Origin of the sequence: Stenotrophomonas sp. (genome assembly GCF_032103445.1) — a bacterium.
GTDB lineage: Bacteria > Pseudomonadota > Gammaproteobacteria > Xanthomonadales > Xanthomonadaceae > Stenotrophomonas.
Genome location: NZ_DAMDFR010000035.1, coordinates 1 through 45,307, shown reverse-complemented (window position 1 = coordinate 45,307; position 45,307 = coordinate 1). Strand labels below are relative to the sequence as shown.

Sequence of the window (45,307 nt, the reverse complement as noted above, 5' to 3'; positions counted from 1 at the left end):
GGCTCGATCACGGAGCCTGGGTGCCGCTGCGCCTGCTCTACCCGGATGCCGACATTCCCGTGGTGCCGCTGGCGCTGCAGCCGATGCTGGGCCCGGCGCACCAGCTGGCCCTCGGCCGCGCGCTGGCCCCGCTGCGCGATGACGGCGTGCTGCTGATAGGGTCGGGCAGCATCACCCACAACCTGCACGACTTCCGCGCGTATCACAGCGGCGGCGAAGCCCCGTATGTGCGCCCCTTCATCGAGTGGGTGGAGCAGCGGCTGCAGGCCGACGACACCGCTGCATTGCTCGATTACCGCCGCCAGGCTCCGTATGCCGAGCGCGCGCATCCCACCGACGAGCACTTCCAGCCGCTGCACTTCGCGATGGGTGCCGCGGGCGGTGAACAGCTGGGCGCGCAGCGCATCGATGCCGGTATCGACGCCGGCATGCTGGCGATGGACATCTACCGCTTCGACGGCGCGGCCGGCTGACGCCTGTCCGCCCACTGAGCCGCAGGTCGGCACCGTGTTCAGGTAACGGTGCCGCTGTGGTAATTTTTTCGGCATGCATACGATTGAAGTCGTCCTGGCGATGCTGGTCGCCGTGGTGGCCAGTGGCTACCTGGTGCGCGTGTTGCCGCTTTCACTGCCCTTACCGCTGGTGCAGATCGGCCTGGGCGCGGTCATTGCCGGCGTGTTCAACCGCGGCCACGCGCTGCAGCCGGAAATGTTCTTCCTGCTGTTCCTGCCACCGCTGCTGTTCCTGGACGGCTGGCGCATTCCCAAGCAGGGCCTGTTCCGCGACAAAGGCGTGATTCTGGAACTGGCCTTCGGGCTGGTGATCTTCACCGTGATCGGTGCGGGCCTGCTGATCCACTGGATGATTCCGGTGATGCCGCTGGGAGTGGCGTTCGCGCTGGCGGCGATCATCTCGCCGACCGACCCGGTGGCGGTCAGCTCGATCGCCTCGCGCATGCCGATTCCGAAGCGGCTGATGCACATTCTGGAAGGCGAGTCGCTGTTGAACGATGCGTCCGGCCTGGTCTGCTTCCGCTTCGCGGTGGCGGCAGTGATGACCGGTTCGTTCTCGCTGGCCACCGCTTCGCTGACCTTCCTGTGGGTGGCGGTGGCCGGGCTGGCAATCGGCGTGGCGGTGACCCTTGGCGTGTCCACCTTCCAGCGCTGGCTATGGCGGCGCTTCGGTGAAGAGCCCGGCGCGGCGCTGCTGGTCAATCTGCTGATTCCGTTCGCGGCCTATCTGCTGGCCGAAGAGGCCAAGGCCTCGGGCATCCTGGCTGCGGTCGCGGCCGGCATCACCATGAGCTACGTCGAGCTGACCGGTCGCGTGTCCGGAAGCATGCGCGTGCAGCGCACGGCGGTGTGGAACATGCTGCAGTTCAGCTTCAACGGCATCATGTTCGTGCTGCTGGGCGAGCAGCTGCCGGGCATCGTGGAGCGCGCCATCGACACGGTGAACGAAAGCGGACACCACAGCGCGTGGTGGCTGCTGGTGTACGTGGTGGTGATCAACGTGGCGCTGGTCGCGCTGCGCCTGCTGTGGGTGTGGCTGTCGCTGCGCTGGAGCCTGCTGCGTGCACGGCATCGTGGCGAAGAACGTCCGGTCACCCAGTGGCGGGTGGTGGTGGCCACCTCGGTGGCCGGCGTGCGCGGTGCGATCACCCTGGCCGGCGTGCTGACCCTGCCGTTGTTCCTGCCGGATGGCTCGGCCTTCCCGGCGCGCGACCTGGTGATCTTCCTGGCGGCGGCGGTGATTCTGTTCTCGTTGATCGGAGCCAGCGTGGCCTTGCCGAGGCTGTTGAAAGGCCTGCAGCTGCCGGCCGATTCCGGTGAACGCAAGGAAGAGGACCTGGCGCGCCGGTTGGCATCCAAGGCCGCACTGGCGGGCGTGGAGCGCATGCGCCAGCAGCTGGTGCAGAACCAGAACACCGAGAACGTGCAGCTGTACAACGATGCGGCCGCACGGGTGAGCCTGCTGTACCAGCGCAACCTGGAGAAGGAACACGGGCCCGATGCGGACCCGGAGAAGGTGAAGCGGATGGAGCAGGGCTACCGGCAGCTGCGCAACGCAGGGCTCACCGCCGAGCGCGAGGAGCTGTTCCGGCTGACCCGGCGCGGCAGCATTTCCGATGAGATCTCGCGCAAGCTGATCCGCAATCTGGATCTGCTGGAAACCCGGCAGCGGGAGTGACGCCGCGCCGGACGCGCACGGCGCGTCCCTACAGGTCGCCCGACCAAGGGTCGTAGTGACACGCCATGCGTGTCAACGCCATGATCCTGCGTTCGACCCACACGCCATGCGCGTCCGTGCGGGAAACTCCCCGCGCGCGATTACGCTTCCGGCTTCTGATCCAGGTAATACGCCACCACGGTGCCCTTGACCTTCACCGTCATCGGGTTGCCGCGACGGTCGCGCGACTTGCCGGCCTGCACGCGGATCCAGCCTTCGCTGACCGAGTATTCCTCAACGTTGTCACGCTCGACATCGTTGAAACGAATGCCCACGCCGCGCTCCAGGGCAGCGGCATCGTGGAAGGGGCTGGCCGGGTTGATCGCCAGATGATCCGGAGGGGTATCGCTCATGATTCGGGTTCACACTGACGGCCACCGCGGCCGCCTTCAGGCGCACAGGATACCCGAGGCCCCCGGTTTAAGCCGATTTCGCTTCCTGCGCACGCGCTGGCAGGTCAGAATGCGGACTGTTTCCAGGAGTTCCCGCCCATGCCCGACAACAGCGATTATTTCGACTTCGAAGAAGACGAGCGCGATTTCGACGAAGACGATTTCGAGGCGCGGATCTGGAATCTGTTCGTGCTGATCAACCCGGGCGACGAGGAACTGGCACTGCAGCAGTTCAACCGCTGGCGCGAGCAGCTGCTGGAGGCGGGGGAGTCCATTGACGAGGAGGCTGACTGGCTGCCGCCCCTGATGGTGGCGACCGCCTGGCAGTCGAGCTACGAGGTCGAGCGCGATGACGCCGACTCGCTGGTGTCGGCGGTGAACGAGCTGTCCGCGCGCTTCAACGTGCAGGTGGACTGGGGCGGCGACCTGGACGATGAGGACTTCGCCGAGGACGTGGATGCGCCGATGTTGATGGCGACCGCGTATGACCGCCTGCGCGAGCACAACTACAGCCTGTGGAGCGTGGATACCGGCAATGGTGGCTTGGCGGGCTGGATGGCGTTGAGCCGCGATGATGACGCGATGCTGGCGCTGTGTTCGTTGCTGGGGGTGGAAGTGCGCCCGGGGGCGGATCCGTTCTGACGGATGTCCCGGTGGTGCCGGCCGCTGGCCGGCAACCTCATGAACCGCACCGGAGACCGCTTGGTTGCCGGCCAGCGGCCGGCACTACCTTGCCGTCGGACGCATTACGGTAGCGCCGGCCGTTGGCCGGCCCGCGCAATGCGTCACGCGGTTGCGTCGTATTGCAACCGCGCGTTGGCGATCACCGCCTTCAACAATTCCCGGTCGGTATGCCGCGAAATGGCGCGTGCGCCCAGCGCGATGGCGCGCTCACGCATCGGGGCCGGCACGTCGTAATGCGCGCCGCTGCGGCGGTTCTGGAACGCCCGCCGTGGAATCCCGAGCTGCGCCGCCATGGCGTGCAGCTCGGGCAGGGTGTCGGCCATCAGATGCGCCCAGCGCTGGTCGCGCCAGGGGTGAACCGCATCGTCGATATAGACCGTCACCGGTGGCGATCAGCCCTTGGGCTGCTCGCTGCTGTCGGCCGGGGCGTCGGCATCGGCCGGGGCGGCTTCGGCGTCGGTGCTGGCTTCAGCGGCTTCGCCTTCGGCGTCGTCGGCCGCGTCTTCCACGCCTTCGAACTCGGACACCAGCTGGGCCAGGTATTCCTCGGCGGTCTTGCCTTCGTCGGCGGCCAGGTCGTCAATCATCTGCTGCAGCTGCGGCGAGGTTTCCAGGGTGACCGGGCGGCCTTCCTTCTCCTGCACGTTGGCCAGGTGCTTGAGCATGGCCAGCATCGGCACCGGGTTGTCGGCATTGCCCATGGTCTGGCCGCCGATGGCCAGCAGCCACTCGGTGCCCTGCAGGCCGATGGCGGCCACGACCTGGCCTTCTGCGTTCTGCAGCACGGCGTGGTTCTGCACCGGCTGCTGGCTGTTCAGGCGCTGGATCGGGCGCTTGGGCTGCGACTTCTTGCGCTTGTCGCGCTTGGCCTTGGACTGCTTGGACATGGGATTACGTCTTTCTGGATTCGGAAAGGGCCATTGTAATCGTCATTGCGGTAGCGCCGGCCGTTGGCCGGCCCTCATGGCGCCGGAAACATCCCTTGGGCCGGCCAACGGCCGGCGCTACCGGATCCCCTACGGTGCCCCGTCCGCCGGCCCCAACACCGGCACCGACGGCCCGGCCGGCGGCGCGATATCGGCCTGCACATCCGGATCCACCGTGGTGCCCGATAACCCGACCTGCTGCCCGGACCCGGACAATGCCGCGGCTTCGGCCGCCTTGGTCATCACCACGATGCTGATGCGGCGGTTGATCGGGTTGTCCGGCTTGACCTTGTCGAACAGCACCGACGACGACAGCCCGACCACGCGGGTCACCTTTTCTTCCGCCATGCCGCCTTCCAGCAGGGCCCGGCGCGCGGCATTGGCACGGTCGGCGCTGAGTTCCCAGTTGCTGTAGCCGTGGGCGGCGGTGTACGCGGTGATGTCGGTGTGGCCGGTGATGCTGATCCGGTTCGGCACGTGGTTGATGAACTCGGACAGTTCCTTGAGGATCGCGCGCGTGTACGGCTTCAGCGCGGCGCTGCCGACGTCGAACATCGGCCGGTTCTGCTTGTCCACGATCTGGATGCGCAGGCCCTCGGGGGTGAGGTCCAGCAGCAGCTGGTCCTTGAACGGCTCCAGCGCCTGGCTCTTGCTGATCGCTTCCTCCAGTTCCTGCTTCAGCACTTCCAGTTGCTTCTTTTCACGCTCGCGCTCGTCTTCCTGCGGCACCGGCCGTTCGGCCTGCGCGTTCTGGAACGGGTCGTTGCTGGTGCCGCGGGAGACATCGGTGGCCCCGCCCAGCTTGATCATCGAGGTGCTGGCCCCGCCCGGGCCGGCCATGCCGGGCGCAGGCGTCGGGCTCTGCCCGGTCAGCGGGCTGGGGTTGCGGAAGTACTCGGAAATGGCCGCGCGCTCGGGCTTGCTGGTGGCCGCCATCAGCCACAGCACCAGGAAGAACGCCATCATCGCGGTCACGAAGTCGGCATACGCCACCTTCCAGGCACCGCCATGATGGGCCCCGTGGCCGGCCTTCTTGACCTTGCGGACAATGACGGTGGGTTTGTCGTTGGCCATGACGCTGCCTTACTTGATCGTCTTCAGGTGGGCTTCGAATTCGCTGAAGCCCGGGCGCACGTTCGACGGCAGGGTCTTGCGGGCGAATTCCAGCGCGATCTTCGGGTTGTAGCCACGCAGGCAGGCCAGCAGGGCGGTCTTGACGGACTCGTAGATGCGGCTGTCCTGCTCGGCGCGCGCTTCCACCGCGGCCGCCAGCGGGCTGACAAAGCCATAGGCCAGCAGAATGCCGAGGAAGGTACCGACCAGCGCGCCGGCCACGTGTGCGCCCACTTCGGTGATTTCACCGCCGATCGAGCCCATGGTGATCACGATGCCCAGCACTGCGGCGACGATGCCGAAGCCAGGCAGGCCGTCGGACACCTTGTTCAGCACGGCCGCCGGCTGCATGGCTTCGCCATGGTGCTTTTCCAGCTCCATTTCCAGCAGCGGTTCCAGTTCGTGCGGTTCGATGTTGCTGCCGATCATCAGGCGCAGGCAGTCGGTCATGAAGTCGACCAGGTGATGGTCGGCCTGCACCTTGGGATAGTTGGCGAAGATCGCGCTGTCGGCCGGGCGCTCGACGTGGTCTTCCAGCGACATGAAGCCTTCCCGGCGCGCCTTGTTGAGCAGTTCGTACAGCAGGCTCAACACGTCCAGGTAGTCCTGCTGCTTGTAGCGCGGGCCTTTGAACACGCCGACGCTGGCGGCCAGGGTCTGCTTGACCGTCTTGACCGGCGTGCCGACCAGGAACGCGCCCAGCGCTGCACCGCCAATGATGACCAGCTCGTAGGGCTGCCACAGGGCCGCCAGCTTGCCGTGCGCGCCGACGTACCCCCCGAGCACGCTGAGAATGACGATCAGAAAACCAACAATGATGAGCATGGGGCAGACGCGGAGGAGGGGATACCTCCATGTCGGCCCCATGTCGGGGTTCTGAAGGGTGACGTTGGATGAACGTCACACTTTTGCAGATCAGCCTGCCGGGCCGGCCTCGACCCCGCCACGCTGCAGCGGATCCGGGTAGGGGCTGCCATTGGGCGTGAAATCCAGCGAGACCGAGTTGAGGCAATGGCGCTCGCCCGTGGGCGGCGGACCGTCCGGGAACACATGGCCGAGGTGGCTGCCGCAGCGGGCGCAGACGATCTCGGTGCGGATCATGCCGTGACTGGTGTCACGGATTTCGCGGACATGGGCCGGGTCAAACGGGGCAAAGAAGCTGGGCCAGCCGGTGCCGGAGTCGAACTTGGTGCTGGAACGGAACAGCGGCAGGCCGCACAGGCGGCAGCCGTAGACGCCGTCCTGCTTGTTGTCCAGGAACACCCCGCAGAACGGGGCCTCGGTGCCGTGCTGCAGCAGCACGCGGCGCTCGTCGGCGCTCAGGCCGGCCTCCAGCGCCTGGCGCTGGGCGTCGCTGGGGGGAGAGAGGTCGAAGGCGGTCATGGGCATTCCTCGTGGGGATGGCTGTGAAATGGGGGCAGCGCGTGAAGGGCGCAAGGCAGGCGTTCATGCTGCCGCACGGCGGCGGGGTGCAGGATGAAACCGTTGACCGACCCGGGAGGGCTGCTGTGATGAACACCCGACTGCTGCTGTTGCCCGCCATACTGGCGGTTGCGATGACCTTCGATGCCGGCGCGCAGATCGCCGCGCCACGCAAGCCCACCGACACCCGCCCGGTGGTCACGCCCGCACCCGCCCCGACGCCGCTGCCCACCCCGGTGCGCCCCGCCCCGATGGAAAGCCAGGCCGGCAAGGTCGCCCCGGTGACCTCCGATTCGCAGATCCGCCAGCAGCTCGGCACGCAGCCGATCCAGAGCCAGGGACCGGCGCAGGTGGTCCCCGCACCGCCAACCACCGCACCGCCGAAGGTGTACGACCGCAACGGCCGCATCATTCCCGGCGTCAAACCGGTGGGCCCGAATCGCGTGTTCGATTCGCGCACCGGTCGCTATTACGACAGCGCGCCCGCGACGCAAGGACAACAGATAAAACCGTGAACGCTTCACAACTTCTCGCCCCCAGTCATCCGCGTCAACACAAAACCTCACCGCATTTTCGCCCTTAATTAACCGCATTTCCTCGACTCTGCACCTGCGCCGCAAGATCGCGCATCCCCAAGATGACGAGAAGAGTGCAACCATGGCTAACCAGCAGCAGAACAATCCCAACAAGCCGCAGGATCAGCAGAACCAGAAGGGTCAGCAGAGCCAGCAGCAGTGGGATCAGCAGAACCAGAAGGGTAAGCAGCAGGATCAGCAGCAGCGCAACCCGGACCAGAAACAGCAGCGCTGATGCGCGGTTCGGCGTAACACCCTTTGTTCGGGGGTGAAACCGGAAGAAGGCGGTGCGCACTCGCGCGCCGCCTTTTTTTACGACCACCTCAATCCGGAATCGGCAGTGTCAGCGTTTCTTTGACCTCTTCCATCACGATGTAGCTCTTGCTTTCGCGCACATGCGGCAAGGTCAGCAAGGTGCTGCCCAGCAACTTGCGGTACGACGCCATCTCGCTGATCCGCGCTTTCAGCAGGTAATCGAAATCGCCCGAAACCAGATGGCACTCCAGCACATTCGGCAGCTTCAACGCCGCGCGCCGGAACTCCTCGAAGATGTCGCCGGATTTGTAGGCCAGGCTGATTTCCACGAACACCAGCAGGCTGGCCTTGAGGTAGTGCGGGTCGAGCTTGGCGTAGTAGCCGGTGATCGCCCCGTCGCGCTCCAGCCGGCGCACCCGCTCGGTACAGGGCGTGGTCGACAGCCCGACCCGCTCGCCCAGTTCGGTGAAGGAAATGCGCCCCTCGGCCTGCAGGATGCGCAGGATCTTGCGGTCGATCTTGTCCAGTTCGCGGACCCGGGTGGCCATGGCGTCAACTCGGCAGGGTGAATGGCGCGACAATACACTGCAGTAGGTGTTAAATACAGGAAAAATGCCCGGCAACAGCGGCCTATACTTCCGCAATTATGGTCCCGGCACCGCTGAGTGCAGGGAATGATCCGGTTGGAGAGGTCTCATGCGCGTACTTGTTCTTGGCAGCGGGGTGATCGGCACGACCAGTGCCTGGTACCTGCGGCAGGCCGGCTTTGATGTCACCGTGGTCGACCGCCAGCCCGGACCGGCGCTGGAAACCAGCTTCGCCAATGCGGGCCAGCTGTCGTTCGGCTACACCTCGCCGTGGGCCGCGCCGGGCGTGCCGCTCAAGGCGGTGAAGTGGCTGTTCGAGGAGCATGCGCCGCTGGCGATCCGCCCGGGCCTGGACCTCAACCAGTACCGCTGGCTGGCGCAGATGCTGCGCAACTGCACCCAGGAACGCTACGCGATCAACAAGGCGCGCATGGTGCGCATGTCCGAGTACAGCCGTGACTGCCTGAACGAACTGCGTGCTGAAACCGGCATCGAATTCGAAGGCCGCGACCTCGGCACCACCCAGCTGTTCCGCACCCAGCAGCAGCTGGATGCCTCGGCGCAGGACATCGAAGTGCTGGCGCAGTACGGCGTGCCGTATGAAGTGCTGGACCGTGCCGGCATCATCGCCGCCGAGCCGGCGCTGGCCGCCGTGGCCGACACCCTGGTGGGTGCGCTGCGCCTGCCGCGTGACCAGACCGGCGATTGCCAGCTGTTCACCCGTCGCCTGGCGCAGATGGCCAGCGCCGCCGGCGTGGAATTCCGTTTCGACCAGGACATTGCCGGGCTGGAAACCAGCGGCAACCGCATCACCGGCGTGCGTATCGACGGCCAGCTGGAAACCGCCGACCACTACGTGGTTGCGCTGGGCAGTTACTCGCCGTCGCTGGTCGCACCACTCGGCATGCACCTGCCGGTGTACCCGCTGAAGGGCTATTCGCTGACCCTGCCGATCACCGACCCGGCGATGGCTCCCACCTCGACCATCCTGGACGAAAGCTACAAGGTGGCGGTGACCCGCTTCGACGACCGCATCCGCGTGGGTGGCATGGCCGAGGTGGGCGGGTTTGACCTGTCGCTGTCGCCGCGTCGCCGCGCCACCCTGGAAAAGGTGGTGCGCGACCTGTACCCGCACGGCGGCGATCTGTCGCGCGCCGAGTTCTGGACCGGGCTGCGCCCGGCCACCCCGGACGGCACCCCGGTGATCGGGGCCACGCCGTACCGCAATCTGTTCCTCAACACCGGCCACGGCACGCTGGGCTGGACCATGGCCTGCGGGTCGGGTCGCTACCTGGCCGACCTGATGAGCGCGCGCCAGCCGCAGATCAGCACCGAAGGCCTGGATATCTTCCGCTATGGCGGGCGTGCCAATCCGCATGCCGCCGCTTTTCAACAGAGTGAAACTGAAACATGCGTCCTGCCCGCGCGTTGATCGACCTGGACGCGTTGCGCTCCAACTTCCGCCTGGCCCGTGAACTGGGCGGCGGTCGCAAGACCCTGGCCGCGGTAAAGGCCGATGCCTATGGCCACGGTGCCGTGGTGTGCGCGCGCGCGCTGGAAGGCGAAGCCGATGCCTTCGGCGTGGCCTGCATTGAAGAGGCGCTGGAACTGCGCGCGGCCGGCATCACCACGCCGATCCTGCTGCTGGAGGGCTTCTTCGACGCAGCCGAACTGCCGCTGATCGTGCAGCACGAGCTGTGGTTCGCGGTGGCTGCGCCGTGGCAGGTGGACGCGGTGGAAGCGTTCCAGACCGATGCGCGCTTGAATATCTGGCTGAAGCTGGACAGCGGCATGCACCGGCTGGGGCTGTCGCCGGCCGATTTCCGCAGCGCGCATGCGCGCCTGTCGGCGTTGCCGCAGGTTGGCCCGATGGTGCTGATGAGCCATCTGGCGCGCGCTGACGAACTGGACAACCCGCGCACCCGCGAGCAGGCTGCGACGTTCGCGGCCGCCATTGAAGGCCTGGCTGGCGAAACCAGCCTGTGCAATTCGCCGGCGCTGCTGGGCTGGCCGGAAGTGCGCAGTGACTGGGTGCGCCCGGGCCTGATGCTGTACGGGGCCAACCCGCTGCCTGGCAGCAGCGCGCAGACCGCGCGGCTGCGCCCGGTGATGACCATGCAGTCGAAGATTTTCGCGGTGCGCGAGATCGCGGCCGGCGAACCGGTGGGTTACGGCGCGCGCTTTATCGCCGAGCGACCCACCCGCGTCGGCGTGGTGGCGATGGGCTATGCCGACGGCTACCCGCAGTTCGCCCCGAATGGCACCCCGGTGCAGATCGACGGCCAGCCCGGCCATCTGATCGGCCGGGTGTCGATGGACATGCTCACCGTGGACCTGACCGACCTGCCGCAGGCGGGCGTGGGCAGCACGGTGGAGCTGTGGGGCGAGAGCCCGCGCCTGGACGTGCTCGCCCCGCTGTGCAATGTGAGCGCGTACCAGCTGCCCTGCGCGGTGAAGCGCGTCGCGCGCGAAATCCGCTGACGGGTAAGGCTGCGGCGTATGGCTCCGTCGTCTTCGGGGCGGCCCCGGTAATGCCTGACGCATTCGTGATGCGTCAGGCGGCGGGTAACACTTTCCGCAGCCAGTCATTCAGCATCCGCTTTTCGTAGCGCAGCGGGTCACTGTCCGACAGCAGGCCCACGCCAGTGCTGAGATAGCCCATGTCGATCAGCTTCTCGCCGGTGCTCTGCTTCAGCACATTGCCCTGTGCGTCCTTGAGCACATAGTCCAGCGTCATGCGCGGGGGATAGATGTCTTTCATGATGCGGATGTCCTGGGCACGCGGCCCGTGCTGGGGCTCGTAATCGCCGGCGCGCTTGATGTCGGTAATGGTCACGTCGAGGGTCTGGCCCGGAGCCAGCCGCTTCGCCGCGGTAGTGCGGATGTAGGTGGCCAGGTCATGGACCCAGTTGCCGCGCTCGGCTTCCCAGCGGTTGGAGCTGTTGCGAATCTCGGTGAACTTCGAAGGATCGGTCCAGCGAACCTGCACCGGGCCTTCTTCTTTCAGCTCGGTAGGTGCCTTGGGGTCAGTCACCGTACGCGGTGCCGCCGCAGCGGACAGCGTGGCTAAAGCCAGCAGGCCGCCCAGCGCGGCCGTCATCAGGGTTTTGAGGTTCACTGCGAACTCCCGTAAGTGGTCAGGATGGCCCAATGCAGTGTGATCCCGATCACAGCCCGGGACAATTGGCAAAACTGCGACGAATTCGTCGTATTCGGCATGAATTCACCCGGGGTACACATGAATCCCACGCTTGACGCTACGAATACGCGGTCTGGATGATGCTATCTCCCAGCGCTCTGCCTGCCACGCCCTTTGACCTCCTTGTCCAGCCCGACCGTACCGACCCTCGAACGCGCCACCCCGGTGGCTCCTGCGCTTGATCCCGCCCTGCACCGTCACGTGCTGGAAGGGCTCAACGCCGGCTTCTGCGTGGTGGAATGCCTGATCGAAGACGGCGTCGGGGTGGACTATCGCTTCGTGCAGGTGAACGACGCCTTCGAGCGCAGCACCGGGCTGGTCAATGCGACCGGCCGCCTGATGAGCGAGCTGCAGCCGGCGCACGAGCAGGACTGGTACCGCATCTACGGCCAGGTGGCCCTGACCGGGCGGCCGCACCATTTCGACATGGAGGCGCGCGCACTGGGCCGCTGGTACTCGGTGGAAGCGATGCGGGTGGGTGAGCCGGAGCAGCGCCAGGTGGCGATCCTGTTCTTCGACATCACCAGCCGCAAGCAGGTGGAAGTGGATCTGGCCGAAAGCGAAGCGCGCTTCTCCGCGCTGGCCGACGGCCTGCCGATGCCGGTGTGGGTGCTGGATGACCGCGGCCATGCCCGCTTCGTCAACAGTGCGTTTACCGAGTTCTTTGGCGGTGACGAACAACGCGTGCCGGAAGACGTGTGGCGCGGGCTCGTGCATCCCGACGACGCTTCGGTGTTCGATTACGAACTGCAGGAGGCGCTGAAGGCGCAGCGTTCGATGCAGGCGCTGGTGCGTGGGCTGCGTTCGGACGGCCAGTGGCGCTGGCTGGAAATGAACGCCCGCCCGCGCTTCTCGCGCATGGGCCGCTTCATCGGCCTGGCTGGCAGCAGCCCGGACGTTACCGAGCGCCGTGAAATTGAAATGGCGCGCGAGGAGCTGCTGCAGTCCGAGCGTGCCGCGCGCAGCGCCGCGGAAAACATGGCGCGGCTGAAGGACGAATTCCTGGCCACCCTGTCGCATGAACTGCGCACGCCGCTGACCACCATCCTGGGCTGGAGCGAACTGCTGCTGCAGCGGGTGGACAACACCAGCCCGCTGTTCAAGGGCCTGGGCGTGATCGCCAACAGCGCGATGGCGCAGAAGCGGCTGATCTCGGACATGCTGGACCTGAGCAGCATGCTGCTGGGCAAGGTGCAGCTGGAAGTAGAAGTGGTCGACCTGCGTGCGCAGCTGACCGAAGCGCTGGGCGCGCAGGAACTGGTGGCCGAAGGCAAGGCACTGGACATGCAGCTGCATCTGCCGGAAGAGGGCGCGCTGGTACTGGGCGACGCCACCCGCCTGCAGCAGGTGTGGTGGAACCTGCTGTCCAATGCGATCAAGTTCACCCCGGCTGAAGGTTCGGTCACCGTGACCCTGGCCCGCGAGGGTGGGCACTGGGTGATCACCGTGCGCGACACCGGCGACGGCATCGCGCCGGAATTCCTGCGCCATCTGTTCAGTCGCTTCCGCCAGGCCGACGGCACCACCACCCGCCGCCATGGCGGCCTTGGGCTGGGCCTGGCGATCGTGCAGCAGCTGGTGGAACTGCACGGTGGCACCGTCAGTGCGGCCAGCGAGGGGCAGGGCCTGGGTGCCCAGTTCACGGTCAGCCTGCCGTGCTACCAGCCGCAGTCCGACGGCCGGCCGCTGCGCGAAGTCTTCAATGGCCCGATCAGCGAGCAGGTGATCGAACCCTACCCGCTGCGTGGGCTGCGCCTGCTGGCGGTGGAGGATCAACCCGAAGTGCTGGAGTATCTGCGCCGCATGCTGGAAGAGCAGGGTGCGCAGGTCACGGTGGCGGCGTCTGCCGGCGAAGCGCTGGCACTGCTCGACGCCGGCCGGCACGAACAGGTGGATGCATTGCTCACCGACATCGGCATGCCGGGTATGGACGGCTATGGGCTGGTGCGCACCCTGCGCGAGGACATGGGGGTGGATGCGAAGGCGTTGCCCGCCGTCGCGGTGACCGCGCTGGCAAGGGCGGATGACCGCAAGCGCGCGCTGGCGTCAGGCTTCCAGGAGCACGTGGCCAAACCCTATTCGGTGGCGCAGCTGGTCACGGCGGTGCGCAACGTGCTGGCGCAGGCGAGGGCCGAGGCCGGTTGAGAGTTTCTGACACGCATGGCGTGTCATTACGCGAGGATCATCATGTCACGCACTGCACCGGTTGTTTACACCCATGCCGACGACATCGCACGGCTGAAAACGCTGCTGCCGCAGCTGCCCGACGAGGCCCGGGTGGAAGTGACATTGAAGGACGGCAGCCGCGTGCTGGGCACGGTGGCGGTGCGCCCCACCGTGCAGCAGTATCGCGATGCGGAAGAGAACGAGGGCAGCAACGGCGAGTTGCGGCTGGATGATCTGGATGTGCCGGTGCAGCAGCACCACGTCTGGCTGGACCAGATCGCATCGATCCGTGAGCTGCCGCCGATCGAGTGACCGGCGGCGTGCACGCTTAGTGCTGGAAGACTTCCGGTTCGGCGTCGAAGCGGCGTGCGTAGGCGCGTTCGTCGGCGACCCGTGCCACTTCGTCATCGGCCATGTCAGGCGCGCCGTACACCGCATACGCCACCTGGCCATCGGACTGGCGACCGACCTGGTGCAGGCGATAGCGCGCATGACCGCCGCCGGTATCTTCAGGGTAGTGAACCGGCGGCTGCGCGCCTTCCAGGTCCATTTCGCTGTTGTCGACCTTGCCACCGACGAACAATGCACGCATGAGCCAGCTCCGCTTCGAAAGAGCCTTTACCCTGACCGACACGATGTTGCGAGGGCATCAAGACCCCGTTGAACAAATGCTAATTGGTGGATTGGCATGACCGCCCCCACGCAATCCAACCACGCCGCATGACCGACGTAGAGCCACGCCCTGCGTGGCTTCGCGGTGTCAGACGTGGTCGAAGCCACGCAGGGCGTGGCTCTACGCCCACGGACAGAGCGCGGAATCCTGAAAAGGTAGAATGGCCGTCTCATTTCTAGACGTACCCCGCATGGCCCCCCAGCACGACGCCCCCCTGGAAACCCTGTTCCTGCCCTTCGGCGGTGCCCTGGACTGGCCGTCCGGCCCAGTGCTGTTCCTGCGCGCCCGCGACGGTTGGCCGCTGCGCGAGCGTGCCCAGCCGGGCCAGCTGATCTGTGAACAGAGCTTCCGGCCCTTCGCCGCAGCCCTGGAGGCCAGCGGCTGGACGGTGCGTGACGAGGCCCAGCTGGCCGCCGACAGCACCCGCTATGCGGTGGTGCTGGTGCTACCGCCGCGCCAGCGCGAAGAGGCACGTGCGCTGTTCGCCCGGGCGCTGGCCCTGGCCGCCCCGGGCGGCATCGTGGTGGCCTGCCAGCACAACAACGAAGGCGCGCGCTCCGGCGAAAGCGACCTGCAGCAGCTGGCCGGGCTGGGCGGCAAGCTGACCAAGAACCACTGCCGGGTGTACTGGACCGCGCCGCTGAACGGCCAGCACGACGCGGCGCTGGCCGCGCGCTGGGCCGCGCTGGATGCCCCACGCGGCATCCTCGGCGGGCGCTTCCAGAGCCGCCCGGGCATCTTTGCCTGGGACCGCATCGACCCGGCCTCGGCACTGCTGGTGGAGCAGCTGCCGGCCGACTTGGCCGGGCACGGGGCCGACCTCGGCGCGGGCTTCGGATATCTGTCCAGCGAAGTGCTGAGCCGCTGCCCGAACGTGACCGGGCTGGACCTGTACGAGGCCGAAGGCCGCGCGCTGGCGCTGGCGCAGGTGAACCTGCAGGCGCTGGGCAGCAAGGCGACCCTGCGTTACCTGTGGCAGGACGTCACTGCCGGCATCGAGGGGCGCTACGACTTCATCGTGACCAACCCCCCGTTCCACACCCCGGCCCGCGCGGACCGCCCCGACATCGGCCAGCGCTTCATCGCGGTGGCGGCGCAGGCGCTGCGCCCGGGTGGGCGGCTGTGGCTGGTGGCCAACCGCCACCTGCCGTACGAGCAGATTCTCAATGAAAGCTTCGGCGAGGTGCGGGTGGCCGCCGAGCGCGACGGTTTCAAGCTGATCGAAGCCACCCGTGGCCGCAGCGGTGGTCGCGCATGAAGCTGGTCAAGCACATCGCCAACCTGGGCTATGGCAGCCGCAAGCAGGTGCAGCTGATGTTCCGCGAGGGCCGCATCACCGACGCCGACGGCGAGGTGCTGTACGCGGACGACACCGTGGCGCACGAGGCGATCCGCATCGATGGCGAACCGCTGGATCCGCCGCCGGGGCTGACCCTGATGCTGCACAAGCCGCGCGGCTACACCTGCTCGACCAAGGACACCGGCCGGCTGATCTACGACCTGCTGCCGCCGCGTTTCCGCGAGCGCTCACCGCAGCTGTCGTCGGTGGGGCGGCTGGACCGCGACACCAGCGGCCTGCTGCTGATGACTGACGATGGCGCGCTGCTGCACCGGATCGTGTCGCCGAAGGCGAAGCTGGACAAGGCCTATGAGGTCACCCTGGCTGACGACCTGCGCGGCGACGAAGGCGCGCGTTTCGCCAGCGGCACGCTGATGCTGGAGTCGGACGACAAGCCGCTGCTGCCGGCGGAACTGGACGTGCAGGGGCCGCGCCAGGCGCAGCTGGTGCTGCACGAAGGCCGCTACCACCAGGTTCGGCGGATGTTCGCCGCAGTGGGCAACCATGTGGAGGCACTGCATCGCAGCCGGATTGGCGGGCTGACCCTGGGCGCGCTGCCGGAAGGCGAGTGGCGCATCCTCGATGCGGCGGACCTCGACATCCTGTTCAACGCTGCATGACCACGCTGGCGGCGTTACCGTTCCTGCCTGAGGCGGTCATCTTCGACATGGATGGCCTGATGATCGACAGCGAGCGGGTGTCGATCGCGTGCTGGTCGCAGGCGGCGGGTGAACTGGCGCTGCCGATCGAAGAGACGTTCTGGCTGCAGCTGGTGGGCCTGGGCGACCGCGACTGCGAACTGCTGCTGCGCGAACATATCGACGCAGCGCAGATGCAGGCGTTGTACACGCGCTGCCACGATCTGTACGAAGCGCGCACCCAGCAGGGCCTTCCGTTGCGGCCGGGCATCATGGAACTGCTGGAGCTGCTGAAGCAGCACGACATTCCGCGCGCGGTGGCCACCTCCACGCGCGAACCGCGCGCCTCACGCAAGCTGGCGGCGTGCGGCCTGCTGCCGTACTTCGCCGCCGTGGTGACCAGCAGCGACGTCAGCCACCCGAAGCCGGCCCCGGACATCTACCTGCTGGCCGCAGCCAAGCTGGGCAAGGCCCCGGCTCGCTGCCTGGCGCTGGAAGATTCCCCCGCCGGCACCCGCGCCGCCCTGGCCGCAGGCATGACGGTCATCCAGGTCCCCGACCTGGTGCTTCCCGACGCCGCTCAACGCGCCCTAGGCCACCGCATCGCCGACTCTCTCACCGACGTGCACGCACTGCTGCTGCCGCTCCTGATGGCTTGATAGCGCGCACTACGTAGAGCCACGCCCTGCGTGGCTGCTGTTGGATTCGCGCGAAAAACCCTCGGCTGGCGGTCTACGTGCTTTGGGCCATCGGATGGGGGGTACGGGACACGCCGTTAACCCATCCATGGGGGCTCGTCGAAAACATCCATGTTTTCAACGGTCCCGTACCCCCCATCCGATGGCCCTTCGACACATGGTCGGTGGCCATGGGAAATGCAAGATCAACGGCAACGTTGATCCGGGGTCATGCGTTAATGAATGTTGGGGATTTCACGGCGATCGTCTGTCGACCGATCCCACCGGGGCATTTGCGATCCCACCGGGGGGGCAGGTGCTTTTGATCTTCCATGGCCACCGGCCAACCGTCTGGGGCGTGCCGGGGTGGGTTTGCGGGACCGTAGAAAACATGGATGTTTTCTACGAGCCCCCATGGACGGGTTTACGGCGTGTCCCGCAAACCCACCCCGGTGCGCCCAAGCACGGGAACCGATGAACCAACGGTTGTTCGCCAGGAGCCAACGGCAGCCGGGCAAGCCCGGCTCTACGGGAATCAATCCCGTGCGATACAGCAGATCAAACGCGCCCGAACACCAGCGCTGCGTTCGTGCCGCCGAAGCCGAAGCTGTTCGACATCACCGTATTCAACTGCGCGTTCTGCGTTTCGCGCACGATCGGGAAGCCTTCCACTGCCGGGTCCAGTTCGCCGATGTTGGCCGAACCGGCAATGAAGCCGTCGCGCATCATCAGCAGGCAGTAGATCGCTTCGTGCACGCTTGCCGCACCCAGCGAGTGCCCCGACAGCGCCTTGGTCGAGGACAGCGGCGGCACCGCTTCGCCGAACACTTCGCGCACCGCCTTAAGTTCGGTCACGTCGCCAAGCGGGGTGGAGGTGCCATGGGTGTTGAGGTAGTCGATCGGACCGCTGACGTTGGCCATCGCCATGTGCATGCAGCGCACCGCGCCTTCGCCCGACGGGGCCACCATGTCCGCACCGTCCGAGGTCACGCCGTAGCCGACCAGCTCCGCGTAGATGCGTGCGCCACGGGCAACGGCGTGGTCGTAGTCTTCCAGTACCAGCATGCCGCCACCGCCCGCGATGACGAAACCGTCGCGGTCCTTGTCGTACGGACGCGATGCGGTTTCCGGGGTCTCGTTGAAGCGCGTGGACAGTGCGCCCATCGCGTCGAACATCACGCTCATCGACCAGTGCAGGTCTTCACCGCCGCCGGCGAACATCACGTCCTGCGCACCGTGACGGATCAGATCCGCCGCCGCACCGATGCAGTGTGCCGAGGTGGCGCACGCGGCCGACAGCGAATAGCTCAGGCCCTTGATCTGGAACGCGGTGGCCAGGCACGCCGAGACGGTGGAGCACATCGTGCGCGGCACCATGTACGGGCCAACCTTGCGCACGCCGCGCGCGCGCAGGATGTCGGCCGATTCCACCTGCCACTGGCTGGAACCACCGCCCGAACCGGCAATCAGGCCGGTGCGCGGATTGGCCACCTGGCTTTCATCCAGGCCGGCATCGGCGATCGCATCGCGCATCGCGATGTAGGCGTACGCCGAGGCGTCGCTCATGAAGCGCTTCAGTTTGCGGTCGATCTGTGCGTCCAGGTCCAGCAGCACGTTGCCACCGACGTGGCTGCGCAGGCCCGCTTCCGCGTGGTCGGGCAGCGGGCGGATGCCCGCCTTGCCTTCACGCAGTGCGGTCGAAACGGTGTCCAGATCATTGCCCAGGCACGAGGTGATGCCCATTCCGGTGATGACTACGCGACGCATCAGAAATTCTCGGTCGAAGTGAACAGACCTACACGCAGGTCTTTGGCGGTGTAGATCTCGCGGCCGTCCACGAGCATGCGGGCGTCGGCCTGGGCCATCACCAGCTTGCGGTTGATCACACGGGTGATGTCGATTTCATAGCTGACCAGCTTCGCTTCCGGCAGCACCTGGCCGGTGAACTTCACCTCGCCACAGCCCAGCGCACGGCCACGGCCGGGTGCGCCCAGCCAGGTCAGGTAGAAACCGGTCAGCTGCCACATCGCATCCAGCCCCAGGCAGCCCGGCATCACCGGGTCGCCGATGAAGTGGCAACCGAAGAACCACAGGTCCGGGCGGATATCCAGTTCGGCGCGTACCATGCCCTTGCCGTGCGGGCCGCCGTCTTCGCGGATGTCGGTGATGCGGTCGAACATCAGCATCGGGTCGTTGGGCAGGCGACCACTGCCCGGGCCGAACAGTTCACCGCGGGCACTGGCCAGCAGCTGTTCGCGCGAGAACGCGTTGAGACGAGTCATGGAAAGCGCAATCCTGAAGAAGTTGCAGCGGAAACAGGCGCTGAGAGTGCAGACAAAAAGTGATTCAATCAAACGTTTTAACCGTACGCCGGCGTAGTGTTTTCAGCTTGAAAAACGCATGTTGTTGTTATGAAAAGACCATACTCAAGCGTGTGGCTGTAATCTTGTTCATCTGAATCCCAAGCCTGCCAACGTGTCCGCCCTTCGCAAGATCATTCATGTCGACATGGACGCGTTCTACGCGTCGGTGGAACAGCGCGACAATCCGTCGCTGCGCGGCAAGCCCGTAGTGGTCGCATGGAAGGGTGCCCGCTCGGTGGTGTGCGCGGCCTCGTATGAAGCGCGCGTGTTCGGGGTGCGCTCGGCGATGCCGGCGTTGCGTGCGGAACGGTTATGCCCCGATGCGGTGTTCGTGCCGCCGGATTTCACCCGCTACAAGGCGGTGTCGCGACAGGTGCGCGAGATACTCCTGCGTCACACCGATCTGGTCGAGCCGCTGTCGCTGGACGAGGCCTACCTGGATGTCACCGCGCACAAGGGCGGGATGACCGTGGCCACCGAGATCGCGCAGCTGATCCGCGCGCAGATCCGCGAGGAAACCCAGCTGACCGCCTCGGCCGGCATCGCGCCGAACAAGTTCCTGGCCAAGATCGCCTCGGACTGGCGCAAGCCGGACGGTCAGTTCGTGGTGCCGCCGCACCGGATCGAGCAGTTCCTGACCCCGTTGCCGGTCAAGCGCGTGCCCGGCGTGGGCAAGGTGATGGAAGGCAAGCTCAGCGAACTGGGCATTGTCACCGTCGGCGACCTGCGTGCGCTGCCGCTGGAGGCGCTGCAGGCGCGTTTTGGCAGTTTTGGTGAAAGCCTGTACCGGCGCGCGCGCGGCATCGACAACCGGCCGGTGGAGCCGGACCAGCCGGTGCAGTCGATTTCCGCCGAGGACACCTTTGCCGAGGACCTGCCGCTGGAGGCGCTGGAGCCGGCGATTGTCGAACTGGCCGCGCGTACCTGGCAGGCCACCCGCAAGACCGAGCGGGTGGGGCACACCGTGGTGCTGAAGTTGAAGACCTCGCAGTTCCGGATCATCACCCGCAGCTTCACCCCGGAGGCACCACCGGCGTCGCTGGAGGAACTGCGCGACATCGCGCTGGCGCTGCGGTCGCGGGTGGATCTGCCCGCGGAGACGCGTTACCGGTTGGTGGGGGTGGGGCTGGGTGGGTTCCGCGAGCCCGATGAGGTGGTGCAGCCGGGATTGTTTGACGCGACGTGATGCGCGATGCGGGGGGCATGCCTTCGTCGCACCGATCATCGCTATCGGCGGTCGACTGTCGTGCGACCCTACCAATGGCTCCGTTCGTTGTTCACGGTGGCCCGGCCGTGCCCCGCGATGCCTGGCTCCGGTAGGGTCGCACGACAGTTGACCGCCGATAGCACGGCCGCGCGCGGTAGGGCATGAAAATCCCCGAATCCGCACGCGCCCCATCACACCTCAATACGCCACGGTCGCAATCTGCTTCTTGTACTGCGGCACCTCGATCTCACTCACAAACGCATCGGCATAATCGGCATAACTGATCCGGCTGTGCCCATCCGCCCCGACCAGGAACTGCTTGGCCTGCGTTCGGAACCCACCCTTCTGCGGCCCCGGACCAATCTCCGCAGCCGGCGAATAGAACGTCCACTCCAGGTCATCCACCTGCTGCAGCAGGTTGAACGCCTTGCGTGCGGCCAGCGCGACCGGCTTGTAGGCGTCCGGGAAGCCCTCGGTGTCCACCAGTTGCACGCCCGGGGCCACTTCCAGGGTGCCGGCCCCGCCGACCATCAGGAAGCGCGGCACGCCGGCCTGGCGCGCGGCCTGCACCAGCTGGCCGGTCACCGTGGTGACGGTGGCCGGGTCGTCGCCCGGACGCGGGCCGAACGCGCTGGCGAGCAGGTCATGGCCGGCGATCACCGCCGCCAGCGCGTCGGTATCGTCCAGCGCGGCAATCGCCAGCTGGGCTCCGTCCAGTTCGGCCGGCAGGCCACTGTCGCGGCGGACGATGGCGGTGACCTGATGGCCGCGTTCCAGGGCCTGACGGGTGATTTCGCGACCGATGTTGCCGGTGGCACCCACAAGGGCAATCTTCATGAGCTGCGTTTCCGCTGAGAGAGGATGCTCAGGTTATGCGCCTGAAATCGAACGAAAAACTGCGTATAACGGCCTAATTTGTTGCGTGGATCGATCAGATGGACCGGATGACGGCCATGACGGTGTTTGTGGAGGTGGTCGAGCGCGGCAGCCTGACTGCGGCGGCAGACGCGCTGGACATGTCGCGGGCCATGGTCACCCGGTACCTGGCCGAGGTGGAGCGCTGGCTGGGCGCGCGCCTGCTGCACCGGACCACGCGCCGGATCAGCCTGACCGGCCCGGGGGAGGCCGCCCTGCTGCGGTTCCGGCAGATGCTGGCGATCGGCGAGGAACTGCACGGCGAGCTGGCCACTGACAACCCCGAGCCGCACGGCGTGCTGCGGGTGACCGCCAGCGTATCGTTCGGGCAGTCGCACCTGGCCGCGGCGGTGGCCGGATTCGTCCAGCGCTACCCGCTGACCCGGGTGGAACTGCTGCTGGTGGACCGGATGGTCAACCTGGTCGAAGAGCGGGTGGACGTGGCCGTGCGCATCTCGCGGGCGATTGATCCCAACCTGATCGCACGGCCGCTGGGGCAGTGTCATTCGGTGCTGTGTGCGTCGCCGGCCTACCTGGCCGCGCACGGTGCACCGGCCACGGCCGATGCGCTGGCCGCGCACAACTGCCTGACCCACCACTACGTGGGCAAAAGCGTGTGGCAGCTGCAACGCGACGGGCGCACCGTGAGTGTCGCGGTGGGCGGCAACATCAGCGCGAATGAGGCATCGTTGCTGGTGGAGGCGGTGCGTGCCGGTGCGGGCATTGCGATGTTGCCGATCTACCAGATTGGACCACTGCTGGAATCTGGCGAGCTGGTGCAGGTGTTACCCGAGTACGAACTGGACGTGATGGGCCTGCATGCCGTGTATGCCTCGCGCCGGCAGCTGCCGGCGGTGATGCGCAGCTTTCTGGATTTCCTGGTGGAACGTTTCGCCAGCGAGGAGTTCCGATCACGTATGTGAACCGCGCGGACACGCATGGCGGGTTTACGTGCACAGGATCATGGCGTTGACACGCATGGCGTGTCACTACGACCCTTGGTCGGGCGATGTCGGGGTCGAACGTTGATGGGGTTGCGTGATCCTGTAGGGACACGCCATGCGTGTCCATGGGGTGCCGGAATACAATCGTGGTTCCCACGTCACAAGGTGACACCGCTTTGCCGTATCCCTACCCGCTGGTGATCTTCGACCTCGACGGCACCCTGGTCGACAGCGCCGCCGACATCGCCGAAGCCCTCAACCGAACGCTGGAAGACCAGCAGCTGCCGCGTGTTCCCGAAGCCACTGTGCATACCTGGATCGGCGACGGCGTGCGCCGGCTGGTGGAACAGGCCTTCACCGCCGCCGGCCACACGGCCGACCTGGGCGCCGTGATGCCCGGCTTCATGCGCCACTACGAAGCATGCCTGCTGCGCAGTCCGCGCCTGTATGACGGCGTGGTACCGGCGCTGGAAGCGCTGCGCGCGCAAGGTGTCACCCTCGCCATCTGCACCAACAAACCGCACGCAATGGTGGGCCCGCTGGTCGCGCATCTGGGCGTGCAGAAGTACTTCGCGTTGGTACTGGGCGGCGACTCGCTGCCTGAGCGCAAGCCCAGCGGTGCGCCATTGCGGCATATCGCGGCCGCATTCGATGTCGCGCCGTCGGACGCGCTTATGGTCGGCGATTCGATCACCGACTACCGCGCGGCGGTAGATGCCGGCATGCCCGTTGCGCTGGTGCGTTACGGCTATCCGCGCGGGCTGGACCTTGAGGCCGTGCAGGCCGTCGCGGTGATGGACGACCTGCGCGAACTGATCACGTTCGGAACGTAGAGCCGGGCTTGCCCGGCTGCATCAGATCGTAGAGCCGGGCTTGCCCGGCTCCCAACCGATCAACGCGGCTGGTAACGAATGCTCAACCGGTACTCACGCCCCGGCTGGTTGTACCAGGCCACGGTTTCGTACTCGCGGTCAAACACATTGCTCACCCGGCCCAGCACCGACCAGTCGCGGCTGATCGCATACTCCAGGCGCAGGTCCACGGTGCCGTACCCCGCCAGCCGCACCGTGTTGGCCGCATTGTCATAACGCTTGCCCGCCCCGAACGCGGTCACACCGGCACGGAACCCGCCGAAGCTGCGATCCACATCCAGACGCGCGGTGTTCTGCGCACGACGCGCCAGCCAGTTGTCGAACTGCGCGCTGCCGTCGGTGCGGTTGCGCGGATCGGTGTGGCTGAGCTGTGCATTGACGTCGAAGCCTGCCACGCTGAGCGAACCGGTCAGCTCGGCACCGCGGATGCGTGCCTTCTCCACCTGCGACATCATGAAGGTGGTGGCGTCATAGGTGATCAGGTCATCGATGCGCGTTTCATACACATCCAGGCCCCAGCGCCAGCCGTCGCCCTGCTGGGCAATGCCGAGGTTGGCACTCTTGGATTCCTCCGGCTCCAGCGTCGGGACGCCACTCCACGGGTCATACAGATCGCTGAAGGTCGGAGCCTTGAACGCGGTGCCGTAGCTGGCATTCAAACGGAAGCCGCCGCCCAGCTCCATGCCCCAGCCGAGGCTGCCGGTGGTGTGGTTGCCGAACTGTTCGTTGTCGTCGTTGCGCGCGCTGGCCTGCAGGTGGTGCGCACCGAAGCGGGCCTGGTACTGCACGAACACACCGGTGTTGTCGCGGCTGTCGACCAGATAGCCGGCACTGCTGCCGTCCAGGTTGTCCTGGCTCCAGTCCACACCCGCACTGAGCAGCTGGCCTTCGGCCACGCCGATGTCGGCCTGCACCGAGGCGCTGTCGCGGTGGGTCTGCGCCGCGCCCAGCCAGGTGCTGTCGTTGTAGTTGTCCGACTCGTTGTCAGCGCGGCCGACATTGGCGGTCAGAGTGAAGCGCTCGCTCGGCGCATAGCGCACCTTGCCGCCCAGCACCTGCTGCAGCGTTTCCGAATAGTTGTAGTAGCCGTCGTAGTGGTTCTCACCTTCCGCGCGCAGCGCGGTGCCTTCCACGCTGAGCGCGTCGGTCAGCGCGTAGCCGCCGCGCAGGCTCATCGACAGGTTGCGGTAGCCGTCGCGGTCGGGTTCGTCCGCGCCACAGCCGGCGAAGGTGGCCGCATCGCCACGGCAGCTGTTGATGCCATCGGTGTGCTGGTAGGCGATATCGGTGCCGAACCAGCCGCGCTCGCCGCTGCCGCCAATGCCGCCGCTGGCCTCACGCAGGCCATTGCTGCCGCCACCCAGCTGGAAGTGCGGGGCAAAGGTGCCGGTGTTACGGCGGGTGAAGATCTGGATGACGCCGCCGATGGCGTCGGCACCGTACAGGCTGGACTGCGGGCCGCGCACGATTTCCACGCGCTCGATCTGTTCCAGCGGCAGGTCCTGGATCATCGCAAGGCCCAGGTCGCCGGTGTTGATGCGCACGCCGTCCACCAGGACCAGGGTGTGGGCGGAATTGGTGCCGCGCAGGAACAGCGAACTCTGCTTGCCCAGCCCGCCGCTGTTGTTGAGGTTGATGCCGGCGCGGCCGCGCAGCAGGTCCTGCAGCGAGGCCGACTGACTGCGCTCGATCTCGGCGCGGTCGATCACCTGTGCCGGTGCGATGCTGTCCTGCAGGGCAATCGGGGTACGCGTGGCGGTGACCAGCACCTGGTCCAGCGCGGTGGCATCGTCCTGTGCGGCGGCCAGCAGCGGCAGTGCGCTCAGCACGGCCAGGGTAAGGGTTTGCAGCTTCATCAATCACTCCGGGTACCGCGCACTCCCGCGCGGCAAGGAAAAGGAGGATCACGCTGCAACGGACGTCGACGGTGGGCAGACGCGCACGGCGCTGCTGCCGCCGCCATGCCCGCCGCATCGCAACCAGTCAGCTTCAGGGCCGGTCTCCGGGCTGGCGCGACGAGCGGACGCTGTCCGCTCGCACCAGGCACCTTCCCATGCCGCAGCACAGTGGTATCTCGCCTGGCTTCCACGCTTACCGTTGCGGGGGCAGCGCCGGCTTTTCACCGGCTTCCCGTCACCCAGAAGCACGCGGATTCTATCGCGTCGGTGCAATCCCCGCGCGGCGAATCGATCCGTAGAGCCACGCCCTGCGTGGCTTCGTGGTGTCCGACGGGGTCGCAGCCACGCAGGGCGCGGCTCTACGGGTGATTACGGTTCGTCGTCGCGGTCGAACGACGCGTCTTCCTGATCTTCTTCCACCACCCGCTCATACACCGGTCCGGACGCCGGCGGAGCCTTCTTCAGTGGCTGCTCGGCAATGATCGCCTCGTACTCCGCCACCAACGTGGTACGGCGCGCCTCCGGCAGTTCCTGCCAATGGCAGTCCTGCAGCGCGCCCTCCAGCGAATACAGCAGGTTGAGGCTGGGCTTGAACCCGGCCCGTCTCACCTTCACGAAGGCTCCGACCGCGCCGATGGCGGCCAGATCCTCCGGCGTGCGCAACCCGACCTGGCGCAGCCAGGCAGCGCTCTTGGGGCCGATGTTGCGCAGCTTGGCACTCATCCCAGCGCCTCGACGAACACCGCGGCAATGGCTTCCAGGCCGGCCTGGTCCTCGGCGTCGAAGCGGGCCAGCACCGGGCTGTCCAGGTCGAACACGCCGATCAGGGTATCGCCCTTGAACAGTGGCACCACCAGTTCCGAGCGCGAGGCCGAGTCGCACGCAATGTGGCCCGGGAAAGCGTCCACATCCTCGATGCGCTGGGTGGTGCGGGTGGACGCGGCCGCGCCACACACGCCCTTGCTCAGCGGAATGCGCACGCAGGCCGGCAGGCCCTGGAACGGGCCGACCACCAGTTCGGTGCCGTCGAAGAAGTAGAAGCCAGCCCAGTTCAGCTCGGGCAGGGCGTGGTACACCAGCGCCGCCAGGTTGGCGGCGTTGGCGATGCGGTCCGATTCACCGTGCACCAGGGCGCGGGCCTGGGCCAGCAGCTGGCCGTACTGTTCCGGCTTGCTGCCGGTGAGCGAGGAAGAGGTAAACATGGCCGCAGTCTAGCGTAGGGACAGGCCACGCGTGTCCGCGATAATGCCCCACCGTTCATCACCCACGATCCCCATGTCCCAAGGCGTCCCGTTCCCACCGGCTGTCTACGTCACCGGCACCGATACCGGCATCGGCAAGACTTTCAGCAGCTGCGCCCTGCTGCACGCCCTGCGCCAGCAAGGCCTGCGCGCAGTGGGCATGAAGCCGGTCGCCAGCGGCTGCGAGATGACCCCGGAAGGGCTGCGCAATGAAGACGCGGTCGCCCTGCGCGCCGCCAGCGATCCGACGCCGGCCTATGCCGACCTGAATCCGTTCGCCCTGTCGGAACCCCTGGCCCCGGAACTGGCTGCCGCTGACGCCGGCGTAACCCTGTCGCTGCCGCCCATCCAGGCCGCGTTCGAGCGCCTGCGCGCCCAGGCCGACACCGTGGTGGTGGAGGGCGTGGGCGGCTGGCTGGCCCCGCTGAGTGCCGACCTCGACCAGTCGCATCTGGTCCACGCCCTGCAGCTGCCGGTGGTGCTGGTGGTCGGCCTGCGCCTGGGCTCCTCAACCACGCCCGGCTCAGCGCAGAGGCGATTGCCGCGGCCGGCGCGACCTGCATCGGCTGGATCGCCAATGAAGTCGATCCGCAGATGGCGCGCATCGACGACAACGTAGCGATGCTGCGCGCGCGTCTGCCGCTGCCTTACTGGGGCCGGCTGCCTTATGCGCCGGGGGCGGACCCGGCGGAGATGGCCAAGCATCTGCAGGTGCCAATGCAACAATTCTGAAGGTGCGGGCGGGGTGAGCTACCTACCATGCAGCCCCCATTGTTTGGATTTCAGAAACATGTTGAAGAGCACCGTTGGCACCACTGCCGCGCAACCAACCATCTCGCGTTCTACAACCGCCGCTGGCAGCTCAGGCTCGTTAGCGGGCACGGTGCCCGGTCATGCAGCTCCCCGCCATGTATCGAATGGGCCGGGAATCGCCTCCAGCATGAGATCAGCACAGGTCGAGCTGATTGACGCTGATTCGCTGGAGCAGCGCCAGATGGGTAGCTGGAATTACACCGTAGAGCCGGAGAATCTCGCGCTGAATCCGGACTCGGCTGTTTCGCAGGTCTTGGGGACGCTAATCAGGGACAGCAGCAAGATCACGTTGCGACGCGTACACGGAGTTGAGGCCCCTGAGGAAGGTAACAGGGCCTATTGGTTCATCAACCGTGACCAGAACCCTAAAGTTGGACGCGCGCTTGTGAGTGTTCAGGTGGCTTCAGATACTCGTGAAGTCTACGAGGCAGTGTTCAGTCGCTCCTTGGCACGGTTTGCGCAACGAGCCAGCAACGCGCCGGTGAAGTAACGCGGTCTACCGCACAGAAACCGTGGCCACCAGCCGCGGTTTCTCTTGGTACAGGGTGGGGTACTGTTGTTTCAGTGCCTCCACCTTGGGCAGGTCGTTGATGCGGATGTACAGGTTGTCCGGGTGCAGGGTGAGGTAGTTCTGGTGGTAGCCCTCGGCACGGAAGAACGGCTTGCCGCCATCCACCTGCGTAACTACCTTGGCCGGGAATACGCGTGCCTGCTGCAATTGGCTGATATACGCCACCGTGGCAGCGCGCTGCGCTGCGTTATCGGTGTACACCGCCGAGCGGTACTGAGTGCCGTGGTCGGGGCCCTGCCGGTTGAGCTGGGTCGGGTCATGTGCGACCGAGAAGAACACCTGCATCAGCTGAGCGTAGCTCACCTGGGCCGGATCGTAGGTGACCTGCACTGCTTCGGCATGACCGGTCTGCCCAGTGCCCACGCGCTCGTAGCGGGCGTCGCCGGCAGTGCCGCCGATGTAACCGGAAACCGCGTTCTCTACGCCCTTCATGTGCTGGAACACGCCCTGCACGCCCCAGAAGCAGCCGCCGGCAAACACCACCTGCGCGCGCTGCACATTGGGCTGGGCCAGTACCGCCGGACCCTGCGGAGCCGGCAGCGCCACGTGCGCGGCGGGTGCCGCCATCACCGGGCGATCAAGGCTGAGCACCGCGGTGATCGTCAGCGCAGCAATTGCGGCCGCAATGCCACCCGCCACCATTTTTTCCATTGCGATCTTCATGGTCGTCTCCTGCGTTCAACCGAAGGTGAAGGCGTAGGCATGCACGCCGGGGTCGAGGAACTCGATCTCGAAGGTGCGCTCACGCACCTCGCCGTTCTGGCGGATCAGCTGATACAGCCGGTTGCCATCCACCTGGCCGCTGCCGTCGGCGGCGCTGTCGCCCCCGGCGCTGGCTCCCGGCGGCTGCCCATCAATACGCACGCGGTACCGAACCGGTTTGCCATCCGCCCCCGGAGACAGCACCAGGTGCAGGTCGCGGGCATGGAAGCGGAACGCGATGCGGTCGCCGGCAGCCTGCGAACGGGCATCCTCGTCGCCCACGGTCCAGCGCCCGCCCAATGCCCACTGGTTCAATGCCAGGGTGCCCGGCACGCTGTAGTCCGCCGCACGATCCGGCTGCTGCCCGCCGGGGGAGGCGAAGTTCTCCGCGCGGGCATGGCCCAGATAGGTTTCCGGTGACTTCAGGTTGCCCATGTCGGCCTGGCGCTCCACGCCTTCGCGACTGGCGGCCATGCTGCGCGCCATCGAAGGTGCGTCGTCCGGCAGCGCATGCCCGGCCTCGCGCAGCAGCTGGCGAATGATCTGCTCGGACTGCGCGTAGTTGCCCTCGCCGAAGTGATGCGCGCGGATGCGACCCTGTGCATCGATGAAGTAATGCGCCGGCCAGTAGCGGTTGTTGAAGCCGCGCCAGATGGCGAAGTCGTTGTCCACGGCCACCGGGTAGGTCACCTTCAGGTCCTTCACCGCGCGCTGCACGTTGCCCAGGTTGCGTTCGAAGGCGAACTCCGGCGCGTGCACGCCGATCACCACCAGGCCGTGGTCGCGGTAGCGCTCGGCCCATTCGCGCACGTGCGGCAGGGCGCGCAGGCAGTTGATGCAGGAGTAGGTCCAGAAATCGACCAGCACCACCTTGCCGCGCAGTCCCGCGGCATCCAGCGGCGGGCTGTTGAGCCAATCGGTGGCCCCCGCCAGGGAGGGCAGTTCGCCCTCCACCGGCAGCGTGCTGTCGCCACTGTGGGCGGCCGACATCATCATCGCCGGGCCGGCAGTTTCCTGCTGCGCTGGCAGTACCTCCAGCAGGCCCTGCTCGAGCTTGGCCGTGCTCACGGTGGAAAGACGGGTCAGCACGCCGGTGTCCCAGCCCATGGCAATGGCGACCACCGCCAGCAGCGCGGCCACGCCCAGCCCGCGCCGGATCCATTCGGTGGTGCCCAGCCGCTGCTTGAGTGCGTTGAACACGCGCCCGCCGACCCACAGGGCCAGGGCAAGCGAGGTGGCCGCGCCGAGCGCATAGGCGAGCAGCAGACCACTGGTGCCGACGCTGGCGCCCTGCAAGGCCGCCCCGGTGAGGATAAGGCCCAGAATCGGGCCTGCGCAGGGTGCCCACAGCAGGCCGGTGGCCACGCCGATCAGCAGTGAGGTGCCCACGCCGCCACGGCCCTGCGCGTCGGCCGCGTCAGCGCGTGCACTCAGCCGCGCGCCGGCACGCTGGAACGGTGACAGCAGATGGTCGGCAAGGCGCGGAAGCAGCAGTGCCAGGGCGAACAGTGCCATCACCACCAGCGCGATCCAGCGCCCGATCTGGTTGGCCTGCGCCACCCATTGGCTGCCCACGGCGGCGAGGCTGGCCACCACGGCGAACATCAGCGCCATGCCGATCAGCAGCGGCAACCCGCTGCGCAGGAACGGCCGGTCGGCGCGCGCGAACACAAACGGCAGCACCGGCAGGATGCACGGGCTGAGCAGGGTGAGTACGCCGCCCAGGTAGGCCAGAACAAGCAGAATCATGGAGCGTCCTTGGTTGAAGTCGTCAGCATCGGTAGTGCCGGCCGCTGGCCGGCAACACGGAAAATCAGGCAGGCACGAACTGCATCGCCACACCGTTCATGCAGTACCGCAACCCGGTCGGTCGCGGCCCGTCATCGAACACATGCCCCAGATGCCCACCACAGCGGCGGCAGTGCGCTTCCACCCGCACCATGCCGTAGCTGGTGTCGCGGTCCTCGCCCACGGCGTCGTGCAGCGGGGCCCAGAAGCTCGGCCAGCCGGTGCCGCTGTCGAACTTGGTGGACGAGGAAAACAGCGGCAGCGCGCAGCCGGCACAGGTGAACGTGCCCTTGCGGTGCTCCTTGTTGAGCGGGCTGCTGTACGGGCGCTCGGTGCCCTTGCGGCGCAGCACCGAGTACTGCGCCGGGGTCAGCTGCTGCTGCCACTGCGCGTCGGTCCGCATCACCTCGAACTTGCGTGCCGGTTCGGCGGCGGCCACCGGGGCGGCGCGGCTGCAGGCGGTCAGGCCAAGCAGGCCACCTCCCACCCCCAGGGCACTTACGCCGAGCAGTTTGCGACGGGTCAGGCGCATGGCAGGTCTCCAGCCAGGAACGATGCGGCCATGCTGCGCCCGGGGCAGTCAACGAATCCTCACGCAGGGTTAAATTTTCCGTGACACATTCAGGTGCGTGAGCGTCGACAATGCACCCATGAACAGCGCCAAACGTGTCCTGATCGTCGAAGACGACGTCCACATCGCCAACCTGCTGCGCATGCACCTGCGCGACGAGGGCTACGAGGTCACCCACGCCGCCACCGGCGACGAGGGGCTGCGCCTGGTCGAAGAACAGCCGTGGAGCGCGCTGGTGCTGGACCTGATGCTGCCGGGCGTGGACGGGCTGGAGATCTGCAAGCGCGCACGCGCGATGGCACGCTATACCCCGATCATCATCACCAGTGCCCGCGCCAGCGAGGTGCACCGCATCCTGGGGCTGGAGCTGGGTGCGGATGACTACCTGGCCAAGCCGTTCTCGATGCTGGAGCTGGTGGCGCGGGTGAAGGCGCTGCTGCGCCGGGTGGAGGCGCTGGCCCAGAACGCGCGGCTGGATGCCGGGTTGATCGAGGTAGCGGGGCTGCGCATCGACCCGATCGCGCGCAGTGCGCAGGTCGATGGGCGCGCACTCGAGCTGACCCCGCGTGAGTTCGACCTGCTGGCCTTTTTTGCCCGCCACCCGGACCAGGTGTATTCGCGCATGGACCTGCTCAACCAGGTGTGGGGTTACCAGCACGACGGCTACGAGCACACCGTAAACACCCACATCAACCGCCTGCGCAACAAGATCGAGCACGACCCCGCAGCGCCGCAGCGCATCCAGACCGTGTGGGGACGTGGTTACAAGCTGGTCAGTGAAGCGGGCGAGGGCGCGGCATGATCCGGCTCACGCTCTCGCAGCGGCTCACTGCCGTGTTTTTCGCCCTGTTGCTGGCCTGCGGTGCGGCGCTGATGTGGATCCAGATGCGCAGCACTGCCATGCACGAGCAGGAAACCGTGCAGCGACTGTCGCGCGGGCTGGCCGAGCACATCGCGCGCAGTGGTGAGCTGATGGATGCGCGCGGCATGCGCGGTGGTGATGTGCGTGCGCTGTTCGGCAAGCTGATGGCGGTGAACCCCAGCGTGGAGGTGTACCTGCTGGACGAGCAGGGTCGCATCCTCGGCCACGACGCGCCGGAAGGGCATCTCAAGCGTGACCGCGTGGACCTGGAGCCGGTGCAGGCACTGCTGCGCGATGAGCCGCTGCCCATTCTCGGCGATGACCCGCGCAGCGCCACCGGCCGCAAGGTGTTCAACGCCGCGCCGCTGTGGGTGCAGGGGCGACAGGTGGGCTATATCTACGTGGTGCTGGTCGGCGAGCAGCGTGAGGCACTGGCGGCCAACGTGGCCGGCAATGCCGCGCTGCGCACCACGCTGTGGTCATTGGCGATCGTGGTCGGGCTCGGCCTGCTGGCCGGTGCCTTCGCGTTCGGCTGGGTGACCCGCCCGCTGCGCCGGCTGACCGCGCGTATCCAGGCCTTCGACGTGGACACCGCCGCGCCGGCTGCGCTGCCGCTGCCCGCGGAGTTGCGCCCGGGGGAACGCGATGAGCTGGCGATCCTTGAGCACAGCTTCGGCCATATGAGCCAGCGCCTGGGCGAGCAGTGGCAGCAACTGCGCGAGCAGGACCTGCAGCGGCGCGAACTGGTGGCCAACATCTCGCATGATCTGCGCACGCCGTTGTCGTCGCTGCACGGGTATCTGGAAACGCTGTCGCTGAAGGACGCCACGCTCAGCGCGGAAGAGCGCCAGCGCTATCTGGGTATCGCGCTGGCACAGAGCCAGAAGGTCGGCCGCCTGGCGCAGGCACTGTTTGAACTGGCGCGGCTGGAACACGGCGGCGTGGTGCTGGATGTGCAGGCGTTCTCGCTGCCGGACCTGCTGCAGGACGTGTTCCAGAAGTTCGAGCTGGCCGCCGAAGCACGTCGACAGACGTTGTCTGCAGAGATTCCGCCCCGGCTGCCGGCGGTTCGCGCCGACCTTGGCTTGATCGAGCGGGTGCTGACCAACCTGCTCGACAACGCGATCCGGCATACGCCGGAAGGCGGACGGATCACGGTCAGTCTGCGTGCGGACGAGGCGAAGGTCTGGGTGCGGGTGGCCGACACCGGCGCGGGCATTGCGCCGGAGCGGCGTGCGCAGCTGTTCCACACCCCGCCCGCGCTGGGCAGCCAGCGGCCGGACAGTGGTGGGCTCGGGTTGTTGATCGTGCACCGTATCGTGCAGCTGCACGGCGGGCAGATCCGGCTGCTGGAGAGCGAGGCAGGCGCGGTGTTCGAGTTTGCGTTGCCGGTGTGATGTCGGGCGCGTCGGCATGGCATTGACGCGCATGGCGCGTCACTACTTTTGACACATGCGGGCGGGTGGGGGACTGGCAAGATGAGGTCCAGGCCACCTTCTTCTCTGGTAACCGCATGCGCCTCTGGTTCTGCCTCGTCTCGCTGCTGTGCACCTCGTTCCCCGCTCTGGCGGCCAACGCCTGCCCGGACACCGCTGCACTGGAACCCGCCCGCGCCGTGGTCCGTGACCTGCAACGCATCACCACTCCCAACGGCATCCAGGAGCACTACGCCACGCCGATTGGCGGCCTCAACCAGTGGCTGACCATTCGTGGCCACGACCGCGCCAATCCGGTGATCCTGTTCGTGCACGGCGGTCCCGCCAGCCCGTCCACGCCCAGCCTGTGGCAGTTCCAGCGGCCGTGGGAGGAGTACTTCACGGTGGTCGACTGGGACCAGCGCGGGGCGGGCAAGACCTACGCGGAAGCTACGCCGGAACGGATCAAACCGACCCTGACCATCGACCGCTACGTGGACGACGCCATCGAAGTGGCCGAACACCTGCGCACCCATCTGGGCCAGCCCAAGGTGATCCTGATGGGGCACAGCTGGGGCACCATCGTCGCCTTCAAGGCCGCGCTGAAGCGCCCGGATCTGTTCCATGCGTACGTGGGCATCGGTCAGATCATCAACCAGGTGGAGAACGAGAAGATCAGCTTCGACTACGGGCTGGCGCAGGCGAAGGCGCATGGCAACACCAAGGCGGTGGCGGCGCTGGAGGCGATTGCGCCTTACCCGGGGAATACGCCGATCACACGTGAGCGGATCATCGTGGCGCGTACCTGGCCGCAGTACTACGGTGGGCTGACAGCGTATCGGGATGATTCGAAGTACTACTTCGGTGCGGCGCGCCTGTCGCCGGAGTACAGCGATGCGGACCGCTGCAATGTGGACAAGGGCAGCGTGCTGTCGCTGGACCCGTTGCTGCCGCAGATGCTGAAGGTGGATTTCAACCCGGTGAAGCAGTTTCCGATTCCGGTGGTGATGTTCATGGGGCGGCACGATTACACCACCCCGACCGCACCGACCGACCGTTGGTTGAAGGCGGTGCATGCGCCGTTCAAACAGGCCGTGTGGTTTGAGCATTCCGCGCACATGGTGCCGTGGGAAGAGCCCGGAAAGACGTTGATGACGTTGGTGCAGGTGGTGCGGCCGTTGGCGGAGCCGTAAACAAAAAAAAGACCCGACAGAGGGAGGGTTCTGTCGGGTCTGGGATCACGTGGGGGGAGGGACCCACGCGATATCCGTTCGGTTGTCGGCTCAGCGTTTGGCGGCGAAGGGTTGCCGCGCCAGTTCGCTCAGCGCTTCAGTAGCTTTCAGTCCCAGGCCAACTACTTCCTGGTGCGCGGTGGTCCAGCGCTCCAGATTGTCCTTGACCAACTGTGCGCCTTTCGGTGCCAGCGTGCCGGGCTCGCATGACTGCACGATTTCACCGAAGAACCCGCTGGTGGCGGTGATGTTCTTCTCCAGCGTCTTCAACTGCACGCCGAACATGCTCTCGGCGTTCTCCAGTGCGAGCCGGTTGGCACGCGTGGCCGTGGCGGCCAGCTGGCGGGTGTAATCGCTGAAGGAATCGGTGAACGCGGACGCCATGGGAGGACGGCTCGTGAACTTGATGCAATGCAGCATACGCCGATTTTGACGCGATGCAACATAATTTTCCGGATTCGGTACGGATTCAGGATAAATGTAGATAAATCAATTGGTTGCTGCGTTGATTGTGAACGATGCGGAGGCGGAGCCTGCCTGGGCCGGCCAACGGCCGGCGCTACCGGCAATCTGCGCCGTAGAGCCGGGCTTGCCCGGCTGCCGTTGCCTCACCCCCGATACCGGCACCCGGACGTGCACGTCTCATGCACGGTCACTTCGCTCAATTCCGGCAGGCTCGGCTTGAGCTCGTTCCAGATCCACCGCGCCAGCACTTCGCTGGTCGGGTTCTCCAGCCCGGGGATGTCATTGAGGTAATGGTGGTCGAGGCGGTCGTAGATTGGCTTGAAAGCCGCCTTCACGTCGCCGAAGTCCATGATCCAGCCGGTGTGCTCGCCCGGTTCGCCTTCCACCTTGAGTTCCACTTGGAACGAATGGCCGTGCAGGCGCGCGCACTTGTGGCCCGGCGGCACGTTGGGAAGGCGGTGGGCGGCCTCGAGGGTAAAGACTTTGAAGATTTCCATGCGCGCATTGTAGCGGTGCGACAGGGCCACCGGCGCTCCGCCGAACCCGTGCTGGTTTCATCCGAACATATCCATCCGGATGAAGAGATGGTACATTTCGTTATATCCGCATGAAGCGATGTTATTGGCCGGTCAACGGCCTGGCATGGATTACTGCGGAACTGACGTTCACCACCCCACTGACGTACATGCCCAAGCACACCCTTCTCGTGGCCGCTCTGTCGGCCGCTCTGGCTTCGCCTTTGTCTGCATTTGCCGACGCCAGCCCGGATGCCGCCGCCAGCGGTGCCAGCACAACCCTCGACGCGGTCCGCGTGACCGGTTCCAACATCAAGCGCACCGACACCGAATCGGCCAATCCGGTGCAGGTGATCGGTCGCCAGGAGATCGAAGCGACCGGCAAGGCCACCGTCGCCGACCTGTTGCGCTCGATCTCGGCCAACACCGGTAACGCCAACAACGAAACCACCAACAACGGCTGGGCTTCGGGTTCTGCCGGCATCGGCCTGCGCGGTCTGTCGCAGAAGAACACGCTGGTGCTGCTCAACGGCCGCCGCCTGGCCAACTACGGCTTCCCCGCCGGCGGCCTGTCAGACACCTTCGTCAATCTCAATGCGCTGCCGATGGTCGCGGTGGAGCGCATTGAAGTGCTCAAGGACGGCGCGTCGGCCGTGTACGGCTCCGATGCGGTGGCCGGCGTGGTCAACATCATCACCCGCCAGGGCTTTGAAGGCGCGGAGCTTGGCGGCAGCGTCGGCACTGCCGACCAGGGCGGGCTGGACGAGCAGAAGCTGAAGTTCATCGGTGGCATCGGCGATCTGGACACCGACGGCTACAACATCCTGGTCAGCCTGGAAGGCTACAACCGCGAGCGGCTGGACCAGGACGACCGTGACCTGACCAAGAGCGGCATCTATACCGACAAGCCCGGCGGTCGCTGGAACGGCTGGTCGGCCAAGGGCGCGCGCTATCTGGTCAACGGCGTCTCGGTGCCGATGCTGGATGCCAACGGCAACTGCCCGGAAAACACCACGCTGGTGGCCAGCGCGCCGATCGATGGCCTGGCCGGCGACACCTGCGGTTTCAACCTGGCCCCGTACACCACGCTGATTCCCTCCACCAAGCGCTACCAGGCCTACGTCAACGGCACCTTCCGGGTGAACGACAACGTCGAAGCCTTCGGTGAAGTGATCTACAGCAACATCAAGGGCGAAGCGTGGTTCGGCAGCAGCCCGTTCTTCACCCTGGAAAGCGGGCGCTTCGCACTGAACGCCGACACCGGTCTGGCCGAGCCGGTCTCCTCCAACCTGCCGGCCAGCAACCCGTACAACCCGTACGGCCGTGCGATTCCGATCGAATACACCTTCTTCAACCTGGGGCCGTCGATCAAGACCAACCGCTCGCAGGCGTACCGCGGCGTGGTCGGCCTGCGTGGCAGCCTGCAGAACTGGGACTGGGAGGTGGGCGCGTTCGGCGCACGCAGCAGCGAACGCGAAACCGTCTCCGGCGGATTCGCCAACCGCTGGACGCTGGCCGATGCGCTGGCCACCGGCAGCTACAACCTGCTCAATCCCTCGGCCACCCCGCAGGCCGTGCTGGATGCGATCAACCTGAGCACGCTGCGCCCGGCCGAGTCCGTGCTGCAGGGCGTGGACGCCAAGATCTCCGGCGCGCTGGGCAGCACCTGGGCCGGTGAAGTCGGCTTCGCCGCTGGCGTGGAATGGCGTCGCGAGAAGCTGGATTCCGAGAATCCGTGGCAGATCGATGCCGGCCTGCAGGTGCGTCCGGCGATTGCCGAGGTGCACGGCGAACGCAAGGTCACCGCCGCCTACGCGGAAGTGAATGTGCCGCTGGCCGAGAAGCTGGAAGTGCAGGCCGCCGCGCGCGCTGACCACTACAGCGACTTCGGCGATGCGTTCTCGCCGAAGCTGAGCCTGCGCTGGCAGCCGTTGGATTTCCTGCTGGTGCGCGCCGCTGCATCCAAGGGCTTCCGCGCGCCGTCGCTGTCGGAAAACTCCAACAGCACCAGCATCGCCTACGGCAGCGTGATCGACCCGCGTGACCCGGACGTGCCGGGCTCGCGCCAGAACCCGACCTTCTTCACCGTCGGCAACAGCGACCTGAAGCCGGAGCGCACCCGCAGCTACAACCTGGGCGTGGTGCTGTCGCCGTGGAGCAACACCAGCCTGAGCGTGGACTACTACCGCATCGAACTGGAAAACCTGGTCGGCACCAACAACACCCAGACCCTGGTGACCAATGACGTGCCGGGTGCGGTGCTGCGCGATGAACGCGGCAAGCTGCAGGCGGTGTACAACCGTTACCAGAACCTGAGCGAGCTGAAGACTTCCGGTTTCGATGTGGAACTGCGCCAGCGTTTCCCCACCGCCAACGCGGGTGACTTCACCCTGAGCAGTGCCTTCACCCACGTGCGCAACTACAGCCGCCCGACCGTGGTCGGTGGTCCGCTGGTGGATTACGCCGGCAGCAACCTCGGTGCCACCCTGCCCAAGAACAAGGCCACCACCACCCTCGACTGGGCACTGGGTGACTTCCGCACCGCGCTGACCTGGTACTACACCAGCGGCTATGACCAGAAGGCGAGCGCTGCAGCCACGGCGGTGCAGGACCGCGTGGATTCCTACAGCCAGTTCGACCTGTACCTGGCCTACACCGGCGTGGACAAGCTGACCCTGTACGCCAAGGTGCAGAACCTGGCGGACGAGGAGCCGCCGTACGACGCTTCGTTCCCGGGCATCCGTGCGCCGTACGACTTCAGCCAGTACGACCTGCGCGGCCGCTACTTCACCGTGGGTTTTGATTACCGCTTCTGATTGGGGGTTTGTTGTGTCCGTGTACCGAGGTGTTTCGCGTCGTGCGCGTTGGTTGCTGGCATCGGTGTGGCTGTTGGCCGCACCGGCGTTCGCCCAGAGCGACTATTTCTTCCCGAAGGCGGGTGAGTTCGATCCGTCCATTCCCACCCCGCAGCAGTTCCTGGGCTACGAGATCGGCAGCCGTTACACCCGCCACGACCAGTTGGTGGCGTATTTCGACGAGTTGGCCAGGCACTCGGACAAGATCAAGGTGCAGCGTATCGGCACCAGTTACGAAGGCCGCCCGCTGCTGATCGCCACCATCACCTCTGCGCAGAACCAGCAGCAGCTCGAGTCGCTGCGTCGCCAGCACGTGACCCTGGCCGACCCGGCGCAGCCGCTGTCGGCGGCCGGCAGCAGCCCGGTGGTGGTGTGGCTGGGCTACAGCGTGCACGGCAATGAAACCTCCAGCGGCGAAGCCGCGCTGCTCACCGCGTACTACCTGGTGGCCAACCGCAGCCCGGAAACCGCGCAGTGGCTGCAACAGGCGGTCGTGCTGGTGGACCCGGCGCAGAACCCGGATGGCCGCGACCGCGCGGCCAGCTGGCACAACGCCTATGCCTCGTTCCCGGCATCGGCCGACCCGGCCGACAAAGAGCATGTGGAGCCGTTCCCACAAGGACGCACCAACCATTACTTCACCGACCTCAACCGCGACTGGCTGGCGCTGACCCAGCAGGACACGCGGCCGAAGATCGCGTTTTTCCACCAGTGGTACCCGAACGTCCAGATCGACTTCCACGAGATGGGCAAGGACAGCACGTACTACTTCGAACCTTCCCCGGCAAGCATGCACAGCCCGCTGATTCCGGCCGCGTCGTACGAGTTCAACAAGACGCTGGCGAAGTACCACGCGCAGTCGCTGGATGCGCTGGGCTCGCTGTACTACACCGGTGAGAACTTCGACAACTTCTCGCCGGTGTATGGCTCCACCTATCCGGACTTCCACGGTGCGGTCGGTGTGACCGTGGAGCAGGCCAGCTCGCGCGGACGCGTGCAGGAGTCGGTGAATGGCCTGCTGACCTTCCCGTTCACCATCCGCAACCAGGTCGCCACTGGCCTGGGCACGGTGCGCGGGGCGGTGACCGAGCGTGATGGGCTGCTGAAGCTGCAGAAGGAGTTCTTCCAGTCCGCGCTGAAGCAGGCTGGGCAGCAACCGGTGAAGTCGTTCGTGTTTGGCGATGCGCACGACCCGGGCCTGACCCGCCGCCTGCTCGATCTGTTGCTGCAGCACCAGATCACCGTGCAGCCGCTGACCAGCGCGGTGACCGTGGACGGGCAGCGCTTTGAACCGGGCAGTGCCTACGTGGTGCCCACCGCACAGCCGCAGTTCCGGTTGGTGCATTCGATCTTTGCCGAGACCCCGCCGATCAAGGGGGATGTGTTCTACGGCAGCACCTCGTATGCGATTGCACCGGCCTATGGCGTGGCGTTTGCCGGCAGCCGCAGCCGCGTTGCCGGCGGCGAGCGCATCTCCGCGCTGCCCGCCGTGCAGGGCGGGGTGAATGGCGGCGAAGCGGGATATGCCTATGTGTTCGACTGGCGCGACTACAACGCCAGCCGCGCGCTGTATGCACTGCAGGCGAAGGGGCTGCTGGCGCGCGCCGCGTTCCAGCCGTTTACCGGCAGCACCGCCAATGGCGAGCAGGCGTTTGCACGCGGCAGCGTGGTGATTCCGGTCGCCGGCCAGCCGCTCAGCGGAGCCGCGCTGCGTGCCGCAGTGGACGACGCCGGCCGCAGCAGTGGCGTGCAGATCCAGGCGCTGGCCAGCGGCCAGAGCCGCAGCGGCATTGACCTGGGCAGCGACAGCGTGAAGTCGCTGCGCAAGCCGGCGGTGGCGCTGGTGATGGGCGAGGGTGTCAGTGCCACCGAGATCGGCTCGGCCTGGTTCCTGCTCGACCAGCACCTGCAGTTGCCGGCCAGCAAGATCGATCCGGCGCAGCTGGGCAAGATCAACCTGGACCGCTACACCAGCATCGTGCTGGCCGGTGGTACCTACACCGGCGTGGATGCTGCGGCCGTGGCCGCGCTGAAGCGCTGGATCAACGCCGGTGGTTCGTTGGTGACCTACGGCACCGCCTCGCGCTGGGCGATCGAGCAGAAGCTGGCCGACGAAGTGCTGGGCCAGGAGGAGCAGACCCCGGACAGCGCCCGTCGCGCGTTCGGTGACCAGCGCGACATCGCGGCGATCGAGCGGGTCAGCGGCAACATCCTCAGCGCCGAAGTAGACACCAGCCATCCGCTCGGGTTCGGCCTGCCGCGCACGCAGCTGGCGGTGAACAAAGAAAACGGCATCAGCTTCAAGCCCAGCCGAAATCCGTTCTCCACCGTGGTGCGGATTGATGATGCGCCGCGGGTGAATGGGTATCTGTCGGAGACCAACCGCAGCCGCGTGGCCGGCACCGCCTGGCTGCTGGTATCGCCGCAGGGGCAGGGCAACGTGGTGCTGTTTGCAGATGATCCGGCACACCGCAAGTACTGGCACGGTACCGAACGCCTGCTGTTGAACGCGGTGTTCTTCGGCAACCTGTTGAACCCAACCAAACCGCGCGGGTAATCCCCGCGCGGTGATCCGGGCGACCATCGCAACTACGTGCGCAGGGTCATCGCTTTGACACGCATGGCGTGTCACTACGATCCTTGGTCGCTCGGGTTGGGTGGGCGTTCGTTGTAGGGACACGCCATGCGTGTCCTCGCGGTGTCGGCCGCGTCCGGCACCCCCAACATAACGGTTGTGAACAAATCGTATTGCGAATCATTCGCAACAAGCATAGGATGTCGGCCGCCGGGATTGCCCGATCCCATCCGCGAGTGCCTGCCATGTTTGTCCGCCCGTTTGCCGCGCTGCTGTTGGCTGCGCTGGCTCTGCCTGCTGCCGCACACACACCCTACCTGGCCCCGGCCAGCTTCGAGGTCCGCGCCGACAGCGTGGTGACCCTGGACGCCAGCTTCGCCGAAACCTTCTTCGTGCCCGAAGTAGTGTTCGACAACAGCACCTTCGCGGTGACCCTGCCCGATGGCAGCACCACCGCACCGGACACAGTGCACCTGCTCAAGACCCGGGCCGTGGTCGAGCACACCCTGCCGGGCCAGAAGGGCACCTATCGCTTCAGCACCGGCAACCGCCTGGGCGCGGTGTTCCGCACCTGGGAACTCAATGGAAAAACCGAATCCAGCCGTGACCCGGCCAAGCCGCTGCCCGCCGGTGCGAAGCTGACCAGCCACTACCAGAGCCTGTCGCGCTCGGAGGTCTACCTGACCGCCGGCGGCCCGACCACCACCGCGCTCACGCCTTACGGCAAGGGTCTGGAACTGGTCCCGGTCACGCATCCCAATGATCTTTACCAGGGCGAGCAGTTCGACTTCAGCGTGCAGTACGACGGCAAGCCGCTGGCCGACCAGAAGGTGGAATTCCACCGCGCGCTGGGCGACGGCCACACGCAGCCCGCACCGGTCGTGGTCACCACCGACGCCGCCGGCAAGGCGCGGTTCGCCCTGACCGACGCCGGCAGCTATCTGGCGCTGATCCGCTATCGCGGGCCCGCACCCGCCGGTGCCGCCGCACCGATGTACGGCAACAACTACACGCTGAGCTTCCGCGTTCTCGAACCGTAACCGCCACACTCATTGGGGAGACCACCATGAAGACCGTCCGACTCACCGCTGCCGTGCTGGCAGCAGTGCTGGCCCATGCCGCCCACGCGCAGCCGGCCACCGCTTCGAAAGAGGCCGCGCTGTCGCCCACCGCCGCCGCCTTCCTCGCCCAGTTCGGCGAAGAAGATGCGCAGAGCCTGACCTGGGCGCAGTTCGAGGCGTTCCGTCAGCAGCGTTACACCGCTACCGACACCAACAACAACGGCACCGTGGATGCGCAGGAGTACGCCGCTGAGTACCTGCAGCGCTTCGATGCGCGTCTGGCCAAAGCGCGCGCCGGGCACCTGAAGCAGACCGACACCCGTTTCAAGGCATTGGACCGCGACAACGACGGCCGGATCAGCCGCGCCGAGTTCGATGCCGCCGGCGAGCGCACCTGGGCCGGCTACGAGAAGGCACAGAACGCCACCCGCGAAGATGCGGCTGCGACCAACCGCGACCCGCTGAAGATGCCGACTTCGCATACTGCCAACGGCATGCTGGAACTGTATGACCAGAACAAGGATGGCGTGGTCGATCGTGCCGAGTTCGATGCGGTGCGTGCTGCGCAGTTCACTGCCACCGATACCGACCGCGACGGCACCTTGAGCCTGGCCGAGTACACCGCCGAATTCGAACAGCGCCTGGATGCCCAGCGCGTGCGCGTGCGCGCCGATGCAGACCGTCAGTCCAAGGTGCGCTTCGGTGCGCTGGACACGGACAAGGACGGCCGCATGACCTTTGCCGAGTACCAGGTGTCGGGCAAGCGCCTGTTCACCCGTGCCGACAGCAACGGCGACGGCGTGGTCGATGCGCGCGACCCCGAGCCGGCTGCCGGTTCGCATTCGGCCAACGGCAATCGATAAAACACCCGGTGTCGCAATCCTGGTAGCGCCGGCCGTTGGCCGGCCTACGCACCGCCTGGGCCGGCCAACGGCCGGCGCTACCGATCCGAATCCCGCGAACACCTCGCTGTTCGCACGCCCCCCAGCCCCGCTCGATCACCCGATCGCCGCAGCCAGGAACGGCCTCCACTGCCTTCCCCTTTTCCCTGCGGAGTTTCCCGATGAAATCCCCCCTGAGCGCGCTCGCGCTGGCCATCGCCACCAGCCTGGCGCTCCCCGCGCACGCCGAAGCCCCGGCTGACAGCACCCTGGACACCATCCAGGTGACCGAAACGCGCAAGCAATCCAACAACCAGAATGTCACCACGCTTTCGGCCAACGACCTGCGCCAGCAGGGCGCGCAGAGCATGGAAGACGCCATCCGCTACGTGCCCGGCGTGGAGATGGTGGATCTGGGCCGCGCCGGCTTCAACGGCTTCAACATCCGCGGCATGGAAGCCGACCGCGTCTCCATCACCCTGGATGGCCTGAGCTTCCCGCAGAGCATGGACCCGGGCACCTACCAGCCGTACGAGTTCTTCCGCTCCGGCCGCGGCAGCGTCGATCTGGAAGCCGTGAAGACCGTGGAGATCATCAAGGGTGCCGATGCGATCACTGCCGGCAGCGGCGCGCTCAGCGGCGCGGTGATGTTCACCACCAAGGACCCGGCGGACTTCCTGAAGGCCAGCGGTAATGACAGCTTCGGCTCGGTGAAGTACGGCTACACCGGTTCCAGCGACGAGAACATGGGCTCGCTCACCCTGGCCAACCGTGCCGGTCGCTTCGAGTCGCTGCTGGTCTACACGAAGCGCAAGGGGCACGAGACCGAATCCTGGTACGCCTCCACCGACGTCCTGCTCGGCCCGGGCCGCCGCACCCCGGATCCGGTCGACCGCGACAGCGACAACCTGCTGTTCAAGCTCAACTTCCTGGCCACCGATAACCAGACCCTCGGCGTGGTCTACGAACGCGCCCGCACCACCAATGACGTCGACAACTGGACCCGCAGCGACGGCGTGGGTTCGTACTACTTCCGCAGCGCCGAAGACCGCAGCGACCGCGACCGCTACGGCCTGAAGTACACCCTGCGCGCCGCCAACGTGCTTTTCGACAGCATGGATGCCACCGCCGATTACCAGAAGAACTACATCCAGGGCCAGACCAACGTGCTGGTGGCCAACGGCACCGCCGCGACCTATGGCACCCGCTGCTCGGTCAATGCCCCGTGCTCGCGCCAGGAAGACCGCTGGGATACCCAGAAGCGCCAGCGCGTCGCGCTGGATTTCGACAAAAGCGTCGAAACCGGTGGCGTCCGCCACGACATCGTCTACGGTGCGGCCTGGCAGCAGGCGAAGATCCATTGGAACTCGGTGGATTCGCGCTGGGGCAACGATGGCAGCCTGTTCACCCGCGACACCGACCCGTCGCTTTGGCCGGACACCCGCGAAACCAACCTCACCGCCTACGTGCGTGACCGCGTCCGCCTGCTGGACGACCGCCTCAGCCTGACCGGCAGCCTGCGCTATGACCGCTACAAGTACACCCCGGAAACCTCGGTCGGCGGCAACGTCGAGTCCGGCTATGAAGACGGAGGCGGCAGCGTCGGTGTGTCGAAGTTCTCCTCGCCCACCTGGAACCTGGGTGCCGAGTTCAAGTTCACCGACACCCAGTCGCTGTGGGTGCAGGGCGGTCGTGGTTTCCGTGCCCCCGGTGTAAATGACATGTACGGCACCTCGTCCACCACCGAGGTGACCCGCGTCTCCGACGGTGCCACCGTGACCGTGCCCGACGGCCGCAGCAACCCGAACCTGGAAGCCGAACGCAGCCTCAACCTGGAACTGGGCTGGCGCTTCCAGGGCGACCGCCTGCGCGCAGGCGTCTCGGTGTTCCGCGACAAGTACAGCAACTTCATCGACACCGCGCAGTTCGTCGGTGACCCCAACACCCAGTACAGCACCACGGTCCGTGGCATGACCACCATCACCAACGGCTACGTCTACACCATGCCGATCAACCGCGGCGAAGTGGAAGTGAAGGGCGTGGAGGCCGAAGGCATGTGGCTGCTGGCCGATGACTGGCTGGCGCGCGTGGCGTATTCCTACAACGAAGGCACCGACAACGACGACGAGCCGCTGGCCAGCATCATCCCGGCCAAAGCCGTGGGTGGCCTGACCTACAACGCGCCGTCGCGGAAGTGGAGTGTCACCGCCAACGTCACCCACCAGCAGCGCAAGGACCCTTCCGACTATGGCCGCAGCATCACCAACGGCAGCTATGGCGAGGAAGTGGTGCCGGTGTATGCCTACAAGGCGCGCGAATACACCCTGCTGGATGTGTTCGGCAGCTACGCGATCACCTCGCGGCTGCAGCTGACCGCCGGCGTGTACAACGTGTTCGACAAGGAGTACTACCTGTGGAACCGCGTGCGTACCGCCGGTGCGGGTACCGCTGTTTTCCAGGGCGCTACCAGCCCGGAAGGCATCGGCCGCTGGTCGCAGCCGGGGCGTAATGTGCGGTTTACGGTGAGCTACGACTTCCTGTAATTACCCGATGACACGCATGGCGTGTTTACGTGCGCAGGATGATGGCGTTGACACGCATGGCGTGTCACTACGACCCTTGGTCGCGCGACCTGTAGATACCGTCTCGCCCCTGCCTATGCAAGGGCGATTTCGGGATCAAACGG

At 66.4% G+C, this 45,307-nt stretch carries 44 protein-coding genes, 1 pseudogene and 1 riboswitch; of the genes and pseudogenes, 25 read left to right on the top strand and 20 right to left on the bottom strand.

The window, feature by feature from the left end:
• Positions 1-473 (top strand): class III extradiol ring-cleavage dioxygenase (locus tag RT551_RS13485; protein WP_313459505.1); only part of this gene is annotated, 473 nt, incomplete at its 5' end.
• Between the two features lie 73 nt (positions 474-546).
• Positions 547-2,190, top strand: a complete 1,644-nt coding sequence (locus tag RT551_RS13480; protein WP_313459503.1) for a Na+/H+ antiporter — start codon at positions 547-549, stop codon at positions 2,188-2,190.
• A 140-nt stretch (positions 2,191-2,330) separates the two neighbouring features.
• Here the strand turns inward: RT551_RS13480 and RT551_RS13475 are convergent, their stop codons facing one another.
• Complete coding sequence (locus RT551_RS13475) at positions 2,331-2,582, bottom strand: DUF3297 family protein (protein WP_311193671.1); 252 nt, start codon at positions 2,580-2,582, stop codon at positions 2,331-2,333.
• 138 nt (positions 2,583-2,720) lie between these two features.
• Between RT551_RS13475 and RT551_RS13470 the strand changes: the two genes are divergently transcribed.
• Positions 2,721-3,263, top strand: a complete 543-nt coding sequence (locus tag RT551_RS13470; RefSeq protein WP_282298178.1) for a hypothetical protein — start codon at positions 2,721-2,723, stop codon at positions 3,261-3,263.
• Positions 3,264-3,406: 143 nt separating this feature from the next.
• Here RT551_RS13470 and RT551_RS13465 read toward each other — a convergent pair whose 3' ends face one another.
• From RT551_RS13465 to msrB (RT551_RS13445), 5 genes are all read right to left on the bottom strand, one after another.
• Positions 3,407-3,688, bottom strand: a complete 282-nt coding sequence (locus tag RT551_RS13465; protein ID WP_313459500.1) for a DUF4031 domain-containing protein — start codon at positions 3,686-3,688, stop codon at positions 3,407-3,409.
• A gap of 9 nt (positions 3,689-3,697) precedes the next feature.
• Complete coding sequence (locus RT551_RS13460; RefSeq protein WP_313459497.1) at positions 3,698-4,192, bottom strand: hypothetical protein; 495 nt, start codon at positions 4,190-4,192, stop codon at positions 3,698-3,700.
• Between the two features lie 129 nt (positions 4,193-4,321).
• Entirely contained in the window at positions 4,322-5,305 is a 984-nt protein-coding gene (motB, locus tag RT551_RS13455) for a flagellar motor protein MotB (protein WP_313459494.1), read from the bottom strand.
• Positions 5,306-5,314: 9 nt separating this feature from the next.
• Entirely contained in the window at positions 5,315-6,169 is an 855-nt protein-coding gene (gene motA, locus RT551_RS13450; RefSeq protein ID WP_125361098.1) for a flagellar motor stator protein MotA, read from the bottom strand.
• Between the two features lie 90 nt (positions 6,170-6,259).
• The gene (msrB, locus tag RT551_RS13445; protein ID WP_313459488.1) at positions 6,260-6,727 is read right to left on the bottom strand and encodes a peptide-methionine (R)-S-oxide reductase MsrB; all 468 of its coding nucleotides are present in this window, start codon (positions 6,725-6,727) and stop codon (positions 6,260-6,262) included.
• 128 nt (positions 6,728-6,855) lie between these two features.
• Here msrB (RT551_RS13445) and RT551_RS13440 point away from each other — a divergent pair, with 128 nt between their 5' ends.
• Positions 6,856-7,281, top strand: coding sequence for a classical arabinogalactan protein 4 (locus tag RT551_RS13440; RefSeq protein WP_313459487.1), 426 nt, complete (start codon positions 6,856-6,858; stop codon positions 7,279-7,281).
• Between the two features lie 142 nt (positions 7,282-7,423).
• On the top strand, positions 7,424-7,576 hold the full coding sequence (locus RT551_RS13435; protein ID WP_313459484.1) for a hypothetical protein: 153 nt from the start codon (positions 7,424-7,426) through the stop codon (positions 7,574-7,576).
• 88 nt (positions 7,577-7,664) lie between these two features.
• On the opposite strand, the gene RT551_RS13430 is transcribed toward RT551_RS13435, so the two are convergent.
• Positions 7,665-8,144 carry an Lrp/AsnC ligand binding domain-containing protein gene (locus RT551_RS13430; RefSeq protein ID WP_125361094.1) on the bottom strand — a complete coding sequence of 160 codons (480 nt, stop codon included), beginning with the start codon at positions 8,142-8,144 and terminating at the stop codon, positions 7,665-7,667.
• 148 nt (positions 8,145-8,292) lie between these two features.
• Here RT551_RS13430 and RT551_RS13425 point away from each other — a divergent pair, with 148 nt between their 5' ends.
• Together RT551_RS13425 and alr are read left to right on the top strand one after the other, a co-directional pair.
• Positions 8,293-9,615 (top strand): D-amino acid dehydrogenase, encoded by a 1,323-nt coding sequence (locus tag RT551_RS13425; protein WP_313459482.1) that lies wholly within the window; start codon positions 8,293-8,295, stop codon positions 9,613-9,615.
• The gene (gene alr / locus RT551_RS13420) at positions 9,594-10,664 is read left to right on the top strand and encodes an alanine racemase (protein ID WP_313459479.1); all 1,071 of its coding nucleotides are present in this window, start codon (positions 9,594-9,596) and stop codon (positions 10,662-10,664) included. The genes RT551_RS13425 and alr overlap by 22 nt, the downstream gene beginning before the upstream one ends.
• Before the next feature lie 73 nt (positions 10,665-10,737).
• Here alr and RT551_RS13415 read toward each other — a convergent pair whose 3' ends face one another.
• A complete protein-coding gene (locus RT551_RS13415) occupies positions 10,738-11,283 on the bottom strand; it encodes a DUF3016 domain-containing protein (protein WP_313459518.1) in 546 nt (181 codons plus the stop codon).
• 213 nt (positions 11,284-11,496) lie between these two features.
• Here RT551_RS13415 and RT551_RS13410 point away from each other — a divergent pair, with 213 nt between their 5' ends.
• Both RT551_RS13410 and RT551_RS13405 read left to right on the top strand, forming a co-directional pair.
• Positions 11,497-13,527, top strand: coding sequence for an ATP-binding protein (locus tag RT551_RS13410; protein WP_313459477.1), 2,031 nt, complete (start codon positions 11,497-11,499; stop codon positions 13,525-13,527).
• A 42-nt stretch (positions 13,528-13,569) separates the two neighbouring features.
• The gene (locus RT551_RS13405; protein WP_313459475.1) at positions 13,570-13,860 is read left to right on the top strand and encodes a DUF3247 family protein; all 291 of its coding nucleotides are present in this window, start codon (positions 13,570-13,572) and stop codon (positions 13,858-13,860) included.
• Between the two features lie 16 nt (positions 13,861-13,876).
• Here RT551_RS13405 and RT551_RS13400 read toward each other — a convergent pair whose 3' ends face one another.
• Positions 13,877-14,140 (bottom strand): hypothetical protein, encoded by a 264-nt coding sequence (locus RT551_RS13400; RefSeq protein WP_313139888.1) that lies wholly within the window; start codon positions 14,138-14,140, stop codon positions 13,877-13,879.
• A 271-nt stretch (positions 14,141-14,411) separates the two neighbouring features.
• Here RT551_RS13400 and RT551_RS13395 point away from each other — a divergent pair, with 271 nt between their 5' ends.
• From RT551_RS13395 to RT551_RS13385, 3 genes are read left to right on the top strand one after another with little or no spacing between them, the layout of a single operon-like run.
• Entirely contained in the window at positions 14,412-15,479 is a 1,068-nt protein-coding gene (locus RT551_RS13395) for a class I SAM-dependent methyltransferase (RefSeq protein WP_313459473.1), read from the top strand.
• A complete protein-coding gene (locus tag RT551_RS13390; RefSeq protein WP_313459470.1) occupies positions 15,476-16,180 on the top strand; it encodes a pseudouridine synthase in 705 nt (234 codons plus the stop codon). The genes RT551_RS13395 and RT551_RS13390 overlap by 4 nt, the downstream gene beginning before the upstream one ends.
• A complete protein-coding gene (locus RT551_RS13385) occupies positions 16,177-16,857 on the top strand; it encodes an HAD family phosphatase (RefSeq protein WP_313459469.1) in 681 nt (226 codons plus the stop codon). The genes RT551_RS13390 and RT551_RS13385 overlap by 4 nt, the downstream gene beginning before the upstream one ends.
• 576 nt (positions 16,858-17,433) lie before the next feature.
• On the opposite strand, the gene fabB is transcribed toward RT551_RS13385, so the two are convergent.
• Positions 17,434-18,642 carry a beta-ketoacyl-ACP synthase I gene (fabB, locus tag RT551_RS13380; RefSeq protein ID WP_313459468.1) on the bottom strand — a complete coding sequence of 403 codons (1,209 nt, stop codon included), beginning with the start codon at positions 18,640-18,642 and terminating at the stop codon, positions 17,434-17,436.
• On the bottom strand, positions 18,642-19,157 hold the full coding sequence (gene fabA, locus RT551_RS13375; protein ID WP_282298072.1) for a 3-hydroxyacyl-[acyl-carrier-protein] dehydratase FabA: 516 nt from the start codon (positions 19,155-19,157) through the stop codon (positions 18,642-18,644). Before fabA ends, fabB begins: the two co-directional genes overlap by 1 nt.
• A 193-nt stretch (positions 19,158-19,350) precedes the next feature.
• Between fabA and dinB the strand changes: the two genes are divergently transcribed.
• On the top strand, positions 19,351-20,424 hold the full coding sequence (gene dinB, locus RT551_RS13370) for a DNA polymerase IV (protein WP_313459464.1): 1,074 nt from the start codon (positions 19,351-19,353) through the stop codon (positions 20,422-20,424).
• 219 nt (positions 20,425-20,643) lie between these two features.
• Here the strand turns inward: dinB and RT551_RS13365 are convergent, their stop codons facing one another.
• Positions 20,644-21,282, bottom strand: a complete 639-nt coding sequence (locus tag RT551_RS13365; RefSeq protein WP_313459462.1) for an NAD(P)H-binding protein — start codon at positions 21,280-21,282, stop codon at positions 20,644-20,646.
• A 98-nt stretch (positions 21,283-21,380) separates the two neighbouring features.
• Here RT551_RS13365 and RT551_RS13360 point away from each other — a divergent pair, with 98 nt between their 5' ends.
• Positions 21,381-22,283, top strand: coding sequence for a LysR family transcriptional regulator (locus RT551_RS13360; RefSeq protein WP_313459460.1), 903 nt, complete (start codon positions 21,381-21,383; stop codon positions 22,281-22,283).
• A gap of 197 nt (positions 22,284-22,480) precedes the next feature.
• A complete protein-coding gene (gene gph, locus RT551_RS13355) occupies positions 22,481-23,137 on the top strand; it encodes a phosphoglycolate phosphatase (RefSeq protein ID WP_313459515.1) in 657 nt (218 codons plus the stop codon).
• A 59-nt stretch (positions 23,138-23,196) separates the two neighbouring features.
• On the opposite strand, the gene btuB is transcribed toward gph, so the two are convergent.
• The 3 genes from btuB to RT551_RS13340 all read right to left on the bottom strand — a co-directional run bounded on the left by btuB (position 23,197) and on the right by RT551_RS13340 (position 26,276).
• Positions 23,197-25,032: a TonB-dependent vitamin B12 receptor gene (btuB, locus tag RT551_RS13350; protein WP_313459458.1), complete on the bottom strand. Its 1,836-nt coding sequence runs from the start codon at positions 25,030-25,032 to the stop codon at positions 23,197-23,199.
• 119 nt (positions 25,033-25,151) lie between these two features.
• Positions 25,152-25,332, bottom strand: a riboswitch (cobalamin riboswitch).
• Positions 25,333-25,443: 111 nt separating this feature from the next.
• Positions 25,444-25,797 (bottom strand): TfoX/Sxy family protein, encoded by a 354-nt coding sequence (locus tag RT551_RS13345; RefSeq protein WP_313459456.1) that lies wholly within the window; start codon positions 25,795-25,797, stop codon positions 25,444-25,446.
• Positions 25,794-26,276 carry a GAF domain-containing protein gene (locus tag RT551_RS13340; protein ID WP_313459453.1) on the bottom strand — a complete coding sequence of 161 codons (483 nt, stop codon included), beginning with the start codon at positions 26,274-26,276 and terminating at the stop codon, positions 25,794-25,796. The genes RT551_RS13345 and RT551_RS13340 overlap by 4 nt, the downstream gene beginning before the upstream one ends.
• A 73-nt stretch (positions 26,277-26,349) precedes the next feature.
• Here RT551_RS13340 and bioD point away from each other — a divergent pair.
• A pseudogene (gene bioD / locus RT551_RS13335) lies at positions 26,350-27,047 on the top strand (dethiobiotin synthase).
• A 58-nt stretch (positions 27,048-27,105) separates the two neighbouring features.
• On the top strand, positions 27,106-27,618 hold the full coding sequence (locus RT551_RS13330) for a hypothetical protein (RefSeq protein ID WP_313459450.1): 513 nt from the start codon (positions 27,106-27,108) through the stop codon (positions 27,616-27,618).
• A gap of 6 nt (positions 27,619-27,624) precedes the next feature.
• Here the strand turns inward: RT551_RS13330 and msrA are convergent, their stop codons facing one another.
• The 3 genes from msrA to msrB (RT551_RS13315) all read right to left on the bottom strand — a co-directional run bounded on the left by msrA (position 27,625) and on the right by msrB (RT551_RS13315) (position 30,721).
• Positions 27,625-28,362 (bottom strand): peptide-methionine (S)-S-oxide reductase MsrA, encoded by a 738-nt coding sequence (gene msrA / locus RT551_RS13325; protein ID WP_313459447.1) that lies wholly within the window; start codon positions 28,360-28,362, stop codon positions 27,625-27,627.
• A 15-nt stretch (positions 28,363-28,377) separates the two neighbouring features.
• Positions 28,378-30,150 carry a cytochrome c biogenesis protein DipZ gene (locus RT551_RS13320; protein ID WP_313459445.1) on the bottom strand — a complete coding sequence of 591 codons (1,773 nt, stop codon included), beginning with the start codon at positions 30,148-30,150 and terminating at the stop codon, positions 28,378-28,380.
• Between the two features lie 64 nt (positions 30,151-30,214).
• The gene (msrB, locus tag RT551_RS13315) at positions 30,215-30,721 is read right to left on the bottom strand and encodes a peptide-methionine (R)-S-oxide reductase MsrB (protein ID WP_313459442.1); all 507 of its coding nucleotides are present in this window, start codon (positions 30,719-30,721) and stop codon (positions 30,215-30,217) included.
• A gap of 118 nt (positions 30,722-30,839) precedes the next feature.
• On the opposite strand from msrB (RT551_RS13315), the gene RT551_RS13310 reads away from it, so the two are divergent.
• The 3 genes from RT551_RS13310 to RT551_RS13300 all read left to right on the top strand — a co-directional run bounded on the left by RT551_RS13310 (position 30,840) and on the right by RT551_RS13300 (position 34,230).
• The gene (locus RT551_RS13310; protein ID WP_313459440.1) at positions 30,840-31,562 is read left to right on the top strand and encodes a response regulator transcription factor; all 723 of its coding nucleotides are present in this window, start codon (positions 30,840-30,842) and stop codon (positions 31,560-31,562) included.
• Entirely contained in the window at positions 31,559-33,019 is a 1,461-nt protein-coding gene (locus RT551_RS13305) for a HAMP domain-containing sensor histidine kinase (protein ID WP_313459438.1), read from the top strand. The genes RT551_RS13310 and RT551_RS13305 overlap by 4 nt, the downstream gene beginning before the upstream one ends.
• A 116-nt stretch (positions 33,020-33,135) precedes the next feature.
• Positions 33,136-34,230, top strand: coding sequence for an alpha/beta hydrolase (locus tag RT551_RS13300; protein ID WP_313459435.1), 1,095 nt, complete (start codon positions 33,136-33,138; stop codon positions 34,228-34,230).
• 90 nt (positions 34,231-34,320) lie between these two features.
• Here the strand turns inward: RT551_RS13300 and RT551_RS13295 are convergent, their stop codons facing one another.
• Complete coding sequence (locus RT551_RS13295; protein ID WP_313459432.1) at positions 34,321-34,653, bottom strand: phasin family protein; 333 nt, start codon at positions 34,651-34,653, stop codon at positions 34,321-34,323.
• A gap of 224 nt (positions 34,654-34,877) precedes the next feature.
• Positions 34,878-35,231, bottom strand: a complete 354-nt coding sequence (gene queD, locus RT551_RS13290) for a 6-carboxytetrahydropterin synthase QueD (protein ID WP_313459513.1) — start codon at positions 35,229-35,231, stop codon at positions 34,878-34,880.
• Positions 35,232-35,419: 188 nt separating this feature from the next.
• On the opposite strand from queD, the gene RT551_RS13285 reads away from it, so the two are divergent.
• From RT551_RS13285 to RT551_RS13265, 5 genes are all read left to right on the top strand, one after another.
• The gene (locus RT551_RS13285) at positions 35,420-38,065 is read left to right on the top strand and encodes a TonB-dependent receptor (RefSeq protein ID WP_313459510.1); all 2,646 of its coding nucleotides are present in this window, start codon (positions 35,420-35,422) and stop codon (positions 38,063-38,065) included.
• A 52-nt stretch (positions 38,066-38,117) separates the two neighbouring features.
• The gene (locus RT551_RS13280; protein WP_313459507.1) at positions 38,118-40,661 is read left to right on the top strand and encodes a M14 family zinc carboxypeptidase; all 2,544 of its coding nucleotides are present in this window, start codon (positions 38,118-38,120) and stop codon (positions 40,659-40,661) included.
• 263 nt (positions 40,662-40,924) lie between these two features.
• A complete protein-coding gene (locus RT551_RS13275; protein ID WP_313459431.1) occupies positions 40,925-41,719 on the top strand; it encodes a DUF4198 domain-containing protein in 795 nt (264 codons plus the stop codon).
• 26 nt (positions 41,720-41,745) lie between these two features.
• Positions 41,746-42,603 carry an EF-hand domain-containing protein gene (locus RT551_RS13270; protein WP_313459429.1) on the top strand — a complete coding sequence of 286 codons (858 nt, stop codon included), beginning with the start codon at positions 41,746-41,748 and terminating at the stop codon, positions 42,601-42,603.
• A gap of 200 nt (positions 42,604-42,803) precedes the next feature.
• Positions 42,804-45,164, top strand: a complete 2,361-nt coding sequence (locus RT551_RS13265) for a TonB-dependent hemoglobin/transferrin/lactoferrin family receptor (RefSeq protein WP_313459427.1) — start codon at positions 42,804-42,806, stop codon at positions 45,162-45,164.
• Positions 45,165-45,307 lie beyond the last annotated feature (143 nt).

Coding starts and splice junctions, on each gene's coding strand:
- RT551_RS13480 (WP_313459503.1), top strand. CDS start 547: ATGCATACGATTGAAGTCGTCCTGGCGATGCTGGTCGCCGTGGTGGCC.
- RT551_RS13475 (WP_311193671.1), bottom strand. CDS start 2,582: ATGAGCGATACCCCTCCGGATCATCTGGCGATCAACCCGGCCAGCCCC.
- RT551_RS13470 (WP_282298178.1), top strand. CDS start 2,721: ATGCCCGACAACAGCGATTATTTCGACTTCGAAGAAGACGAGCGCGAT.
- RT551_RS13460 (WP_313459497.1), bottom strand. CDS start 4,192: ATGTCCAAGCAGTCCAAGGCCAAGCGCGACAAGCGCAAGAAGTCGCAG.
- motB (WP_313459494.1), bottom strand. CDS start 5,305: ATGGCCAACGACAAACCCACCGTCATTGTCCGCAAGGTCAAGAAGGCC.
- motA (WP_125361098.1), bottom strand. CDS start 6,169: ATGCTCATCATTGTTGGTTTTCTGATCGTCATTCTCAGCGTGCTCGGG.
- msrB (WP_313459488.1), bottom strand. CDS start 6,727: ATGACCGCCTTCGACCTCTCTCCCCCCAGCGACGCCCAGCGCCAGGCG.
- RT551_RS13440 (WP_313459487.1), top strand. CDS start 6,856: ATGAACACCCGACTGCTGCTGTTGCCCGCCATACTGGCGGTTGCGATG.
- RT551_RS13435 (WP_313459484.1), top strand. CDS start 7,424: ATGGCTAACCAGCAGCAGAACAATCCCAACAAGCCGCAGGATCAGCAG.
- RT551_RS13430 (WP_125361094.1), bottom strand. CDS start 8,144: ATGGCCACCCGGGTCCGCGAACTGGACAAGATCGACCGCAAGATCCTG.
- RT551_RS13425 (WP_313459482.1), top strand. CDS start 8,293: ATGCGCGTACTTGTTCTTGGCAGCGGGGTGATCGGCACGACCAGTGCC.
- alr (WP_313459479.1), top strand. CDS start 9,594: ATGCGTCCTGCCCGCGCGTTGATCGACCTGGACGCGTTGCGCTCCAAC.
- RT551_RS13415 (WP_313459518.1), bottom strand. CDS start 11,283: ATGACGGCCGCGCTGGGCGGCCTGCTGGCTTTAGCCACGCTGTCCGCT.
- RT551_RS13405 (WP_313459475.1), top strand. CDS start 13,570: ATGTCACGCACTGCACCGGTTGTTTACACCCATGCCGACGACATCGCA.
- RT551_RS13400 (WP_313139888.1), bottom strand. CDS start 14,140: ATGCGTGCATTGTTCGTCGGTGGCAAGGTCGACAACAGCGAAATGGAC.
- RT551_RS13395 (WP_313459473.1), top strand. CDS start 14,412: ATGGCCCCCCAGCACGACGCCCCCCTGGAAACCCTGTTCCTGCCCTTC.
- RT551_RS13390 (WP_313459470.1), top strand. CDS start 15,476: ATGAAGCTGGTCAAGCACATCGCCAACCTGGGCTATGGCAGCCGCAAG.
- RT551_RS13385 (WP_313459469.1), top strand. CDS start 16,177: ATGACCACGCTGGCGGCGTTACCGTTCCTGCCTGAGGCGGTCATCTTC.
- fabB (WP_313459468.1), bottom strand. CDS start 18,642: ATGCGTCGCGTAGTCATCACCGGAATGGGCATCACCTCGTGCCTGGGC.
- fabA (WP_282298072.1), bottom strand. CDS start 19,157: ATGACTCGTCTCAACGCGTTCTCGCGCGAACAGCTGCTGGCCAGTGCC.
- RT551_RS13365 (WP_313459462.1), bottom strand. CDS start 21,282: ATGAAGATTGCCCTTGTGGGTGCCACCGGCAACATCGGTCGCGAAATC.
- RT551_RS13360 (WP_313459460.1), top strand. CDS start 21,381: ATGGACCGGATGACGGCCATGACGGTGTTTGTGGAGGTGGTCGAGCGC.
- btuB (WP_313459458.1), bottom strand. CDS start 25,032: ATGAAGCTGCAAACCCTTACCCTGGCCGTGCTGAGCGCACTGCCGCTG.
- RT551_RS13345 (WP_313459456.1), bottom strand. CDS start 25,797: ATGAGTGCCAAGCTGCGCAACATCGGCCCCAAGAGCGCTGCCTGGCTG.
- RT551_RS13340 (WP_313459453.1), bottom strand. CDS start 26,276: ATGTTTACCTCTTCCTCGCTCACCGGCAGCAAGCCGGAACAGTACGGC.
- RT551_RS13330 (WP_313459450.1), top strand. CDS start 27,106: ATGTTGAAGAGCACCGTTGGCACCACTGCCGCGCAACCAACCATCTCG.
- msrA (WP_313459447.1), bottom strand. CDS start 28,362: ATGAAGATCGCAATGGAAAAAATGGTGGCGGGTGGCATTGCGGCCGCA.
- RT551_RS13320 (WP_313459445.1), bottom strand. CDS start 30,150: ATGATTCTGCTTGTTCTGGCCTACCTGGGCGGCGTACTCACCCTGCTC.
- msrB (WP_313459442.1), bottom strand. CDS start 30,721: ATGCGCCTGACCCGTCGCAAACTGCTCGGCGTAAGTGCCCTGGGGGTG.
- RT551_RS13310 (WP_313459440.1), top strand. CDS start 30,840: ATGAACAGCGCCAAACGTGTCCTGATCGTCGAAGACGACGTCCACATC.
- RT551_RS13305 (WP_313459438.1), top strand. CDS start 31,559: ATGATCCGGCTCACGCTCTCGCAGCGGCTCACTGCCGTGTTTTTCGCC.
- RT551_RS13300 (WP_313459435.1), top strand. CDS start 33,136: ATGCGCCTCTGGTTCTGCCTCGTCTCGCTGCTGTGCACCTCGTTCCCC.
- RT551_RS13295 (WP_313459432.1), bottom strand. CDS start 34,653: ATGGCGTCCGCGTTCACCGATTCCTTCAGCGATTACACCCGCCAGCTG.
- queD (WP_313459513.1), bottom strand. CDS start 35,231: ATGGAAATCTTCAAAGTCTTTACCCTCGAGGCCGCCCACCGCCTTCCC.
- RT551_RS13285 (WP_313459510.1), top strand. CDS start 35,420: ATGCCCAAGCACACCCTTCTCGTGGCCGCTCTGTCGGCCGCTCTGGCT.
- RT551_RS13275 (WP_313459431.1), top strand. CDS start 40,925: ATGTTTGTCCGCCCGTTTGCCGCGCTGCTGTTGGCTGCGCTGGCTCTG.
- RT551_RS13270 (WP_313459429.1), top strand. CDS start 41,746: ATGAAGACCGTCCGACTCACCGCTGCCGTGCTGGCAGCAGTGCTGGCC.
- RT551_RS13265 (WP_313459427.1), top strand. CDS start 42,804: ATGAAATCCCCCCTGAGCGCGCTCGCGCTGGCCATCGCCACCAGCCTG.